The 57,671-nt window shown below is 47.1% G+C and carries 54 protein-coding genes, 1 pseudogene and 1 riboswitch (1 of these 56 running past the window's edge); of the genes and pseudogenes, 41 read left to right on the forward strand and 14 right to left on the reverse strand.

Annotation, left to right across the window (positions count from 1 at the left end; all coding sequences use genetic code 11):
* Positions 1-525 precede the first annotated feature (525 nt).
* The 7 genes from KNP88_RS07965 to dnaA all read right to left on the reverse strand — a co-directional run bounded on the left by KNP88_RS07965 (position 526) and on the right by dnaA (position 10,511).
* Positions 526-1,572: an HD-GYP domain-containing protein gene (locus tag KNP88_RS07965; protein WP_214893158.1), complete on the reverse strand. Its 1,047-nt coding sequence runs from the start codon at positions 1,570-1,572 to the stop codon at positions 526-528.
* 102 nt (positions 1,573-1,674) lie between these two features.
* A complete protein-coding gene (gyrA, locus tag KNP88_RS07970) occupies positions 1,675-4,323 on the reverse strand; it encodes a DNA gyrase subunit A (protein WP_214893159.1) in 2,649 nt (882 codons plus the stop codon).
* Positions 4,324-4,350: 27 nt separating this feature from the next.
* The gene (gene gyrB, locus KNP88_RS07975; RefSeq protein WP_200872415.1) at positions 4,351-6,264 is read right to left on the reverse strand and encodes a DNA topoisomerase (ATP-hydrolyzing) subunit B; all 1,914 of its coding nucleotides are present in this window, start codon (positions 6,262-6,264) and stop codon (positions 4,351-4,353) included.
* Between the two features lie 10 nt (positions 6,265-6,274).
* On the reverse strand, positions 6,275-7,429 hold the full coding sequence (gene recF, locus KNP88_RS07980; RefSeq protein ID WP_214893160.1) for a DNA replication/repair protein RecF: 1,155 nt from the start codon (positions 7,427-7,429) through the stop codon (positions 6,275-6,277).
* Position 7,430: 1 nt separating this feature from the next.
* On the reverse strand, positions 7,431-7,652 hold the full coding sequence (yaaA, locus tag KNP88_RS07985; protein WP_029332174.1) for a S4 domain-containing protein YaaA: 222 nt from the start codon (positions 7,650-7,652) through the stop codon (positions 7,431-7,433).
* A gap of 141 nt (positions 7,653-7,793) precedes the next feature.
* On the reverse strand, positions 7,794-8,927 hold the full coding sequence (gene dnaN, locus KNP88_RS07990) for a DNA polymerase III subunit beta (protein ID WP_029332173.1): 1,134 nt from the start codon (positions 8,925-8,927) through the stop codon (positions 7,794-7,796).
* A 186-nt stretch (positions 8,928-9,113) separates the two neighbouring features.
* Positions 9,114-10,511 carry a chromosomal replication initiator protein DnaA gene (gene dnaA / locus KNP88_RS07995; protein WP_029332172.1) on the reverse strand — a complete coding sequence of 466 codons (1,398 nt, stop codon included), beginning with the start codon at positions 10,509-10,511 and terminating at the stop codon, positions 9,114-9,116.
* Between the two features lie 729 nt (positions 10,512-11,240).
* Between dnaA and rpmH the strand changes: the two genes are divergently transcribed.
* The 8 genes from rpmH to KNP88_RS08035 all read left to right on the forward strand — a co-directional run bounded on the left by rpmH (position 11,241) and on the right by KNP88_RS08035 (position 18,720).
* On the forward strand, positions 11,241-11,375 hold the full coding sequence (rpmH, locus tag KNP88_RS08000) for a 50S ribosomal protein L34 (RefSeq protein ID WP_012371910.1): 135 nt from the start codon (positions 11,241-11,243) through the stop codon (positions 11,373-11,375).
* Between the two features lie 168 nt (positions 11,376-11,543).
* Positions 11,544-11,894, forward strand: coding sequence for a ribonuclease P protein component (rnpA, locus tag KNP88_RS08005; protein ID WP_029332171.1), 351 nt, complete (start codon positions 11,544-11,546; stop codon positions 11,892-11,894).
* A 97-nt stretch (positions 11,895-11,991) separates the two neighbouring features.
* Entirely contained in the window at positions 11,992-12,846 is an 855-nt protein-coding gene (gene yidC / locus KNP88_RS08010) for a membrane protein insertase YidC (protein WP_214893161.1), read from the forward strand.
* 149 nt (positions 12,847-12,995) lie between these two features.
* Positions 12,996-14,378, forward strand: coding sequence for a tRNA uridine-5-carboxymethylaminomethyl(34) synthesis GTPase MnmE (gene mnmE, locus KNP88_RS08015; protein WP_088838305.1), 1,383 nt, complete (start codon positions 12,996-12,998; stop codon positions 14,376-14,378).
* A gap of 44 nt (positions 14,379-14,422) precedes the next feature.
* Entirely contained in the window at positions 14,423-16,309 is a 1,887-nt protein-coding gene (gene mnmG / locus KNP88_RS08020; RefSeq protein ID WP_214893162.1) for a tRNA uridine-5-carboxymethylaminomethyl(34) synthesis enzyme MnmG, read from the forward strand.
* 4 nt (positions 16,310-16,313) lie between these two features.
* On the forward strand, positions 16,314-17,030 hold the full coding sequence (rsmG, locus tag KNP88_RS08025; RefSeq protein ID WP_088838303.1) for a 16S rRNA (guanine(527)-N(7))-methyltransferase RsmG: 717 nt from the start codon (positions 16,314-16,316) through the stop codon (positions 17,028-17,030).
* A 48-nt stretch (positions 17,031-17,078) separates the two neighbouring features.
* On the forward strand, positions 17,079-17,915 hold the full coding sequence (gene noc, locus KNP88_RS08030) for a nucleoid occlusion protein (protein WP_088838302.1): 837 nt from the start codon (positions 17,079-17,081) through the stop codon (positions 17,913-17,915).
* Between the two features lie 40 nt (positions 17,916-17,955).
* Entirely contained in the window at positions 17,956-18,720 is a 765-nt protein-coding gene (locus KNP88_RS08035) for a ParB/RepB/Spo0J family partition protein (protein WP_214893163.1), read from the forward strand.
* Positions 18,721-18,788: 68 nt separating this feature from the next.
* Here KNP88_RS08035 and yyaC read toward each other — a convergent pair whose 3' ends face one another.
* Complete coding sequence (gene yyaC / locus KNP88_RS08040) at positions 18,789-19,406, reverse strand: spore protease YyaC (RefSeq protein ID WP_214893164.1); 618 nt, start codon at positions 19,404-19,406, stop codon at positions 18,789-18,791.
* 186 nt (positions 19,407-19,592) lie between these two features.
* Here yyaC and KNP88_RS08045 point away from each other — a divergent pair, with 186 nt between their 5' ends.
* From KNP88_RS08045 to KNP88_RS08150, 22 genes and pseudogenes are all read left to right on the forward strand, one after another.
* A complete protein-coding gene (locus KNP88_RS08045; RefSeq protein ID WP_214893165.1) occupies positions 19,593-20,525 on the forward strand; it encodes a mechanosensitive ion channel family protein in 933 nt (310 codons plus the stop codon).
* Positions 20,497-20,685 carry a DUF951 domain-containing protein gene (locus tag KNP88_RS08050; protein WP_012371900.1) on the forward strand — a complete coding sequence of 63 codons (189 nt, stop codon included), beginning with the start codon at positions 20,497-20,499 and terminating at the stop codon, positions 20,683-20,685. Before KNP88_RS08045 ends, KNP88_RS08050 begins: the two co-directional genes overlap by 29 nt.
* A 279-nt stretch (positions 20,686-20,964) precedes the next feature.
* Positions 20,965-22,065 carry a redox-regulated ATPase YchF gene (gene ychF, locus KNP88_RS08055; protein ID WP_029332162.1) on the forward strand — a complete coding sequence of 367 codons (1,101 nt, stop codon included), beginning with the start codon at positions 20,965-20,967 and terminating at the stop codon, positions 22,063-22,065.
* A 123-nt stretch (positions 22,066-22,188) separates the two neighbouring features.
* Positions 22,189-22,476 carry a 30S ribosomal protein S6 gene (gene rpsF / locus KNP88_RS08060; RefSeq protein ID WP_012371898.1) on the forward strand — a complete coding sequence of 96 codons (288 nt, stop codon included), beginning with the start codon at positions 22,189-22,191 and terminating at the stop codon, positions 22,474-22,476.
* Between the two features lie 23 nt (positions 22,477-22,499).
* Positions 22,500-23,027 (forward strand): single-stranded DNA-binding protein, encoded by a 528-nt coding sequence (locus KNP88_RS08065; protein ID WP_029332161.1) that lies wholly within the window; start codon positions 22,500-22,502, stop codon positions 23,025-23,027.
* A 48-nt stretch (positions 23,028-23,075) separates the two neighbouring features.
* Positions 23,076-23,306 (forward strand): 30S ribosomal protein S18, encoded by a 231-nt coding sequence (gene rpsR / locus KNP88_RS08070; protein ID WP_012371896.1) that lies wholly within the window; start codon positions 23,076-23,078, stop codon positions 23,304-23,306.
* Between the two features lie 129 nt (positions 23,307-23,435).
* Positions 23,436-25,421, forward strand: coding sequence for a DHH family phosphoesterase (locus KNP88_RS08075; RefSeq protein ID WP_088838298.1), 1,986 nt, complete (start codon positions 23,436-23,438; stop codon positions 25,419-25,421).
* The gene (gene rplI, locus KNP88_RS08080; RefSeq protein ID WP_029332159.1) at positions 25,418-25,861 is read left to right on the forward strand and encodes a 50S ribosomal protein L9; all 444 of its coding nucleotides are present in this window, start codon (positions 25,418-25,420) and stop codon (positions 25,859-25,861) included. The genes KNP88_RS08075 and rplI overlap by 4 nt, the downstream gene beginning before the upstream one ends.
* Positions 25,862-25,880: 19 nt before the next feature.
* Positions 25,881-27,233, forward strand: a complete 1,353-nt coding sequence (gene dnaB, locus KNP88_RS08085) for a replicative DNA helicase (RefSeq protein WP_029332158.1) — start codon at positions 25,881-25,883, stop codon at positions 27,231-27,233.
* 939 nt (positions 27,234-28,172) lie between these two features.
* The gene (locus KNP88_RS08090) at positions 28,173-29,465 is read left to right on the forward strand and encodes an adenylosuccinate synthase (protein WP_029332157.1); all 1,293 of its coding nucleotides are present in this window, start codon (positions 28,173-28,175) and stop codon (positions 29,463-29,465) included.
* Positions 29,466-29,713: 248 nt separating this feature from the next.
* The gene (gene yycF / locus KNP88_RS08095; RefSeq protein WP_088838297.1) at positions 29,714-30,421 is read left to right on the forward strand and encodes a response regulator YycF; all 708 of its coding nucleotides are present in this window, start codon (positions 29,714-29,716) and stop codon (positions 30,419-30,421) included.
* 2 nt (positions 30,422-30,423) lie between these two features.
* The gene (gene walK, locus KNP88_RS08100) at positions 30,424-32,271 is read left to right on the forward strand and encodes a cell wall metabolism sensor histidine kinase WalK (RefSeq protein WP_029332155.1); all 1,848 of its coding nucleotides are present in this window, start codon (positions 30,424-30,426) and stop codon (positions 32,269-32,271) included.
* The gene (locus tag KNP88_RS08105; RefSeq protein WP_088838296.1) at positions 32,268-33,584 is read left to right on the forward strand and encodes a YycH family regulatory protein; all 1,317 of its coding nucleotides are present in this window, start codon (positions 32,268-32,270) and stop codon (positions 33,582-33,584) included. Before walK ends, KNP88_RS08105 begins: the two co-directional genes overlap by 4 nt.
* 6 nt (positions 33,585-33,590) lie before the next feature.
* Positions 33,591-34,427, forward strand: a complete 837-nt coding sequence (locus KNP88_RS08110; protein WP_088838295.1) for a two-component system regulatory protein YycI — start codon at positions 33,591-33,593, stop codon at positions 34,425-34,427.
* Between the two features lie 10 nt (positions 34,428-34,437).
* Positions 34,438-35,229 (forward strand): MBL fold metallo-hydrolase, encoded by a 792-nt coding sequence (locus tag KNP88_RS08115; RefSeq protein ID WP_214893166.1) that lies wholly within the window; start codon positions 34,438-34,440, stop codon positions 35,227-35,229.
* A 107-nt stretch (positions 35,230-35,336) separates the two neighbouring features.
* On the forward strand, positions 35,337-36,632 hold the full coding sequence (locus KNP88_RS08120; protein WP_088838294.1) for a S1C family serine protease: 1,296 nt from the start codon (positions 35,337-35,339) through the stop codon (positions 36,630-36,632).
* Positions 36,633-36,989: 357 nt separating this feature from the next.
* Positions 36,990-37,151 carry a CxxH/CxxC protein gene (locus KNP88_RS08125; protein ID WP_084157652.1) on the forward strand — a complete coding sequence of 54 codons (162 nt, stop codon included), beginning with the start codon at positions 36,990-36,992 and terminating at the stop codon, positions 37,149-37,151.
* A gap of 72 nt (positions 37,152-37,223) precedes the next feature.
* Positions 37,224-37,703 carry a 23S rRNA (pseudouridine(1915)-N(3))-methyltransferase RlmH gene (rlmH, locus tag KNP88_RS08130; protein ID WP_012371884.1) on the forward strand — a complete coding sequence of 160 codons (480 nt, stop codon included), beginning with the start codon at positions 37,224-37,226 and terminating at the stop codon, positions 37,701-37,703.
* Between the two features lie 395 nt (positions 37,704-38,098).
* The gene (locus tag KNP88_RS08135) at positions 38,099-38,581 is read left to right on the forward strand and encodes a hypothetical protein (protein WP_214893167.1); all 483 of its coding nucleotides are present in this window, start codon (positions 38,099-38,101) and stop codon (positions 38,579-38,581) included.
* A 111-nt stretch (positions 38,582-38,692) separates the two neighbouring features.
* Positions 38,693-39,286, forward strand: coding sequence for a DUF4230 domain-containing protein (locus tag KNP88_RS08140; protein ID WP_214893168.1), 594 nt, complete (start codon positions 38,693-38,695; stop codon positions 39,284-39,286).
* Between the two features lie 162 nt (positions 39,287-39,448).
* Positions 39,449-40,339: pseudogene (locus KNP88_RS08145) on the forward strand (aldo/keto reductase).
* Between the two features lie 187 nt (positions 40,340-40,526).
* The gene (locus KNP88_RS08150) at positions 40,527-41,366 is read left to right on the forward strand and encodes a DUF4352 domain-containing protein (RefSeq protein WP_214893169.1); all 840 of its coding nucleotides are present in this window, start codon (positions 40,527-40,529) and stop codon (positions 41,364-41,366) included.
* Positions 41,367-41,435: 69 nt separating this feature from the next.
* On the opposite strand, the gene KNP88_RS08155 is transcribed toward KNP88_RS08150, so the two are convergent.
* Positions 41,436-41,678: a hypothetical protein gene (locus KNP88_RS08155; RefSeq protein WP_214893170.1), complete on the reverse strand. Its 243-nt coding sequence runs from the start codon at positions 41,676-41,678 to the stop codon at positions 41,436-41,438.
* Between the two features lie 49 nt (positions 41,679-41,727).
* A complete protein-coding gene (locus KNP88_RS08160) occupies positions 41,728-42,360 on the reverse strand; it encodes an HNH endonuclease family protein (protein ID WP_214893171.1) in 633 nt (210 codons plus the stop codon).
* 401 nt (positions 42,361-42,761) lie between these two features.
* Here KNP88_RS08160 and KNP88_RS08165 point away from each other — a divergent pair, with 401 nt between their 5' ends.
* From KNP88_RS08165 to KNP88_RS08190, 6 genes are all read left to right on the forward strand, one after another.
* Positions 42,762-42,980: a hypothetical protein gene (locus tag KNP88_RS08165; RefSeq protein WP_214893173.1), complete on the forward strand. Its 219-nt coding sequence runs from the start codon at positions 42,762-42,764 to the stop codon at positions 42,978-42,980.
* Between the two features lie 28 nt (positions 42,981-43,008).
* A complete protein-coding gene (locus KNP88_RS08170) occupies positions 43,009-43,188 on the forward strand; it encodes a hypothetical protein (protein ID WP_214893175.1) in 180 nt (59 codons plus the stop codon).
* Positions 43,189-43,314: 126 nt separating this feature from the next.
* Complete coding sequence (locus KNP88_RS08175; RefSeq protein WP_214893177.1) at positions 43,315-44,511, forward strand: DUF4317 domain-containing protein; 1,197 nt, start codon at positions 43,315-43,317, stop codon at positions 44,509-44,511.
* 255 nt (positions 44,512-44,766) lie between these two features.
* Entirely contained in the window at positions 44,767-45,870 is a 1,104-nt protein-coding gene (locus KNP88_RS08180; protein WP_214893178.1) for an alpha/beta hydrolase, read from the forward strand.
* Complete coding sequence (locus KNP88_RS08185; protein WP_214893179.1) at positions 45,867-48,641, forward strand: glycoside hydrolase family 3 protein; 2,775 nt, start codon at positions 45,867-45,869, stop codon at positions 48,639-48,641. Before KNP88_RS08180 ends, KNP88_RS08185 begins: the two co-directional genes overlap by 4 nt.
* Positions 48,642-48,700: 59 nt before the next feature.
* On the forward strand, positions 48,701-49,225 hold the full coding sequence (locus tag KNP88_RS08190) for a FixH family protein (RefSeq protein WP_214893180.1): 525 nt from the start codon (positions 48,701-48,703) through the stop codon (positions 49,223-49,225).
* 48 nt (positions 49,226-49,273) lie between these two features.
* Here the strand turns inward: KNP88_RS08190 and KNP88_RS08195 are convergent, their stop codons facing one another.
* Positions 49,274-50,269 carry a tRNA dihydrouridine synthase gene (locus tag KNP88_RS08195; protein WP_214893181.1) on the reverse strand — a complete coding sequence of 332 codons (996 nt, stop codon included), beginning with the start codon at positions 50,267-50,269 and terminating at the stop codon, positions 49,274-49,276.
* A gap of 139 nt (positions 50,270-50,408) precedes the next feature.
* Positions 50,409-51,995: an FMN-binding glutamate synthase family protein gene (locus tag KNP88_RS08200; RefSeq protein ID WP_214893182.1), complete on the reverse strand. Its 1,587-nt coding sequence runs from the start codon at positions 51,993-51,995 to the stop codon at positions 50,409-50,411.
* A 160-nt stretch (positions 51,996-52,155) separates the two neighbouring features.
* Here KNP88_RS08200 and KNP88_RS08205 point away from each other — a divergent pair, with 160 nt between their 5' ends.
* From KNP88_RS08205 to KNP88_RS08215, 3 genes are read left to right on the forward strand one after another with little or no spacing between them, the layout of a single operon-like run.
* Positions 52,156-52,635 (forward strand): LURP-one-related/scramblase family protein, encoded by a 480-nt coding sequence (locus KNP88_RS08205; protein WP_214770286.1) that lies wholly within the window; start codon positions 52,156-52,158, stop codon positions 52,633-52,635.
* A gap of 21 nt (positions 52,636-52,656) precedes the next feature.
* Positions 52,657-53,166 (forward strand): LURP-one-related/scramblase family protein, encoded by a 510-nt coding sequence (locus tag KNP88_RS08210; RefSeq protein ID WP_214893183.1) that lies wholly within the window; start codon positions 52,657-52,659, stop codon positions 53,164-53,166.
* Positions 53,167-53,697: an NUDIX hydrolase gene (locus KNP88_RS08215; protein ID WP_214893184.1), complete on the forward strand. Its 531-nt coding sequence runs from the start codon at positions 53,167-53,169 to the stop codon at positions 53,695-53,697.
* Between the two features lie 50 nt (positions 53,698-53,747).
* On the opposite strand, the gene KNP88_RS08220 is transcribed toward KNP88_RS08215, so the two are convergent.
* Positions 53,748-54,992 (reverse strand): MFS transporter, encoded by a 1,245-nt coding sequence (locus KNP88_RS08220; protein WP_214893186.1) that lies wholly within the window; start codon positions 54,990-54,992, stop codon positions 53,748-53,750.
* 248 nt (positions 54,993-55,240) lie between these two features.
* Here KNP88_RS08220 and KNP88_RS08225 point away from each other — a divergent pair, with 248 nt between their 5' ends.
* Positions 55,241-56,224: a PD-(D/E)XK nuclease family protein gene (locus tag KNP88_RS08225; RefSeq protein WP_214893188.1), complete on the forward strand. Its 984-nt coding sequence runs from the start codon at positions 55,241-55,243 to the stop codon at positions 56,222-56,224.
* On the opposite strand, the gene KNP88_RS08230 is transcribed toward KNP88_RS08225, so the two are convergent.
* Positions 56,210-56,752, reverse strand: coding sequence for a histidine phosphatase family protein (locus tag KNP88_RS08230; protein ID WP_214893190.1), 543 nt, complete (start codon positions 56,750-56,752; stop codon positions 56,210-56,212). The two genes, KNP88_RS08225 and KNP88_RS08230, sit on opposite strands and share 15 nt — an antisense overlap.
* Before the next feature lie 214 nt (positions 56,753-56,966).
* Positions 56,967-57,042, forward strand: a riboswitch (glycine riboswitch).
* Positions 57,043-57,207: 165 nt separating this feature from the next.
* Between KNP88_RS08230 and KNP88_RS08235 the strand changes: the two genes are divergently transcribed.
* On the forward strand, positions 57,208-57,671 hold the 5' end (the start) of the coding sequence (locus tag KNP88_RS08235; RefSeq protein WP_214893192.1) for an amino acid permease. 907 nt of this gene lie beyond the right edge of the window; 464 of the gene's 1,371 nt are visible here — the first part of the coding sequence; its start codon is at positions 57,208-57,210; its stop codon lies off the right edge, out of view.

A 57,671-nucleotide genomic window follows, 5' to 3' on the forward strand; every position in this document is an offset into this window, starting at 1 on the left:
TCTCCATAAAGTGTTTGACTTGCTCGTTTGTGTGACTAAAAGTCACGTTGACGAAGCTTGCGCTTCATTCATTGTTTGTATCCGAAGATACGTTTTTTGCCTCATCGTTCAGTTTTCAAAGTTCGTCCGCGCCTGTTTTGGCGACTCAATTAGAATACCAAGTCTGGAACGATAAGTCAACAACTTTTTAAAAGAAGTTTTTTTCGTTCGTTTCAAGCGTGCGTCCTCTTTAGGACATGAAATAATATACCATGCGTTTTATTATTGTGCAAGCTTTTTTACAAAAGAAATTCAATTTCTTTTGTAATGATTTGATGCCATTTGAATAAAAACTATTTATCGTTGGTATGAGTGGGTTTAGATATACTATTTTGTTCGAGTCGAAACAATCAGGTGCTACTCTAAAGAATTCTCAAAGCTATGCAACATGTTTAAAATACGACTCGAACAAAACGATATCTTAGTTCAATTGATCACTTATTTTGAAACTAAATGGCTTGTTTCTTCTATAGTACTAGTTCTTACTCAATCCATTAGCTTCATGATGTTTAACTGGCGATCGTCCATTAAGTCTTTCACGACTTGCTGATTATGCTCATCATAGACGATGACAGGACGATCAAAGATGACATTCTTCCGCACGACAGTTGCAATTTTTCCGTTACTCATCAAAACACGATCTCCGATTCCAATCGGCAATAAGAGTTGTCCGAGTAATGTAACGTACTTCGAATCGTACTGCATCGGCCGCGCTTTTAGGTGAACGTATGCATCGTATGCCGTGTAAGCCTCCCGGTATGGACGCCAGCTTGTCATTGCCGCAAAAACATCTGCTACGATAAAAAGACGTGTATGATCCATGATTTTATCACCCGTGGCTTTTAATGGGTAACCGGATCCGTCTAGACGTTCATGGTGTTGGACGATTAAACGTTTGACCGTATCTGAAATGACCGTATCGTTTTGTAAGGCTTGATAAGCCATCGCCGGATGTCGATGGAAAATCTCTTGTTGCATCGCTTCATATCGTTTTGTATGTCGCCACTCCATGATGCGTGCAAGTCCATAGTCTGCAAAGTAAGAGGCTGTCCATAAGTCTTGAATCATCTTTCGTTCTTTTCTGACTGCTTCCGCTAACAGCTGAGCGAGTGCCCCTCGATAAACCGCATGGCGAACTGTATATGCTTCCGTTCCCCGTTCAAGGAAAAACGGTAAAATGTCTTCCCGACGAACTGTATCTGGCATCGAGTTTTTAACCCATTTCAAAGCTTCATATGTATTCGGGGTGAAACCTTGTTCCCATGAGGTGAAAACTTGGTTATAGGAACCAACAAGTGGTTCGAATGGATTTTCGCTCACTTCTTGAAGACGAACCATCTCTTGTTGACTTTCTTCGACTAGACCTTCTGGCCGTTCCTCAATATCGATTTCCTTAATCAAAAACCGTTTCAGGCGTCTTAGTTCGTCTGTCCCTAGTTTTTTTCCAGCTTCGACAATCGGTATATCGGTATGTAAAAAGACTGACTCCGTTACCCGATCTCCGATGATGAGTCGCTCGCTTGCGATACGCATCTTACCTCGTCCCTTTCTCTCATCAGTTTTATTTGTAGAAAAACAGCAGAGTAGGGACATCTACCGTCCGACTCTGCTGTACCTCTTTATTCCATACTGATGTTATTCTTCTGTTTCTTCGATTACTGTTTCTGCTTCAACAACCGGAGAAACGTTTTCTTCATCCACGACAGTCGACAGCTCATCAACGATCGCTTCTTCGTTTTCTTCTTTTTTCAGTTTCGCGACGGTAGCGACACGGTCACCTTCTTCAATCCGGATGACTTTGACACCTTGTGTGTTCCGTCCGACACGTGAAATGTTTTGTGAATCGGTCCGGATGACGATTCCGCCTTCTGTCATGATCATGATGTCGTCATCGACGTCAACAATCCGTAGGGCAGCGATTTGACCAATCCGGTCGTTCACTTTACTTGCAATCAATCCTTTACCACCACGCGTCTGGCTTCGGAACTCAGTCATTGGTGTCCGCTTCCCGAATCCTTTTTCCGTGATGACGAGGACATCTTGTTCGTCACGCGCAAGCTCCATGCCGATGACGATATCTTCTTCTGCTAGTTTCATCGCTTTGACACCACGCGCACCACGTCCCATTGAACGAACGTTTGTGATCGGGAAACGAATCGCCTTACCACGGTTTGAAACGGTAAAGACTTCATCGTCTGTCGATGCGAGACGGACAGATGTCAATTCGTCGTCTTCGAACAGACGAATCGCAATCAGACCGTTTTTATTAATCCGAGCATAAGCAGAGAGTGGCGAACGTTTAACGCGTCCTTTACGTGTCATGAAGATTAATGATTTTTGCTCATCCTGCATGACTTCTTCTGCATCAAGTACCTCTTCCGCTTCTTCTTCCGGTGTTACGTCGTCATCCGATTCGATTGTCGCTTCGATGATGGATTCTTCGACGACATTTTGCTCTTCCAGGTATCGTTTAAAGTTAACTGGAATCATCGTCTCGACCTTTTCACCCCGTTCAATCTGAATCAGGTTGATGATCGGCACACCTTTTGAAGTCCGGCTCATCTCAGGTACTTCATACCCACGGATGCGGTAGACTTTCCCGCGGTTTGTAAAGAACAGGATCGTATCATGCGTCGAACACGATAAGAGACGTGTTACATAATCCGCATCATTCGTACCGATTCCTTGGACACCACGACCACCACGACGTTGTGCACGATACGAATCCGTCGTGAGACGTTTAATGTATCCACTGCTCGTCAATGTGATGATGATATCTTTTTCAGGAATCAAATCTTCATCTTCGAATTCGATGTGGTCCATCCGAATTTCAGTCCGGCGTTTGTCGTTGAAGCGTTCTTTCACTTCTTCGAGTTCCGTCCGAATCAATTCAAGCAATTCTTCATCGCTTTCGAGAATTTTTTTGAGTTCCGTGATCAGCTGCATGATTTCATCATATTCAGCATCGATTTTCTCACGTTCGAGTCCTGTTAGACGTTGAAGACGCATATCAAGAATCGCTTGCGATTGTTTCTCAGACAAAGCAAACCGATCCATCAACTGTTCGCGTGCCGCATCAGCCGTTCGGTTCGCTCGGATGATTTTGATGACTTCATCCAAGTGATCGAGTGCGATGCGAAGACCCGCAAGAAGATGTTCCCGTGCTTCCGCCTTCTCAAGGTCGAACTGTGTCCGACGACGGACGATTTCTTTTTGGTGCTCGAGGTAATGATAGAGCATCTCTTTGAGTGTCAGCGTTTTCGGACGACCACCCACGATCGCAAGCATGTTGACACCAAACGTCGTTTGCATCGATGTCTGCTTATATAAGTTATTTAGGATGACACTTGCGTTTGCATCACGACGAATTTCCATGACGATCCGCATACCACGACGATCGGATTCGTCACGTAAGTCCGTAATGCCTTCAATTTTCTTCTCACGGACGAGATCGGCGATTTTTTCTACGAGACGCGCCTTGTTGACTTGATATGGCAGTTCCGTCACGATGATCCGTTCGCGGTCTTTTTTAGCTTGTTCGATTTCTGCTTTCGCACGAACGATGATTGACCCACGTCCCGTTTCATAGGCACGGCGAATCCCGCTCCGACCTAAGATTTCACCGGCTGTCGGGAAATCAGGACCTGGAATGTGTTGCATCAACTCGGAAATCGTAATCTCCGGGTTATGCGTTAGCGCAAGTACGCCATCGATGACTTCACCTAATTGGTGCGGCGGAATGTTTGTTGCCATCCCGACCGCGATCCCGCTTGATCCATTGACGAGCAAGTTCGGAAAACGCGACGGTAAGACTTCTGGTTCGCGCTCTGATCCATCATAGTTATCTTTGAAATCAACGGTATTTTTATTGATATCGCGAACGATTTCCATCGCGATTTTTGACATACGGGCTTCCGTATATCGCATCGCAGCGGCAGAGTCGCCGTCGACAGAACCGAAGTTTCCGTGTCCATCCACGAGCTCATACCGGTAGCTGAAGTCCTGTGCCATCCGAACCATCGTGTCGTAAACAGCAGAATCACCGTGTGGGTGGTACTTACCGATAACTTCACCGACGATACGGGCAGATTTTTTATGTGGCTTATCTGCGCGGATACCGAGATCGTTCATCGCATAAAGAATACGACGATGTCCTGGCTTCAGACCGTCACGTACGTCAGGAAGTGCACGTGCGACGATGACGCTCATCGCGTAATCCATGAAGGATGTACGCATTTCTTGACTAATATTTATATCTTTAATGATTCCTTGTTGATCGGACATTCGTCTGGCCACCCTCTCTATTCAACGTTAAATATCCAAGTTCTTCACGTAATGCGCGTGCGACTGGATAAAGTCACGACGTGGTTCTACCTGATCTCCCATCAAGATATCGAATACTTCATCCGCTTCGATGGCATCTTGAAGTTCAACCCGAAGCATTTGACGACCACTCGGATCCATCGTCGTTTCCCAAAGTTGCTCTGGATCCATCTCACCGAGACCTTTGTAACGCTGAATGTCGTAACGCGCGTTTTCTGGAAGTGCGGCTAAGGCCTCGTTCAGCTCACGTTCGTTATGAACATACGTGATGTTTTTCCCTTGCTTGATTCCGTATAGCGGCGGTTGTGCGATATAGACATAACCATGCTCGACGAGCGGACGCATATACCGGTAGAAGAACGTCAACAGGAGTGTCCGGATGTGGGCACCATCGACGTCGGCATCGGTCATGATGATGACTTTATGATACCGTGCTTTTTCGATGTTGAATTCTGAACCGATACTCGTTCCGAGTGCGGTAATGATCGTCCGGATCTCGTTACTGCCGAGAATTTTATCGAGACGGGCTTTTTCAACGTTCAAAATTTTACCACGGATCGGTAAAATCGCTTGGAAGTGACGGTCACGACCTGATTTCGCAGAACCACCCGCTGAGTCACCCTCAACGATATAAATTTCTGAAATCGTTGCATCCCGCGATGAACAGTCGGCCAATTTACCAGGAAGTGAACTTACTTCAAGGACACCTTTACGACGTGTCAATTCACGCGCGCGTTTCGCTGCCATCCGGGCACGCGAGGCCATCATTCCTTTTTCGACGATTGCACGAGCATTCGTCGGGTTTTCCATCATGAACTGTTCAAAGATGGAAGAGAATAACGTATCGGTCGCTGTTCGAGCATCCGAGTTACCGAGCTTCGTTTTCGTTTGTCCTTCGAATTGGGGGTTCGGGTGTTTGATCGAGACGATTGCCGTCATTCCTTCACGGACGTCTTCCCCAGACAACGTACCGTCTGCTTCTTTCATCAAACCGAACTTCTTCGCATAGTCATTGATGACACGCGTCAACGCCGTCTTAAAGCCCGTTTCATGCGTACCGCCTTCATGCGTCGGAATGTTGTTCGTAAACGAATAGATGTTGGCTGCAAAGCCATCGTTGTATTGAAGCGCAACTTCGACTTCGATGCCATCCTTCGTTCCGTGGACGTAGACCGGTTCCGGGTGGACAACTTCTTTCGAGCGGTTCAAGTGTTCAACGTACGACTTGATCCCACCTTCGTAATGAAAGTGCCGCGTAATCGGTTCTTCTGCACGATCGTCCGTAATGACGATGTTCAGACCTTTATTCAAGAAAGCGAGTTCACGTAAACGTGTCGCAAGTAAATCGTAATCGTATTCGAGTGTTTCCTGGAAGATTTCACTGTCCGGGAAGAAACGAATCATTGTCCCTGTCTCTTCTGAAGTCCCGATGATTTCGAGATCTTGTGTTGGAACACCACGATGATACGATTGATAATAGAGCTTCTCGTTCCGCTTAACGAATACTTCAAGCTTCGTCGACAACGCATTGACGACCGAAGCCCCGACACCGTGAAGACCACCTGATACTTTGTAGCCTCCGCCACCAAACTTACCGCCGGCATGGAGGACCGTTAAAATGACTTCGACTGCAGGACGTCCCATTTTTTCTTGAATATCAATCGGAATCCCCCGACCGTTATCCTCAACTAGAATCGAGTTCCCTGGTTCAATCGTGACTTTAATCGTGTCACAGTATCCAGCCAGTGCTTCATCAATCGAGTTATCGACGATTTCCCAAACTAAATGGTGGAGCCCTTTCGACGCGGTTGATCCAATATACATACCTGGACGTTTTCGAACGGCTTCAAGACCTTCAAGTACCTGAATCTGATCGGCACCGTACCCTTGTTCCAATTCCATATCTTCATGATTACTCATCGGTTTTCTCACCTACTGTTTCTTTATAGGATTTCTCTTCCAAAATAACTGCTCCTTGTTTCACGTGGAACAACTTCGCTTGTCTAATCGTTTCATGTGCGATTCCCTCGACACTCGTCGTCGTCAGGATCGTCTGAACCTTTTGTTGCATCGTATCGAGTAAATGGGTTTGACGATGATCATCGAGTTCCGATAACACATCGTCTAGAAGAAGTAGCGGGTATTCCCCGACCTCCTCATGAATCAACTCAATCTCTGCTAGCTTCAACGAGAGCGCAGCCGTCCGTTGTTGTCCTTGTGAACCGTATGTCTGGACATTTCGTCCATTGACCTCCATTTCGAAGTCATCACGGTGTGGACCAAATAACGTCACGCCTCGTCTAATTTCATTTTCTTTTATTTTACCAAACTTCTGCGTATAAGAAGCAGTCATTCCTTCGACATCCAGCGAATCATCACTAAATGTATCGGATCGATAGCGTAGAACGAGTTCTTCCTGTCCACGACTGATTCCATCATGAATCGGTCGCGCCCACTTTTCGAGCTGGGCAATGAAATGATGACGGCGTTGAACGATTTTAACGGCAAGCGTAATCATCTGTTCCGTCAAAATGTCGAGGAACGTCTCGTCCCCCCCTTTAATTGACAACTGCTTCAACAACGCATTTCGTTGTTTCAACACTTTCAGGTATTGACTTAATTCATGCAGGTAGACCGGACTGACTTGACCAATCTCCATATCTAAAAAGCGACGCCGTACTTGTGGACTGCCTTTGACGATGTGCAAATCCTCTGGTGCGAACAACACGATATTGAGCGCCCCGATATAATCACTGAGGCGCCGCTGTTCGAGATGATTGAGCTTCGCCTTTTTCCCACGACTCGAAATCTGGATTTCCTGCGAATGGGGACCCATCCGCTTCATGACACGTCCTTCGACGCGCGCTGCTTCCGCATCCCACTGGATCAGTTCCTTATCGTGTGTCGTCCGGTGCGATTTCGCGAGCGCCAATACGTGGATCGCTTCGAGCAAGTTCGTCTTGCCTTGAGCATTTTCCCCGATTAAGACGTTCGTCTTTTCAGAAAAGAACAATTCCAGCGACTCATAGTTGCGATAATGACTGAGTCGTACCGAATCTAGTCGCACGTTAGTTCGCCTCGTTCTTGATGACGAATTGACCGTAATCTTCTACGTCAATAACATCTCCATCCCGCAACTTACGACCACGTCGCTGATCGACCTCACCGTTGACGAGAATAGGTACCTCCGCTAGAAATGGTTTTGCTTGTCCTCCGCTCGAGATAATATCAGACAGCTTCAAGAACTGACCTAATGTGACATATTCCGACGTGATTTTGATTTGATTCATGGATTGACTCCTCCTACCTACATATTATAAATGACATACTCTTTATTGTACTAAAAAACTCATGATTTAGCAAAATGAACGAACATATATACGGATTACAAAAAAAACCCAAGAAACCAAGTCGGTTTCTCGGGGAGGGAATCAAGCCGTACGGACAGGTAAAATCAATTGCAAGACGTTATCTTGGTCGACCGGATGGAGAATGAATGGCCGAATCGATCCCGTGAATTGAATTTCAATATCCGTCGCATCAAGTGCTTTTAAGGCATCCATCATGTATTTCGAGTTGAAAGAAATCTTCAGCTCTTCGCCTTCAAGCGACAAGATGCTCACTTGTTCCGAAACTTTCCCAACTTCTGGTGAGTGCGATGAAATTTCGACAGCTGTCGTACCTTCTGCTGCGAACTTGATGACGTTGTTGCGGTCTTCACGTGCAAGAAGTGATGCCCGGTCGATTGCCTGAAGCAATTCCTTCGCATTCATACGGACAGCAGTCCGGTACTCTTCCGGAATTAAACGCGACGTATCCGGATAGTTCCCGTCGAGTAAGCGAGAGAAGAATAGGACATGTTTCATTTTAAAGAGGATTTGCTGGTTCGTGATCGTGACATCGACATGACCATCACCTAACAGTTTCGATAATTCGTTTAAGCTCTTACCCGGCACGATGACATTTTGGAACGAAATCTCGTTCTCTGTCTCAAACTGTGCCCGACGTAGTGCAAGGCGATGACTATCCGTCGATACGCATGTCAAAATGCCTTTATCTGCTGAGAAGTTAACCCCTGTCAAAACAGGACGTGTTTCTTGAACCGCGACGGCAAAACTCGTCTGACGGATCATTGAACGTAATAAATCTGCGGGTAAACGGAACTGTTGTCCCCCATCGACTTGTGGAAGACGCGGAAACTCGTCTGAATCAAGACCGTTCAGATGAAATTCAGCTGTCCCGGATTGAATCCGTGTCATGAAGTTTGGAGAGACTTCGATGATGACTTCGTCTGTTGGTAACTTTTTAACGATATCACCAAAGAAACGGGCATTGAGGACGACACTACCGGCGCGGTGGACGGTTACATAAGAAGTACCATTCTCTTCCGCATAGATTGTCCGTTCAATTGAAATCTCGGTATCGCTTCCTGTTAACGTCATTCCGTCACCATGCGCTTCAAGTTTGATTCCCGTTAAGATTGGAATCGTCGTTCTTGATGAGACAGCTTTCGCTACGTCCTGGATGGCTTGGATTAAAGTATCGCGTTGAATTGTAATATGCATATTGTCGTTAAGCTCCTCTCAAAATGGGCGTTACATCATCATAACATAATAATATATTTTTTTAATAATAGTATTAGGGGCTGTGGATAGTGTGGATAAGTCGGTGGATAACTTGGTATAGAGCCAAAGTGCGTGTGGATAACTTGTGGATAACTAGCCTCTTTTATCCACAGCTTATCCACAGGTTCAGGAATGTTTCAATTCATGCTTAATTTGTTCGATGACTTTTCCTGTTTCTCCATCCGATTTAACGAGCATACTGATTTTCTCATGTGCATGGATGACTGTCGTGTGATCCCGTCCACCAAATTCCTCACCAATCTTCGGTAAAGAGCTTTCCGTCATCTCTCGCGAGAGGTACATCGCGATCTGGCGGGGAAAGGCAATCGATTTTGTTCGTTTTTTAGCCTTTAAGTCGTCAAACGGTAAGTTGAAGTGTTTACTGACGGACTCCTGGATATCGCGGATTGTGACTTTTCGCGGCTCCGTGACCGGCATGATGTTATGCAGCGCTTCTGCCGCAACATTCGGATCAATCGTCCGTCCGACCAGGTTCGCATAAGCGATGACACGCGTCAGTGCCCCTTCGAGCTCGCGGATATTCGTGTCGATTTGACTCGCGATATAGAGCATGACTTCATTAGAAACATCAAGTTGCTCGGCATTGGCTTTTTTCCGCAAAATCGCAATCCGTGTCTCAAGGTCAGGAGGTGTGATGTCTGTTATCAATCCCCACTCGAACCTAGAGCGAAGCCGATCTTCAAGTGTCGGAATTTCTTTTGGTGGTCGGTCGCTTGAGATGATGATTTGTTTTTGATCATTGTGCAGGGCATTGAATGTGTGGAAAAACTCCTCTTGCGTCTGCTCTTTTCCTGCGAGAAATTGAATGTCATCTATTAATAGAACATCGATATTCCGGTATTTGTTCCGAAACTCAACGGTTTTATTGTCCCGAATCGAGTTAATGAAGTCATTTGTAAAACGTTCTGAGGAGACATAGGCGATCCGCGTCCCAAGGTTTTGATCTTGGACGTACTGGCCAATCGCGTGCATCAAATGGGTTTTACCAAGTCCGACTCCTCCATAGATGAATAAAGGATTATAGGCTTTTGCAGGTGCTTCTGCTACAGCCAAGGAAGCGGCATGGGCAAAACGGTTACCTGATCCAATGACAAACGTATCGAACGTGTATTTTGTATTCAATTGACCGAGTTCACTCATGACCAGCTCATCGGTCGGTTTTCGTGACGATTGTGCACGATTTGATGTTTTAGACGGTGGTACCGTCTCAGACGCTTCCTCATTTTGACGATCGAGCATCTTCTTTGCTTGGCCTTCCTCGATAAATTGAATATCAAGTCGACTCCCTGTCACTTCTTCAACCGTATCTTCGAGTAACGATAAGTATTGACGTTCCAGCCAAGTAACGGTAAATGCAGCTGGTGCTGAGATGATCAGTGTCGTTCCATTCAGCGTGACGCCTTCAGTGGATTTTAACCACATGTCATAACTTGCCTTAGGTGTCCGTTCTTCTTCCTCGATCACAGACAATACATTATGCCAAAGTTCGGCAGCGTTTTTCATAAATACCCCCCTTTTTCTATCATGATATAAAAAACTATACACAGGTTTATGCACAGGACAAAGTTAATGAAGAAACTCGACTTATCCCCACAACATAAAAACTGTGGATAACGTTATCCACAGGCAAGTAAAACTGTGTATAAAGTTATCCACAGGGTGTGTATAACTTGAAAATTCAATTTGGTTCGTGTCGTTGTTATGCACAATTAGTGTATCAAATGAAATGAGCCCTGGCAATGCCTAGAGTGATTTATCCACAAGTAAATAAAGATATACACAGGTAGTTACCCACAGGCTGTGGATAGTGTGGATAAGGTGTGGATAACGTGTGTATAACTTTTTGAAAGAGGAAGCGTAAAAAAATAGTTATACACAAAATCAAAAATAGTTGGAGAATCGAGTCGAAAATCAAACCTTGACGTTGATTTTAAAAAATACTATTGTAGACAAAGTGAAGAGTTATCCACGGAAAGTGTGGATAGTGTGGATAAGTCTGTGGATAGTTTTAACTTGGGGAATTTCCTATTGTTCATGCAGATCGGATTCCTATCTTGTAATACGAACCCTCATCCAGATTTCTATCGTAACGAATCGATAGAATCGAACGAGATAATTCTTACGAACTTTCATTGACAAGGTCCCTTTTGATTTATATAATGTACAAGACTGCCTTAAAGTAGAAAACGATGTTTTTTAATAGAGTAATTTTTAAAGGAGGTGCAGACTAAAATGAAACCAACTTTCAACCCAAACAACCGTAAGCGCAAAAAAGTTCACGGATTCCGTGCGCGCATGGCAACGAAGAGTGGCCGCCGGATCTTGGCTGCTCGCCGTCTTAAAGGCCGCAAAGCCTTGACTGTATAATCGAGCGATGATGAGATCACTTCTGGCGATGCCTGAGGTGATCTTTTTTTTGCTTTTTTTTAAGGGTGTTCGTGCTTTTGTCACAACCCCCTCTCGCGAAGCAGGATTATTCTATGATATGATGAAAGACGACGAATTTTCGTGATGTCAGGATGGAGTGTGATCAAGGTGAAGAAGGAATACCGCGTCAAGAAAGACAAGGAGTTCCAAGCGGTGTTTACTCGAGGAGCCTCTGTCGCTAATCGGCAATTTGTCGTATACGCACTAAAAAAAGACCAGCAAGCTCATTTTCGGATTGGTTTATCAGTGAGTAAGAAAATCGGAAATGCTGTCGTACGTAATCAGGTAAAACGGTACCTTCGTGAAGCATTTTTGTTACATGAAGCTTCGATTGCACCAGATTATGATCTTGTAATCATCGCCCGCAATCCAGCTGCGAAGATGACTGCGCAAGAAGTCGCAGATAGTTTGCGGCATGTATTAAAGCGTTCCGGCGTCTGGAAGCGGCAAGTTAAATAAATACGTAATATATTCTGTTTGATTTGTAACGGTCTTTCCTGATTCTATCTATAGAAGGAGTCTGACCGACAAAGGGTAAACATCATTAGGAGGAATTATGAACAAGAGAACTAAGATTTGGTTGACACTTGGACTGATGTCAGTACTCGCAGTTGTTCTATCGGGTTGTACACCTGGAACATATGGAACAGGTGAACCGATTACTGCTGACACAGAAGGTTTCTGGAAACATTATTTTGTTTGGCCGATGGCTTGGTTGATTGGAAAAATTGCTGAATACTTTAATGGGGATTACGGGATTGCAATCGTGATTACGACATTGATTGTTCGTCTTGTCATCTTACCGTTGATGATTAAACAAACGAAGAGTATGGGTGGTATGCAAGTCATCCAGCCAGAAATGATGAAACTGCGTGAGAAATACAGTTCAAAAGATCAGGAAACACAACAGAAATTGCAACAGGAAATGATGAAGCTTTATCAGGAGCATAACGTCAATCCACTTGCAGGTTGTTTACCGATCTTAATTCAAATGCCAATCTTGATTGCCTTCTACAATGCAATCATTTACACGCCGGATATTTTCAAGCATACGTTCCTTTGGTTCGATCTTGGAAAGCCAGATCCGTATTTTATCTTACCGATTCTTTCAGCGGTCTTTACGTACCTGCAACAGAAACTCTCGATGGCGGGACAAGACGATAATCCGCAAATGAAAATCATGTTGTACGTCTTCCCGGTCATGATCTTCGTCATGGGTGTGACGTTACCCTCTGCCTTGTCACTTTACTGGGTCGTTGGTTATATCTTCTCGATCATCGTGACGATCGTGATCATGAAGCCGATGCGTGAGAAGATCAAATTACAGACTGAAGCAACGATTGCTTCAAAACGTGAAAAAGAAGCGGCCGAAGCAGCTCCTGCTCCGAAAAAGCCGAAAAAGAAACGTTAATCACAAATGAGGGCGATACTCCGTTTTTACAGAGTGTCGCTCTTTTTCTTTGAGTCATTTTCGTGTATAGTTGTCACGTTATACCCATTTATAACTAACTCATCAATTAATCATAGAAACGATAGAAGAAAACGAGGTGTGAATGACGAATGATGGAATTTGATACGATAGCCGCGATTTCGACACCGATGGGCGAAGGGGCGATTGCAATCGTCCGCTTATCAGGTCCGCAAGCAGTAGCAACGGCAAACCGAGTGTACCGAGGTGCGAATCAGTTAACGGAAGTACCAACCCACACGATTCATTACGGGAAATTAGTCGACCACGAGACGGAGCAGGTCGTCGATGAAGTAATGGTCAGTGTCATGCGAGCGCCGAAGACGTTTACGCGCGAAGATGTCGTCGAATTGAATTGCCATGGTGGAGTCGTCGCGGTCAATCGTGTACTCGAACTCATTCTGGCACAACCTGATGTTCGTCTAGCAGAACCAGGTGAATTCACGAAACGCGCCTTTTTGAACGGGCGCATCGACTTATCCCAAGCTGAAGCCGTGATGGACTTAATCCGTGCGAAAACGGACCGGGCGATGACGGTTGCAATCGGTCAAATCGAAGGGCGGCTCTCGAAGCTTGTCCAAGAATTGCGCGAACAGCTGTTACAGACGATCGCTTCGATTGAAGTCAACATCGACTACCCGGAATACGATGCGGAAGAAATGACGCAACAAATCGTCCAAAAAGATGCTGGGGAAGTCCGCCGCATCCTGACGGAACTGCTCCGGACGGCGCGCCAAGGAAAAATTCTACGTGAAGGCCTGTCGACAGCAATCATCGGGCGACCGAACGTCGGGAAATCATCTTTGCTCAACACATTGGTGCAAGAAGCAAAAGCAATCGTCACGGATATCGCAGGGACGACCCGTGATACGATTGAGGAATATGTGAATGTCCGCGGTGTACCGCTCAAGTTGATCGATACGGCAGGGATTCGGGAAACGGAAGATATCGTCGAACGAATGGGTGTCGAAAAATCACGCCAGGCACTCAATTCGGCGGATTTGATTTTACTCGTCTTAAACGGGAATGACGAATTGACGCAAGAAGATATTTTGTTGTTTGAAGCGATTCGCGATATGAACGCGATCATCATCGTCAACAAGAGTGACCTTGCGCAACAAATCGACTTAACACGTGTTGAAGAACTGGCTGCAGGACGCCCGGTCGTCACGACATCCTTGCTTGAAGAAGCAGGCGTCAACGACCTCGAAGCAGCAATCGCAGCCCTCTTCTTCGAACAAGGTGTTGAAAGCCAAGACATGACGTACGTCTCGAATGCACGTCATATTCAATTGATTAAACAAGCGAGTCAGATGATTGAAGATGCGCTCGGGGCGGCAGAAGCAGCGATGCCGATCGACATGGTCCAAATCGATTTACGCCGGGCATGGGATACGCTTGGCGAAATCAATGGGGATACGGCGCAAGATAGTCTACTCGATAAACTTTTCTCCCAGTTTTGTTTAGGGAAATAATTGCACTGTCAGGTTGTTGATTCATAAAAGGAGGAACCGAAATTATGGCTTATCAAGCAGGTGAATTCGACGTCATCGTCGTCGGAGCCGGACATGCTGGAATCGAAGCGTCACTCGCATCAGCGCGAATGGGTTCGAAAACGGTGATGTTAACGATGAATCCCGACATGGTCGGATTCATGTACTGTAACCCGTCGATTGGTGGTCCCGCAAAAGGGATTGTCGTCCGGGAAATTGATGCATTAGGTGGCGAGATGGCACGAGCGATCGACGCGACTTACATCCAAATGAAAATGCTCAATACATCAAAAGGTCCGGCCGTCCGTGCACTCCGGGCACAGGCAGATAAATTTGAGTATCAAAATCGAATGAAAAAAGCCCTTGAGGATGAACCGAACCTCTTGTTACGTCAAGCACTCGTCGAACGTCTATTGATTGAAGATGGACGCTGTGTCGGTGTCGTGACGAATACGGGAGCAGAGTACCGGGCGAATGCTGTCGTCATTACGACAGGAACGTTCATGCGCGGGAAAATCATCATCGGCGAACTCTCATACGAGAGTGGTCCGAACAATCAGATGCCGTCCGTCAACCTATCGAAGCATCTCGAGGAACTCGGGTTCGAGCTCGCGCGCTTCAAAACAGGAACACCACCCCGAATCGATGGAAAAACAATTGATTATTCAAAAACCGAAATCCAACCAGGGGATGCGGTTGCTTTACCGTTCAGCCATGAAACGACTCAGATGATCACGGAGCAGATTCCATGTTGGTTAACGTATACGACAGAGTACACACACCAATTGATTGACGCGAACTTACACCGTTCACCGATGTTCTCAGGCATGATTAAAGGAACAGGCCCACGCTACTGTCCTTCAATCGAGGACAAAGTCGTCCGGTTCAATGATAAACCGCGTCACCAAATCTTCCTCGAGCCGGAAGGTCGCGATACGGAAGAAGTCTATGTCCAAGGGTTATCAACAAGCTTACCGGAAGATGTCCAACATGATATCTTACGTTCGATTCCCGGTCTTGAAAAATCAGAAATGATGCGTCCCGGCTATGCAATCGAATACGATGCAGTCATTCCGACACAACTGTGGCCGACACTTGAAACGAAACGGGTCGAAGGGTTATTCACAGCAGGACAAATTAACGGTACGAGCGGCTACGAAGAAGCTGCCGGACAAGGCATCATGGCTGGAATCAATGCGTCGCTTAAAGTTCAAGGCAAAGAGCCATTGATTTTGTCGCGTTCGCAAGGGTATATCGGTGTCATGATTGATGATCTCGTCACAAAAGGGACGAACGAACCGTATCGCCTCTTGACGTCACGTGCTGAATACCGTCTCTTACTCCGTCATGACAATGCCGATCTTCGCTTATCTGAAATCGGACATGAACTCGGTCTGATCAATGACACGCGTCATGCGAAACTCGAACTGAAAAAAGACGAAATCAGTCGCGAAATGAAACGTCTTGAAAAAGTCGTCATCAAAGCGACACCAGACGTCAACGAAAAACTGACGGCAATCGGCGTCTCGCCACTAAAAGAAGCGCTTCATGCCATCACGTTGTTGAAACGTCCAGAAATCACGTATGCGATGATTGCAGACATGACAGAGCCACCCGTTGCGTTGTCAGCGGAAGCGGCAGAACAAGTCGAAATCCAAGTTAAGTATGCGGGCTACATCGACAAACAACTCGATCAAGTCGAACGTATGATGCGGATGGAACAAAAACGGATTCCGAATCGACTCGATTACGATGTCATCAATGGTCTCGCGATTGAAGCAAAACAGAAATTAAACCAAGTGCGTCCGCTCTCGATTGGACAAGCATCACGGATTTCTGGGGTTAACCCGTCAGATATCTCGATTTTGCTAATTTATATCGAGCAAGGCCAATACGCATTGACTGCGGAGTGATAACATGAACGAACAGCAATTCGTAACGGCTTTAGCCGAGCAAGGTCTCGACGTCTCAGAACAACAATTACACCAGTTCAAACGCTACTATGAACTGCTCGTCGAATGGAATGAAAAAATGAACCTGACGGCGATCACGGATAAAGAAGATGTTTATTTGAAACACTTTTATGATTCGATCACAGCGGCTTTCTACTTTGATTTCACAGAAGTCGAAACCGTTTGTGATGTCGGAGCCGGTGCCGGTTTCCCGAGCCTCCCGATTAAAATCATGTTCCCGCACTTAAAAGTCACGATCATCGATTCACTGAATAAACGAATCGGCTTCTTGAACATGCTCGCGACAGAACTTGAACTTGAAGGTGTCGCGTTCCATCATGGTCGGGCCGAAGAGTTCGGTAAAAACAAACAGTTCCGGGAACACTTTGATGTCGTGACGGCACGCGCTGTCGCCCGCATGTCAGTCCTTGCAGAATACTGTTTGCCACTCGCGAAAGTCGGCGGACAGTTTGTTGCCTTGAAGGCAGCGAAGTTAGGGCAAGAGTTAGAAGAAGGCGCAACGGCACTCAAAGTACTTGGTGGTAATTTACGGGAAAGTTTCCAGTTCCAATTGCCAGGTGAGGAAAGTGAGCGTAATATCGTTATTGTAGATAAAAAACGATTAACACCCGGGAAATATCCGCGTAAGGCGGGAACACCGGCTAAAGATCCACTGAGTTAAACACCGTTTCACGTGAAACGATGACTGATAAAGGTGAGGTGCGCGAACGTGAAAAATGCAATTGCTAAACTGCTTGGTAAAGGGGGACAGCCTGTCCCGCTTGAGCTTGATCCCCGAGACACGCTTCAGGAGCTAAAGCTGACAGAGCTTGTTGCCAATCAATTCCAACCCCGAACGATTTTTGATGGGGAGCGGATTGAAGAATTGGCGATGACGATTGAAGAACATGGGTTACTACAGCCAATCGTAGTACGAAAACAGGGGCTAGGTTATGAAATCATCGCAGGTGAGCGTCGTTTTCGAGCGGTTCAATCACTTGGGTGGGAAACGATTCCCGCAATTATCAAGGAAATGACCGATGAAACGACAGCTGCACTCGCATTGATTGAGAATCTACAACGGGAAGAACTGACTCCAATCGAAGAAGCAGAAGCATATGAACGATTGCTTGCGATGCAACACATTACGCAAGAAGTTTTAGCACGTAAACTAGGACGCAGTCAGTCGACGATTGCGAACAAGTTACGTCTGTTGCGTTTGCCAGCTGAAATTCGCGAGGCATTGAAGCAACGGACAATCACGGAACGTCACGCGCGCGCCTTGTTGCCTTTAAAGGATGCAGATCTTCAAATCTCAGTCTTAGCGGAAATCATGGAACGCGAATGGAATGTCAAAGAAACGGAACAGCGTGTCGAGCGTCTACTGACACCGAAAAAGCCGAAAAAGCGACATAAAAGTTTTGCACGGGATACACGGATCGCGTTGAATACACTACGTGATTCAGTCGACATGATTGAGCGGACAGGATTGACCGTCGAAAAAGAAGAAGTAGATTGTGAAGAATATGTCGAGGTGCGAATTCGCATCGTGAAGGCACGTCCGTAAACTGCGGTCGTGCCTTCCGCTACGTTTAGGAGAGATTCATGTGAATGAGATACCCCTGCGGGCGATTCGACCGAATCCAGGTCAGCCGCGCAAACAGTTTAATGAAAAAGCATTACAAGAATTAGCACATTCTTTACGGCAGCACGGGATGATTCAACCGATCGTCGTTCGACCACGTGATGGATTTTACGAAATCGTCGCCGGGGAACGCCGGTATCAGGCAGCAAAACAAGTCGGATTCGTTCATGTACCCGTCTTAATCATCAAGGCCAATGATACGCGGATGATGGAGCTTGCCTTGATTGAAAACATTCAGCGCGCTGATTTAAGTGCGATTGAAGAAGCGATGGCGTATGCCGAGATGTTGGAAGAGTTTGAGGTGACGCAAGCAGAACTTGCGAGCCGTGTCGGAAAAAGCCGTTCGCACATCACGAACAGTCTACGCTTGTTGCAGTTACCGCCACTCGTCCAACAAGCAGTCATGGAAGAACGTTTATCGATGGGGCATGCACGTGCCTTGCTCGCTTTAAAAAACCCGCAAAAAATCGAGCGGATGGCGGAACGCGTCATCACGGAGAATTGGAATGTCCGTCGTCTTGAGCAAGAGCTCCGCGAACGTAAGCAAAAGCGGCATGTTTCTGAACAGACGACTGAACTTCATTTTATTGAAGACGCGTTACGGGAGCGGATCGGGGCCAGTGTTCGAATCAAGACGACGAAGCAGGCAGGGAAACTAGAAATCGATTTTATGGACGAAGAGGATTTAAATCGGATACTTGAGATTTTGTTGCCGGAAGAAGAATGACAAAAAAAATAAGGACAAGCGAGTCGTAAGGATTCGCTTGTCCTTATTTTAATTGTAGTGTGTGCTGTTTAAATCGAACGGGGCGTAAAGGAAATCGTCGTTCGTTTTGTTTCCACTGCCAGTTTCGCATCGAGTAAGGCGAAGCTGTCGGCAACAAGTTCAGCTAATTCATAGACGAGATGGAGTCGGGTATTTTGCAAAATCATCATTTCCATGAATCCACTGACGTTGACGACGGCTTTGATGTTGAAGTCACCAACAGCAGGCAATTCTTTTTGGACACCGGCTCCGGGTGCGAGAGGACCTTCCGAGAAAAAGACATGACCGACGCTCGATAAGCGTCCGAGACAAGCATCGATGGCGATGACGAGTGGCTTGTAATGGGTCGTTTGAATCGAGTGAAGTGTTTCAGCTAAATTTAAGGCATGAACCGGTTTGGCTAATGTGCCATACACATGCATATGAGCGGGACGGGATTTTTCGAGGAATGTACCGACGAGTGGACCGAGGGAATCCCCCGTCGAACGATCGGAACCGATACAAACGAGAACGACAGGACGTGTTTCTTTCGTCGCAGCGACTTGCTCGTGTAATTGTTCAGCTAATCGTTCTTTCGCAAACGGCTCTGTATGCTCTAAAAAGAAAGAATAGGGCTTTGGCTCATGTGAATGAAAGCGGAAGTTCATCTCTAGATCATCCTTTCTTCTCTAGGTGTCTACGTCATGGTGTATTGGCGAGAGTGAAGGTGTTCTGTAATGATTTTCCTTTCCCGGTTTTTCAAGAAAACTAACGTCGAAATCGGTTCTTTAAGTTGAAACTGATTTAAAATCACGTATACTGTCGTAATAGAGAGAAATGAAAGGATGAAGAGAATGGCTACCAATCAAGATGTGAAAGAATCAGTCGCCCAGGTCGATAAGTTAATTGCGCAAGTAACGGACACAGAAATGTGGATTCGGTTTGGACTCAAGGTGACAATTGCGTTAATCATCATTGCCGGATTTTATATCCTGACACGGATCATGACGGGAGCAGTCGCCCGTTTGTTTACGATTCGAAAAATCAACGAGCATGATTATTTAGCGCAACGACAAAACGAGACGTTACTCAAATTGTTACAAAATGCGATTCGCTACGTCCTCGGAATTGTCATGTTACTGACCGTGCTCAGTCAATTCGGGATCAACATCACAGGGCTCGTCGCCAGTGCAGGGATTGCCGGTCTCGCCATTTCGTTTGGTGCGAAAAACCTGGTTCAAGATATCATCACAGGTGCCTTCATCATCTTCGAACGGCAGTTCAAAGTCGGTGATTATGTCCGCGTCGGCGTGATTGAAGGGATTGTCATCGAGCTTGGTATTCGGACGACGAAGCTGAAAGGTCTGACGGGCGAGATTCATATCGTTCCGAACGGGCAAATCCTGCAAGTGACGAACTTCTCGGTCGATAACAGTTTTGCCTTAGTCGATGTCCAAGTTCCGTATGAAGAGGATCTCGATCGGGTCGAGACGATCCTGAACGACATCTCGGAAGCGACGACGAAGAAATATGCCGATATGTTCATTGAACCGATTCAAATACTCGGTGTCCAAATGCTTGATTCTTCTGGCGTTGCGTACCGCATGATGGCAGAAGTACCACCGATGCAACATTTTCAAGCGGGCCGTTTGATGCGTAAAGAATTCAAACAAGGTCTCGAAGCGGAAGGAATCCAGATTCCGTACCCGCATATGGTCATGATGAACACTACAGATCAAGGGAATGGTGAACAAATCAATGATGCCAAAAACGTACAATCTCCATGATTATGTCGAAATGAAGAAACAACATCCATGCGGAACGAACCGGTGGCAAATCATTCGTGTCGGCATGGACATCCGCATCAAATGTCAAGGTTGTGGGGCAAGCATCTTAATGCCACGGCGCGATTTTGATAAGCGGTTAAAAAAAGTCTTACCAGAATGAGTTTTATCAAATACGACCGAAGCGCTTAATAGGTGCTTCGGTCTTTTTTAATTACAAAGCAGAACGCTAATGGTGGAAAAAAGGTTAAGGAGAAGTCTAAGTTTTGATTAAGCGGCTAGGTGAATTAGCAAACTCTTTAAAAAAGAATTCCCATCTCCTTGCTTAAAAAAATTGAACTATCTATAATTGTGAAAGATGTGCTGACGTGGTGTAATCAATCTACCCACTGCGGCCGCTAGCACGGATTTCCTAGGAAATACCGAAAAGGAGGAATTCCAAGTGGGATTAACAGCAGGAATCGTTGGCTTACCAAACGTAGGAAAATCAACACTTTTTAACGCAATTACTCAAGCAGGTGTCGAGGCGGCGAACTATCCGTTCGCAACAATCGATCCGAACGTAGGTGTCGTCGAAGTACCCGATGCACGTCTTCGTAAATTGACAGAACTCGTCAACCCGAAGAAGACCATCCCGACAGCATTCGAATTCACGGATATCGCCGGAATCGTTAAAGGCGCGTCAAAGGGTGAAGGATTAGGAAATAAATTCTTAGCAAACATTCGTGAAGTCGATGCGATTTGTCAGGTCGTCCGTTGTTTCGTCGACGAAAACATCACACACGTCTCAGGTAAAGTATCACCGATCGATGATATCGAAACAATCAACCTCGAGTTGATTTTGGCCGATCTCGAATTGGTTGAAAAACGGATCCAACGTGTCCAAAAACAAGTTAAGTCACGTGATAAAAACGCAGCAGGCGAACTCGAAGCACTTGAGATCGTCCTCGCATTGCTCGAAGACGAAAAACCAGCACGTCTTGCGGAATTAAACGAAGATCAAGCGGCAATCGTGAAACACTTCCAATTGTTGACGATGAAACCGATGCTTTATGTCGCAAACGTCGGTGAAGATGAAGTCGCGGATGCAGACAGTAACGAAAACGTTCGTCTCGTGCGTGAGTTTGCAGCAAAAGAAGGCGCGGAAGTTATCATCATCTGTGCCCGGATCGAAGAAGAAATCGCTGAACTCGAACCGGAAGAACGTCAAGAGTTCCTCGTTGACCTCGGAATCGAAGAGTCAGGTCTCGATCAATTGATCCATGCAGCCTATAACACGCTCGGTCTCGCGACATACTTCACAGCGGGCGAAAAAGAAGTTCGTGCCTGGACGTTCAAAAAAGGGATGAAAGCACCACAATGTGCCGGTGTCATCCACTCTGACTTCGAACGTGGATTCATCCGTGCTGAAGTTGTCGCATACGATGACTTAGCAGCAGCTGGAAACATGGCGACAGTCAAAGAACAAGGACGTTACCGTTCTGAAGGTAAAGAATATGTCTTCCAAGATGGCGATGTTGTCACATTCCGCTTCAACGTTTAAGCGGAGCGAACGAATCGTTATTGCATAAACCAAAATACTTTGATAGTATTAACAAATGTGAGTAATGAATTATTGCTCCTTGCTCGATGAATCGAGCCGCCAGTCCAAGAGGAGGTGACAGATATGCGTAAATACGAAGTACTTTACATCATCCGTCCGGAAGTTGATGAGGAAGCACGAAAAGCTCTAGTTGAGCGTTTCAACAAAGTCCTCACTGACAACGGTGGTACAGTTGAAAAAACAACTGAAATGGGTAAACGTCGTTTCGCTTACGAAATCAATGATATGCGTGAAGGATTCTATGTTCTTCTTAACGTGACTGCTGAACCAGCAGCTACTAAAGAACTTGACCGTCTCATGAAGATCAGTGACGATATCGTTCGCTTAATGATCACAAAAGACGAGAAATAAGCTGAAACAGGAGAGTGATTCTGATGATTAACCGCGTCGTTTTAGTCGGTCGGTTAACTCGTGACCCTGAAATGCGTTATACGCAGAGCGGGATTGCGGTAACGCGATTCACACTCGCATGTGACCGTCCATTTACGGGACAAGATGGGAAGCGAGAAGCTGATTTCATCGATTGCGTCGTATGGCGCAAGCAAGCAGAGAACGTTGCTCAGTATTTGAAAAAAGGTAGCCTCGCAGGTGTCGAGGGTCGCCTACAGATTAGCAGTTATGACGATAAAGAGGGTCAACGTCGATATCGTGCTGAAGTCGTCGCGGATAGTGTTCGATTCCTAGAATCACGCAATGCAAGCCGTTCTTCAGATAGTGACAGCTATTCTTCAAATTCAAATACAGGTGGAAACGGGAATGCTGCAGGATGGGGTTCACAGCAACAGCAGAACAACTCTTCCTCGCCAGCACCCGCTTCATCTTCATCGAACTCGGGCTTCGGCGCTGATCCGTTCAGCGGTGGAAGTTCGATCGATCTTTCAGACGACGATCTCCCATTCTAATCGGGAACGTTGGACTGAAAAATTTACTCTAAAAAGGAGGTTAATCACATGGCACGTCGTCCAGGTGGAAAACGTCGTCGTAAAGTATGTTACTTCACGTCGAACCACATCACTCATATCGATTATAAAGACGTAGAACTTCTCAAACGTTTCATTTCGGAACGCGGTAAGATTCTTCCACGTCGTGTGACTGGTACTTCAGCGAAATACCAACGTCCACTTACAATCGCAATCAAACGTTCACGTCAAATGGCTTTAATCCCATACGTAGCTGACTGATTACGGTGAAGCGCTTTTCCTTTTCGAAGGAAGGGCGCTTTTTTTCGCTTCGCTTTCAACCGGTCCTATTTTTCGGTTATAATAAACAAGTTAACGAATTTTTAATTAGAAGTATTTAAGGAGGACGCGATGGAGTCAGGTCAACAAGTATCATCAGAACGGGAACGGCGGGTTGTTCGCTTCGTTCCGTATCTATTAATCGTCGGTCTACTTCTCGTCGTCGCAATTAGTAATCCAATCATCGCAGCAATTGGTGCGTTCGTGACGACTGTTCTTTTTGTCCTTCATCTATTAGAAGAGCAGCGGGCACGAAAGTCCTGGGAAGCATATGTCGAAAGAATATCGATTCAAGTCGAGGATACAGGGCAAGATGCTTTGACGAATATGCCGATTGGAATCTTACTATATGATGAGGAAACGCACGTCACATGGTTCAATGATCCGATGCGTGAAATCTTCGACGACTTGGCGATGGGGCATCTGTTACTCGATCTCGATCCCTTGTTCGTTGAAATGATGGCGACGGATGAAGATCAAGCGACACTTGAGATTGGTGAGTCCGTCTATCGTGTCTTCTCGAATCGTGAAAATCGGACGTTCTATCTATTTGATATGACAGAAGAGGCGCAAGTTGAACAACAACTTGTCGACAATCAAACCGTCATCGGCGTCATTTATCTCGATAACTATGATGAGATGACGCAAGGGATTGAAGATCAATTAAGAAGTGAATTAAATAGTCGGGTCACCCAGTTATTGAATCATTGGGCGGCGGATCACGGCACCTATATAAAACGTACCGCCTCAGACCGGTACTTTGTCGTGACGACAGAAGAGAATCTACGGATTCTTGAGCGGACGAAGTTTTCCATCTTAGACATTGTCCGAGACGAGACGAGTCAACGTGGGGTGCAATTAACGCTGTCGATCGGAATTGGCTGTGGCAGTGACGCGATACCTGTTCTCGGTCAGATGGCGCAGTCGAGTCTTGACTTAGCACTCGGACGCGGAGGTGACCAGGTCGTCATCAAACGTGACGGAAAAGTCCGCTTTTATGGTGGGAAAACGAATCCGACAGAAAAACGGACGCGTGTCCGGGCACGGGTCATCGCCAATTCGTTGCGTGACTTGATGCAGGAATCGAGTCGAATCCTCGTCATGGGTCATCGAAATCCTGACATGGATTCACTTGGAGCATCGATTGGTATTCTCAAGCTTGCCGAGATGAACGATAAGGAAGCGCATATCGTATTACCGGATGCAGAAATCGGTCAAGGGATTCGACGGATGATGTCGGAAATCAGTGAAGACGAGAAACTGGAGTCGCGTTTCATCAATTCGTTCCAAGCTGAGCAACTCGTCGACGATCAAGCGTTATTGATTATCGTCGACACGCATAAACCGTCGCTTGTCGTCGTTCCGGCATTACTGGATCAGTTCGAACGAATGGTCGTCATCGATCATCATCGTCGCGGAGAAGATTTCATCGAGGAGCCGGTGCTCGTCTATCTTGAACCATATGCATCTTCGACGTCAGAACTCGTCACAGAGTTGATTGAATACCAACCGACGAACGAAAAGCTGTCAATGCTTGAAGCGACGGCGTTACTTGCAGGAATCATCGTCGACACGAAAGGCTTTACGATCCGGACAGGCTCGCGGACGTTTGATGCGGCCTCCTACTTGCGTTCGCAAGGCGCAGACACGGTCCTCGTCCAAGAGTTCCTTAGTCAAAACCTCGAGACGTATGTCGAGCAATCGCATATTCTCGAGCGGACGGAAATCTATAAGGCCGGTATGGCGATCGCGACAGCGGAGCCGGGGGTCATCCATGATCAAGTCTTGATCGCCCAAACAGCGGATCAACTGTTATCCTTACAAGGAATCCGTGCCGCCTTCGTCATCGCTGAGCTCCAAGATGGCCGGACGGCAATCAGTGCCCGGTCGCTCGGTGAGGTCAATGTCCAGTTAATCATGGAGACGTTAGGTGGCGGTGGTCACTTAACGAATGCGGCGACGCAGATGGCGGAATCGATCATCACGGTCGCGGATGAATTAAGACAAGCAATCGATCGTTATCTAGAAGATGAAACAAAAGGAGAGGAAATCGAATGAAAGTTATTTTATTGCAAGACGTTAAAGGACAAGGTAAAGCAGGAGACGTGAAAGAAGTCGCAGATGCATACGCGAACAATGTGTTATTCAAAAAGAAATTAGCGCGTCCCGCGACAACAGGGAACTTAAAACAACATGAAGCACATGAACGTAAAGCAGCAGAGCAAGCGAAACAAGCATTGCTCGACGCGGAAGCGTTAAAAGAGAAGATTGAAAAAGAAACGATTGTCGTTTCGACGAAAGCGGGCGAAGGCGGCCGTGTCTTCGGTTCAGTCACGAGTAAACAAATTGCAGAAGCATTGAAGAGCATGGGTTACAAAATCGACAAACGTAAAATCGAGCTCGAGCACCCGATCAAAGCCCTCGGATTCACGAAAGTGCCGTTAAAACTGCACAATGAAGTCACAGCGACGCTAAACGTTCAGGTCAAAGAAGCGTGATTAGAAAAGGGGATCGGTGATGAGTGATGTAATGCAAAATACGCCACCCCAAAGTATCGAGGCGGAACAAGCCGTCCTTGGGGCGATCATGATTGATGCTGATCGATTGATCAGTGCGTCCGAACGATTATTGCCACACGATTTTTATCGGGCGGCACACCAACGGATTTTTGAAGCGATGCTCGTGTTGTCGGACCGTGGCGAAGCAATCGATCTTGTCACAGTCACGGCAGAACTGAGCACGCTCGGTGTCTTAGAAGAAATCGGCGGGCTTGCCTATCTCGGTGAGCTTGCGGAAGGTGTCCCGACAGCAGCGAATATCAATTATTACGTCAATGTCGTCGACCAAAAATCAACGCTCCGCCGTTTAATCCGGACAGCGAATGAAATCGTCACAGACGGGTACGAACGACAAAATGAAGTCGACGTCCTGCTGAATGAGGCAGAACGGAAGATTCTTGAAGTATCGCAAGGCAAGGGGAGCGCAAGCTTTATCCCGATTTCTGACGTCTTGACGAGCGCGTATGCGACGATTGATAAATTGCATAAGCAAAGCGGTGAAACGACCGGGATTCCGACCGGCTTCCGCGACCTCGATCAAGTGACGGCCGGGTTCCAGCGTAACGATTTAATCATCGTCGCCGCCCGTCCGTCTGTCGGGAAGACGGCATTCGCCTTGAACATCTCGCAAAACGTCGCCACCCGTGCCGACGAGAATGTTGCCATCTTTAGTCTTGAGATGGGTGCGGAACAACTCGTCATGCGGATGCTCTGTGCAGAAGGCAACGTCGATGCGCAACGTCTCCGGACGGGGCAACTCGAAGATGAAGATTGGGGTAAACTGTCGCTCGCGATGAGTAGTTTGTCGCAAGCAGGGATTTACATCGATGATACGCCAGGGATTCGTGTCAATGATATCCGGGCGAAGTGTCGTCGCTTAAAGCAAGAGCACGGTCTCGGCATGATCATGATTGATTACTTGCAGTTGATTCAAGGGAACGGTCGCTCAAGCGACAACCGTCAGCAGGAAGTCTCGGAGATTTCCCGTTCCTTAAAGTCGCTCGCACGTGAACTCGAAGTGCCCGTCATCGCCTTATCGCAGCTCTCGCGTGGTGTGGAGAGTCGTCAAGATAAACGACCGATGATGTCGGATATCCGGGAATCAGGGGCGATTGAGCAAGATGCGGATATCGTCGCCTTCTTATACCGGGACGATTACTACAACAAAGAAACGGAAGATGCGAATACGATCGAAATCATCATCGCGAAACAGCGGAATGGTCCGACCGGTACGGTTAAACTCGCTTTCCGGAAAGAATTTAATAAATTCGTCGATCTTGAGCCGAGTAATTCGTATGCTCCACCGGCGTAACAAGCAACACCTCGATCTAACCAGGTCGGGGTGTTTTTGTTTGTAGAAAATCATGACTAGGGTGTTAGTTTAGTTCACGTGCGGACAAGATAAATTCAATGTTGTGAACGGGGCTTTTTGCTTTTTGCTTTCTGCTTTCTGACAACCGTGTCTTTCTTCTCGTGCTTTCCTCGGGCGAGGCGCAAGCCGTTACCCCTTCGTTCTGACGAACACGAAGCAGGGTCTTGCCTGCCTCTGACAGCACAAGACGTCTTGTGCTTTTTCCCGTAGGAGTCACGAAAAGCGAAGCATGTGGGTAGCGTGTTTTATGAACGAGGTGAGCTGACAACCGTGTCTTTCTTCTCGTGCTTTCCTCGGGCGAGGCGCAAGCCGTTGCCCCTTTGTTCTGACGAACACGGAGCAGGGTCTTGCCTGCCTCTGACAGCACAAGACGTCTTGTGCTTTTTCCCGTAGGAGTCACGAGAAGTAAAACGGTTGTCCTGTGTAGCGGGTCGTATGGATTATTGAGGATCGATTTGTTGAGTCGCGCGTTCCGAATTGAATCGCTTTTGAGCGAACAGCAATCAGGCGCGACCCTGCAGCGAAGCGAAGCGGCGCAAGGGATTGCCGCTCAGAAGTCGATTCGCAGAGGAAAAGCGCGGCGGGCGTATGTAGAAGATTTAAATAGTAGTGTATCTGTAGCCTAGCCCCCGATTTTGATAAACAAGACGAGAGTAAAGCACATAAAGGAAGCATAACGATTTGGACAAACGAAGTCATCGGGAAGAATCATTATGTTTCGATATCTTGAAAGTAAAGGAAAAAAGGAACCAGAAAGGAGTAATTAAACGAACGAAACAGAAATACATTAATTAATTGTTCGGTATTTGATTGACTTCTGTTTTTTTCCGCGTTACACTTAGTCGTGGTTTTGAATCGTACGTGGAGGTGGATGAGAATATGTCATCAGTAGTAGTAGTCGGAACACAGTGGGGCGACGAAGGGAAAGGTAAAATTACCGATTTCCTTTCGAAAAAAGCCGATGTCGTCGCTCGTTATCAAGGTGGGGACAATGCAGGACATACAATCGTATTCAATAATGAGACGTATAAGTTACACTTGATTCCTTCAGGGATCTTTTACTCAGACAAGAAATGTGTCATCGGAAATGGCCTAGTCGTCAATCCGAAATCGCTCGTCAAGGAATTAAAGTATCTGCACGATCGTGGTGTTTCTACGGATAACTTATTAATTTCAAATCGTGCTCATGTTATCTTGCCATACCATCAATTGCAAGATCAGCTCGAAGAAGAAGCAAAAGGCGACGCGAAAGTCGGAACGACGCTGAAAGGAATCGGACCGTGCTACATGGATAAAGCAGCACGGATCGGGATTCGGATGGCAGACTTACTCGATAAAGAAACGTTCGCTGAAAAACTTCAAATCGTGCTTGAACAGAAGAACCGGATGTTTACGAAAATGTACGACGCAGAGCCGATTGCCTTTGATGATATCTTTGAAGAATACTACGCGTATGGTCAAGAATTCGCGAAGTATGTCTGCGATACATCAGTCGTCGTCAACGATAGCCTCGATAAAGGGGAAAAAGTGTTGTTCGAAGGAGCGCAAGGTGTCTTGCTCGATCTCGACCACGGAACGTATCCGTTCGTCACATCATCAAATGCTTCAGCGGGTGGCGTCGCGTCAGGTGTCGGTGTCGGTCCTGCCCGGATCGACCACGTCGTCGGTGTCTGTAAGGCCTATACGTCACGTGTTGGTGATGGTCCGTTCCCAACGGAATTGTTCGATGAAATCGGTCATCACATCCGTGAAGTCGGTCGCGAATATGGTACGACGACAGGTCGTCCGCGTCGCGTCGGTTGGTTCGACTCGGTTGTCGTTCGTCACTCACGTCGGACGAGTGGTTTGACAGACCTGTCCTTGAACTCGATCGATGTCTTGACGGGAATTGAAACGTTGAAGATTTGTACATCGTACGAATTCAACGGAAAACAAATCGATGAGTACCCAGCAAGCTTCCGTGATCTTGAAGCGTGTGTCCCGGTCTACGAAGAGTTACCGGGTTGGAAAGAAGATATTACAGGGATTCGTAAGTTTGAAGACCTTCCAATCAATGCGCAAAACTACGTAAAACGAATCGCAGATTTGACGAACATTTCACTCGTCACGTTTTCGGTCGGACCAGGTCGCGAGCAGACAGTCGTCCTTCGTGATCTTTACGAAGAAGCATAAGTCGAATACAAACAGGCGTGGCATCAATCGGTGCCGCACCTGTTTTTTTATATCTTTTGATAAGCGAAATAATTCACAAACAAAAGGATAAGAGCGTATACTAAAAGTAATGTTTCACGTGGAACGTTCCACATGAAATCGGTTGAATGGTAGAGGTGTGGCGTCGGTAGTTTCCGTCGCCACCTTTCTATATGCCGAAAAAACAGGTAAAATAGATTGAATAGAAATTTTTTAAGGGGGAACACCCATTGACGGAACGTAGAATACTCGTCGTCGACGACGAACAACCGATTGCGGATATATTAAAATTTAAACTTGAAAAAGAAGGTTACAGCGTCGCTGTTGCCAATGATGGCGTTGAAGCACTTGAGAAGGTCGAGGAATTCAAACCAGACTTGATCTTGCTCGACATCATGCTGCCTTTAATGGATGGGATGGAAGTCTGTCGTGAAGTCCGAAAAACACTTGAGACACCCATCATCATGTTGACGGCAAAAGACTCAGAAATCGATAAAGTACTCGGACTGGAACTCGGTGCGGACGATTACGTAACGAAACCGTTTAGTTCACGCGAGCTACTCGCACGTGTCAAAGCGAACATGCGAAAACGAGGACGTGATGAAAAACCAGTCAGTGATGACCCTGATGATATTACGATTGGTGAGTTGACGATTCATTTGAATTCGCATACGGTCACGAAGCGTGAAGAAAAAATCGAACTCACACAACGTGAATTCGAACTGTTGCATTATTTAGCGAAGAACATCGGACAAGTCATGACGCGCGAACATCTTCTTCAGACAGTCTGGGGCTATGATTACTTCGGCGACGTTCGGACGGTCGATGTGACGGTACGCCGTCTACGTGAGAAAGTCGAAGACAACCCGAGTACACCCATTTATATCATGACACGTCGTGGTGTCGGTTATTATCTCCAAGATGGGGAGAATGAATAACTATGTTAAAAGGAACGAACTTCTTTAAATCCATCCAGTGGAAACTTGTCGTCATTTACGCGTTACTGATTTTAGTCGCGATGCAAGTCATTGGAGTCTATTTCGTTCGTTCCCTTGAAAAGCAGTACATTACAAACTTCTCAAAATCTGTCGAGGACCGAGCCGGACTTGTAGCTTACAATGTCGGGAAGGAATTTGATAAGGCAGGCGATGATGAAGCCTCTAAACGGCAGTTGTCTGAGTCTCTTGGGCAGCTGCTGTCTGAGTTTAGTAGTGGCTCCACTTCAAGGAACGACATTCTCGAAGTCCAAATCATCGATCAGGATTCTGTCATTCAAGCGACGTCGGATGAGGACAACCAGTCGGCGGTTGGGCAACGGGCGACAAACTCGTTAATCAAAAAAGCACAGGCGACGAGTTCGACCCGAATCGATACCGTCCTTGATCCGAATGAAGATAAAATCCGAATCTTCGCCGTACCTGTCACGTCAGAAGGTGATGGTTCGACGATCGGGATGATTTATGTCCGGGCATCGATGGAGTCGATCTATTCACAGATGCAACAGGTCACCCGCATTCTAGCGACGGGAACAGTGATTGCACTTGTCATCACGTCGATTCTCGGGGTGCTGTTATCTCGAACGATCACGCGACCGATTTCCGACATGCGTCGGCAAGCGATTGAGATGCGCCGGGGGAACTTCTCCCGGAAAGTAAAAGTCTATTCCGATGACGAAATCGGACAGCTAGCCCGGTCGTTCAACGAATTGACCGACGAGTTGCTCGAAGCAAACGCGACGACGGAAGCGGAACGACGGAAGTTGACGAGCGTCCTCGAAAACATGACGGACGGTGTGATCGCAACGGACCGGACGCTCCGTGTCATCTTGATGAACGATCAGGCGAAAGACATCGTCGGCGTTGAAGAGGCAGGCATGGTCGGAACGAATCTGAAGGATTTGCTCGCACTCGGGGATGACTTTATGATTCCGGAAGACGGAACAATGCCACCACGCTTGCTTGATTTCAGTAGTGAGGATGAACTGTTCCTCGTCCGGGCGTTCTTCTCGCCCGTCAAGAAACACAGTGGACCGATTACCGGAATGATCATCGTCTTGCATGACGTCACGGAACAAGAGCAAGTCGAACAGGACCGCCGCGAGTTCGTCGCGAACGTCAGTCACGAACTCCGGACTCCATTGACGACGATGCGGAGTTATCTCGAAGCACTCGCAGAAGGGGCCTATCAAGACGAAGAACTGGCACCACGCTTCCTTGAGACGACACAAAATGAGACGGAGCGGATGATTCGTCTCGTCACAGACCTCCTGCAACTGTCGAAAATGGATAGTAAGGAATACAAGATGAATAAAGTGCGCTTCGACTATATCCAGTTCATTAATGAAATTCTCGATCGTCATGACATGACAAAACCGGAGCGGATTCGCTTCCGCCGGAAAATCATGAAACGGAAAGTTTATATTCGTGGGGACCAGGATAAGTTGATTCAAGTTGCCGATAACATTTTGACGAATGCGATCAAGTATTCACCGGAAGGCGGAACGATTACCGTCCGGACGATGTTACGGGCGAAACGGATCGTCATCAGCATCAAGGATGAGGGAGTCGGGATTCCGAAAGCGAACCTGCAAAAAATCTTCGAACGTTTCTATCGTGTCGATAAGGCACGGGCACGGAAGATTGGTGGGACAGGTCTCGGTCTCTCGATCGCGAAAGATGTCGTTTCGGCACATGGCGGCGACATTTGGGCAGAAAGTGAATGGGGACGTGGTACGACGATTTACTTTACCCTTCCTTATGAAGTGATTGAAGAGGTGGATGCCGGATGATGAAGCAACGACTGAAAACGACCCTGCTGATTCTACTTGTATGTGGTTCTATTTTTCAGACGGCAATGCTTTGGACATATCATCCAAGTAGTGAATCGATCGAGCAGGAACAAGTATCGTTTAATGAGATTGATGCTTCAAAGACGGTTGAGAGTAATCAGCTCGTTAATCCCGAACTCGTCGTCTATTCGAATGGCGTGGAAGCCTATCAGACACAAATCATCGGGCGGACGATTTTGAACCGGATTGGTGCTTCGTTTGATATCGGTGTCCTCGTCTTGACAGATAAAGCGTCAAACATCCCGCTCAGCAAACGGAGTGTCGAGATGATTTTCCCGACACCGGTCACGGCAGCGATGCTTGAAGAACTACTCGGTGAAAAAGAGATTGCGATGGCTGAACCGATTAAACGGCTCTATCTGCTCGATTATGACGGACCGATTCTTCGGCTCGAGTCAGCGACTGGTCGCTTTAAAGACTTTCAATTGGTCGGCGACGAGACAGTCTTAAAACGCCTCTTTGCCTACGATAAGAAAAAACCGATGACGAAGGTCGAGCTCAAAGGCGGTGACTACACGTACGTCGCAACAGCGACCCCTCGTCTTGAAGAAGTGTTTGTCTATGACGAAGTCGGACAGGACCCGAAACCACTCGACCGGATCCGCAGTGCGTTCTTCACAGCGAATACGAATGTGCAGCAAATCAAGGGACGAGACGGACTCGACGTGTTGACGGATGGGGTCAGCGTCTCGACGTATGACCGGGATTACAATGCCTATCGTTTCAACACGCTGTCACCGAATACACAAAGTACGGCAGTCGATTACAGTACGCTCGTCAGCTACATCAATATTCATGGGGGCTGGCTCGACCAAGTCACGCAACGCAGTGGCTTCCGTTATTACTTCGATCAAATGAGTAGTCAAGAAGAGCAACAAACGGCAATCTTCCGTCTCTATTTGAATCGTTATCCGGTCTTCGGCGAAATTGGCCCGTTGCTCGAACAACCAGAATTTGATTTAGCGACGATTAAGATGACGTTCGAAGAAAATCAAATCCGGTCGATCAGCCGGAGCATGTTACGGGCAGACCGGAAACTTTTGTTAAAGGAAACGACGTTACCGACGATTGAACAGACGGTGAAAGAGCTGGAGCAAGCAGACCTTATGCAGGACATCACCGGAATTCGAGTCGGCTACAGCATGACGTACAAAATCGCGACGAGTCGCTACGCCCTGTTTGAACCGGCATGGTTCGTCAAACGGGACGGAGAATGGAGCACAGTCGATCAAGCAATTGGAAATGAGGGGTAATGTTGAATGGATTGGAGTAAAGCAAAGACGTTGTTGATTCTGACTTTCCTCATCCTGAACGTCTACCTGGTCGTTCAATTGATGGATCGGATGATTGAACCACGGATCGTCGCGACGACGGCGTCCGGAAAGACGATTTTGAAAGATCGGAAGATTGACGAAAAACAACTGCAGACCGCGTCTCGCGACATCGGTTATTTGACGGCAGAAGTCGATTCGAGCTCACTGGCACCAAAAGAGAGCTCACCGATTAAAGATGCAATCACATCAGTCAAAAATCAGGTCGAATGGTCTGTTCGGTTGTCGAAGCCGTCACCGCTCGACGCAAAAGCGATGCGCGACTCGGCGACTTCATTCGTCCAGTCGTCCGTTAATCACGGTTCAGACTACACGTTTTGGAAGTTTGATAATAAACAAAATGAAATGACGTTCGTGCAGACGTATAAAGGACAACCGCTGTATTCGACACCGGAGCAATCACGGGACGATGAGGCGATGATTGGTCCGTCCCTGCTCGTCCTGCAGCTGAACGATGACAAGGAAATCGTCAGCTATAAGCAACGTCACTTGAACGAAGTCGTCCGCCAAGCACAGGACGTGACGTTGTTGTCAGCGAGCGAAGCCGTCATCCAATTGTCGGAGCAAGGTCTTTTCCCGGCCTCGAAAAAAATGACAGGCCATAAGCTTGGCTATTTCTGTCTTGTGACGGAAGGGACAAAATCGGTCCAGATTTTACCGCCGACGTGGCAGATTGAACTCGACGGGGAAGAACTTTATTTCGTCAACGCGATTGACGGGGGTGTTCAGACGATCGAACGCCTCGATACAGTTTCAGAGAAATGAGGAATACACGATGAGCCTACACTATAGCGTTCTTGCGAGCGGCTCGACGGGAAATGCCCTCTACATCGAAAGTGAACAAAGCCGGCTGCTCGTCGATGCCGGATTGACAGGAAAAGCGATGCTTGCATTGTTCGACCAGATTCACCGGTCACCGGAAGGCATCGATGGGCTGTTCGTCACCCATGAACACTCGGATCATATTAAAGGGGTCGGCATCTTAGCCCGCAAGTACAACATCCCGCTCTATGCGAACCAAAAGACATGGGACGCGATGGAAGCAAAAATCGGCAAGATTGATCCCGCCTTGAAGTTCCTCTGGGAAGTCGGCGAAGTGAAACAGTTCGGTGATATCGAAGTCGAATCGTTTAACGTCAGCCATGACGCAGCCGATCCGATGTTCTTCCAGTTCGCCCATGAAGGGAAACGACTCGCCCACATTACGGATACGGGCTATGTCTCGGACCGGATGAAAGGGACGATCCGTGGTGCCGATGCCTACATCTTCGAAGCGAATCATGATATCGGGATGCTCCAGATGGGGCACTACCCGTGGAGCGTTAAACGCCGAATCCTTGGCGACTACGGTCACGTCTCGAACGAAGACGCGGCGGTCGCGATGAGCGAAGTACTCGACGAGCGGACGAAACGGATCCATATGGCCCATTTGAGCAAGGACAACAACATGAAGGAACTGGCCCGGATGAGTGTCTCCCAGACACTGGCGAGCCGGGACGTCGACCTCAGCAAGATTCAATTGCTTGATACCGATCCCGTCATTCCGACACCACTCCTGAAGCTCTGATTATGGGAAATTACTGAATATGCTCAAAAGACCCCCACATTTGGCTAACTTGCCAGGTGATGGGGGTATACTTGTGTAAAGAGAGTTTAAGAAGGAGGCATGTGCCGATGGATCGACCTGAAGAACCACGGAATGAATCGGAACAGATCAATCAATCGACCGATGAGGAGAGCGGATTTCCACCGCGCCGACCGACTGAAGAAGAACCGGTCAGTCCTTATCGTGAACCATATGAAGAAACAGACGAACCTCCACGTAAGCGTGGTGGCGGTGGTAAAGCATTTTTTGTCGGCTTAATCGGCGGCGTCATCGGCGCCTTACTGATTGCCTTGATCGCCTGGCCCTTTGCCCGTGATCAAATGACAAGTCCGACACCAGCCGCGACGGTGACGACGGAACAGGCAGCGACGACAGCGACGGAAGCCGAGAATGATATCGTCGGTGCCGTCAGTAAAACGAAAGAAGCCGTCGTCAGTGTGACGAACTTACAAAGTTCATTCCGCGGTGCGGATCAAGAGACAGGAGCTGGTTCCGGCGTCATCTATAAAAAAGATGGCAATAAAGCCTATGTCGTGACGAACTATCACGTCGTTGAAGGGGCAAGCAGCTTGTCGGTCACGTTATCAGACGGAACGGCGCTCGAAGCGAAAGTCCTCGGCGAAGATCCGACGTATGATTTAGCCGTCTTATCCATCGATGCAGCAAAAGTGACACAGGTCGCGAAAATCGGTGACTCCGATACGTTACGTGCCGGTGAAACGGTCCTCGCGATCGGCAACCCGCTCGGAATCTTCGCAAACTCGGTCACACGTGGTGTCATCAGTGCCCAGGAACGGACGGTGCCGGTCGATACGAACAAGGACGGCCAGCAGGACTTCAACACGGAAGTGATTCAGACGGATGCGGCGATCAACCCCGGGAACTCGGGCGGCGCATTGATCAATACGTCCGGTCAATTGATCGGAATCAACTCGATGAAGATTGCGGAAGCAAGCGTCGAAGGTGTCGGTTTTGCGATTCCGATCAACGAAGCGTTACCAATCATGCGTGACCTCGAACAGAACGGTGAGGTCATTCGCCCGCAACTCGGGATTCAGATTCGGGACGTCCAGGAGTTCCCGAGCGGCTACCGTGAGGACCGCCTGAAACTGCCGAGTGACGTGACGAAAGGAATCGTCGTCGTCGGTCTGACAAACAACAGTGGAGCAGAAAAAGCAGGGATGAAAGCAAATGACGTCATCGTCGAAATCGACGGGACAAAGATTAATTCATTCGCAGATCTCAAGAGTGTCCTGTACCGTGATGCGAAAGTCGGACAGACCGTCAAAGTGACGTTCTACCGGAATGGGGATAAACAGTCCCTTGATGTGAAGTTGTCGGCACAAGCGGCGACGGTGCAATAACAGATTCAGATTAACTACTCGTACATGTACGGGTAGTTTTTTTGTTTGGGCATATGAAAGAAAGAGAAAGAGTCATCGTGATGTGCTGTCACGCGCTTTCCTCAGGCGAGGAACGAGCCGTTGGCTTCTTGCCTGACGGCAGATGCCAGGGTCTCGTTTTCCTCTGACAGCACGGACGATCCGTGCTTTTTCCTGTAGGAGTCGCGTGCAGCCGACACGATGAGCAGCAGCTTAATCATGAAACGAAAAGCAGCGAGAATACCAAGCATGTGGATAACTTTTAAGCGGTTGAAGAAGCCGATTTTTGTTATACTGGTAGCGGATAACTGTGGATAACTAAAAAGGAGGAGAAGACCTGTGGATAAATATGTCTGTTTGGAACACGTCGAGTTAGCACTGGACGAAGTCGTCGATGAAACGGAAGAATACCCGATTTTGGAAGAAGTTAATTCAGAAAAAACCGTCACATGCGAGTACTGTGATCAGCCCGCAACATATCTTGTGTCAAGCAAAAAATAATTATCAACATGTGGACATGTGGATAACTCTGTGGATAACTCCTGAATTTTCTGTCAGAAAGCGAGAAAAATGATGCAAATTACCATTATCACGGTCGGAAAGCTGAAAGAGAAGTACTTGAAGCAAGGGATTGCCGAATATACGAAACGGCTTGGCGCCTATTGTTCGATTCAAGAAATCGAGGTGCCGGACGAAAAAGCACCGGAACAATTGAGTGACGCCGAGATGCAACAAGTGAAGAAAAAAGAGGGCGAACGGATTTTAGCGAAGATTGGACCGGACGTTCATGTCTACGCACTTGCTATCGAAGGAAAGCAACGGACGAGTGAACAGTTTGCGACAGAACTCGATCGACTGGCGACGTACGGCAAAAGTAAAATCGCGTTTGTCATCGGCGGATCGCTTGGTCTTGCACCGGAAGTCATGCAACGGGCGAACGATACGATTTCCTTCTCGAAGATGACGTTTCCGCATCAATTGATGAAGATGATTCTCTGTGAGCAGATTTACCGGGCGTATCGGATTAATCGGAATGAACCGTATCATAAGTGAATAGAGTTGATAAGAAAGACCATTTCAAACGTTAAGAAGCGTTTCAGATGGTCTTTCTTATGTATGTAGTATGTAGTATGTAGTATGTAGTCATTATTGAAACAAAGAAGGAAAATTTAAAAGAGTACGTTTTAGAAACGGCAGTGAATGAGCGGAAAGATACATCAGTATGATACCTCTGAATAAAAAAATGAGCAGCGACTGTTACATAGTAGTTAGCAAGTAATCTTTTTTTATAAGCATTATGTTCGTAAGGTTTGAGGTATTACGAATAAATCACTATTGACAGTAAATAATAAAAAACCATTGTAAAATTAAGGAATGAAACCGATACTTATTATGAAATTCTATCTTTTATTAGTATAGAAATTAATTTAAGGACCGGGGGAAATAACATGTTACCTATTTCTATTTCAGAGTTAGATCGTATTAAAGCAGAGTGTAACGCAATGGTGAATAAACGAGCATCGGCTTCAGCCGCAGCAGCGGTCGTGCCGATTCCCGGGGCAGATGTCGGAGCGGATGTTGTCATCATGATGGAACTTCTTCCTGCAATTAACCGTAAGTTTGGATTATCCCCGGAACAGATTGATCAGCTCGATTCTGAGATAAAAGGAAGACTTGCGATTATCATTTCTTCCGTCGGCAGTGAACTAGTCGGTAAGTACATTACAAAAACAGTAGTGGCACAGTTACTGAAAAAAATGGGAGCTAAAATGGCAATCAAACAGGTCACGAAGTACGTTCCCTTTGTGGGCCAGGCCGTCTCGGCCGGAATCAGCTTCGGTGCGATGAAATACTTAGGAAATGCACACATCGAAGAGTGTTATGCGGTATGTAAACGAGCAATGGAGTCTAATCAGTATCAAGAAGTGTAAAACTCAAGGGGGGGTATGATGTCTTGCAATCACATCAACTCTTTTTAACGAAATTTTGACATATTCTCTATGCCAGGAGTGTAATGATACAGACTTAAGGAGATTTTACAGATGAAGAAACTAATCATGAATATGTTTGTTGTTTTATTAATTCTCGGAGTGATTGGTGCGGGAGCCGTTTTCTATTTCAAACCTTCTCTCTTTTCTACGACTAAAAGCTCTGACACTGCTCTTGTAAAAGAACGGTTAGTAGAATTATCGGAATGGACTACTTTGAAATATGAATACAGCAAGGTCATAGTCAGTCGAAGCAGTAAAAAGGTACCGTTCACCGACATGAAGCTAGCAGAGGCAATCAAACTAATTGAATATGATGGTTATTTAAAAGCGGGAACGGACCTTTCGAAATTACAGTTATCTTATGATGAAACAGCAAAGCAATTATACGTTAAGGTTCCGAATGCGACGATTCTTGATAATGTAGCGGATACAGATACAGCCAAGGTAACGGATGTCAAAGGGAATATTTTTTCTGACTATCAATCCCAGCAGATTTTCGATGACATTAATAAAGAAAAAAGAAAAATTGAAGAGGAAAAAATCGAGCAGGGTTTTTTGAAAGAAGCAGATGAACGAATCAAAAAACTATTAACCTCTTTCCTTAAAACAAATGGGTATAACGATGTGACGGTTGAATTTTACTGAATGAATGATACAAGACGGTCATGTGGATGGCCGTCTTTTTTATGCGCTGTGCATAGAAATAACATAACGGAGGAACTTACTGGACAAGATCCTAAAACGGAGAAGGGCGGGTAGAAAATGAAAACATGATTATTAGGGAATACCGGAATCGAAGTCTCGGAAATCGGTTTCGGTGCATGGCAGTTAGGCAATGAAAAAGATTGGGGGAAAATGGCCGATGCGGATGCGGTACGTTTAGTCGAACAAGCAATCGATGAAGAATGTACCTTTTTTGACACGGCACCTAATTACGGAGCAGGAAAAGGTGAAGAATTAATCGGGAAAGAGGTCAAAGGAAAACGGAATCAAGTCGTGATCAGCAGTAAGTGTTGACATCATTCAAATGGAGAACAGAATTTTGAACCGAAACAGCTCTTGTTATCAGTCGAAAACAGCCTACGTCGATTACAAACAGACTATCTGGATTGTCTTTTACTGCATAACCCTTCGTTCGCGACATTGACGAGTGAATCTCCACAGTTTGAATTACTCGAACGATTAAAAACGGTAGGTAAAATTCGGGCCTTAGGTGCTTCGGTCGATACGGGAAAAGAAGTGAAAGAACTCTTGGATCGTACAAACAGCCAAGTCATTGAAGTCATGTTCAATATGTTTCATCAGGAGACGGCGCTGGCGATGAAATCAGCCCATCAACAAGGAGTCGGAATCATTGCTAAGATTCCGCTGGATTCGGGTTGGTTAACGGGAAAATATAATCGACATAGTACATTCAGTGGAATTCGGAATCGCTGGAGCAGCGAAGATATCGAGAAAAGAGCGGCGTTAGTCGAAACTGTACGCCGCATTCTCGGTCAAGACCCGTCGATGGTGCAGGCGGCATTACAGTACATTCTTTCGTACGAAGAAGTAGCGACGACGATTCCTGGAGCTAAAAACAGTAAACAACTGCAGCACAACCTGTCTGCATCCGAAGGCGAGTTGCCGAGGCATGTCCTCGAAGAGATGCGGGGGTTATGGGAGAATCAGATAAAAAATGCGAAGTTGCCGTGGTAAATAGATTTATTATCGTTAATGATATCCTCAACTTAATAAATTTCAGTAGATGTTAAATTGTCTAAAATAATAAAACACAACATATAGTATTAATATTTTTTGGTGATAAAAAATAAATTAAAGGTCGATAAAAGTTAAAAATATGGTAAATTTGTTATATATATTTACTAAGGGAGGTATTTTTAACGTGAAAAAAATAGTTGTAGCTGCTAGTCTAATTTTTACTACGGTGATACTTGGAGCGTGTGGTGATAACGAATCCTCATCTTCTAATGTTAATGAGAAAACAGAGGAAGTAAAAACTAAAGGGAAGTTAGATACAGAGGATTATGAGAAATTATATAGTGATCCTAAAAAATATAAAGGGTATGAAGTGGAAATAACCGGGAAAGTGTTTGCTGAACCAGAAAAGGACGAAAAAGGTACATACATTCAGCTTTGGGCTGATCCAGAAAATGCTGAAAAAAATACATTAGTAGCTATAAATGATTCGAAATTTAAAGTTAAGACAGATGATTATGTAAAAGTAAAAGGTATAGTTAAGGACGAATTTAAAGGAGAAAATGCTTTTGGGGGAACAATAACAGCACCAGTCATTTTGGCTAAAAATATTGAAGTAGTTGATTATTTAACAGCCGTTTCTCCTACTTTAAAAGAAATTAAAGTTGATAAAGAGATCAATCAGCACGATATAAAAATTACTTTACAAAAAATTGAGATTGCTAACAATCAAACGAGAGTCTATATGAAAATTAAGAATGATACAAAAGAGAAAGCGTCGTTTTATTCTGATTCGGCAAAATTAATTGTCGGAAATAAGCAATTAGAAGAAGAATATGTTGATTCTGAAACAACTGGACTTCAGCAAATTCAATATGAGATTTTACCTAGTATAGAAACTGAGGGAGTAATTGTTTATCCGGCAATTGATTTAAGCGGAAATACAATTAAATTAAATGTTGAAGCATCTTCAGATAACTATGATTTAGATTTCAAACCATATATCTTTGAAGTATCTATAGATTAATAGAGTTTTTTTTTAAAAATTAAAAGCAGCTAAGACGTGACCCTTCGTCTTAGCTGCTTTTATATATTGTTAAGCGCGCTCAAGCACTGCCGCCAACATCCGGTGCACGACTTCGTGGTCGCGGACATCATGCAGCTGGTAATCCTTGCCGGGTAGCGTGTAAACATCGGTTGAACCGACGTAGGAAATGGCGAGTTCGAGTGTGCCGTCTTCCTGGCATGTCGTCCGTAATTCCAGTTCGCCGCTGATGACGCCGACTTCATTCGTCATCACGCCGTGTGTGGCGGTAAACGTAGAGGTTTTCGTTTCCATCGAATCAGTCCTTCCGGATAACTTGATTTGTGTCGGATGTGTGCTTCTTTTAGTAATAACATGTGTTTAACATCGTTTGTAATGCTGTTTTTTCAGCTGCTTGGAGACTTAAGCCCCAGCGACTTTTTGTATGGATCCACATCTTCGAGTAACCACAGCTTGCACCCGAGCGTGTCGGTTGCCATGTTGATGGATCCTGGTCTCCTTTTGAACGGTTCGAGCTTGCGGAGACGGCAATCAATTGCGGACCTTCGAGGTCGTTTGCGAATGCTTGACGGGTCGTCGTCGTCCAACTGCTTGCCCCTGAACGCCAGGCTTCAGCGAGCGGTACGACGTGGTCGATGTCGAGATCGGACGGGTTCGTGAACGTCAGCCCGTCATAATAACTGTACCATGAGCCGGATGTGACCGGACAGCTGCCGACGTAGGAATCCGCATCACGTTTTAAGACGACTTGGCGTGTGTCACATCCACCACCCTGGCTGCTCCAATGCGGGAAGAGATCACGGGAGTAACCGGTCATCGTGCCCTCGGTCTTGACCGTTAATGCATTTAATTCAGACTGAGCGGTTGCTTTTGACGGAAGTCCGGACGGGAGTGCCGAGACGGGTGAAAGGTCGAACTGAAATGCAGTGAGGAACAAGACAACGGATACGGCGAGTAACTTGAGTTTCTGGAACATGAACTGCCTCCTCTTATGTAGGTTATGATGAGAGAATCCTCTTACATTTTTCAGTATGTCATTGAATTTTTTTAAAAGGGTTGAAATCATGTAAACATTACAAAAGTTGAATACTTTTTATCAAAAATATTTTTTGGAAATTAAGCCTAAAGTAACAGAAAAAATAAGCTACTAAAAAATAAAAATCAAGCCGAGAATCAGGAAGACTGACACGAGACCGATGATTTGATTCACCATAGGGTACCTGCTTTCTTTTACATGATTTGTATATATAATTTTTTACTTAGTTGAACTTTTCTTAAACAAATTTTCAACGAGTCTATCTCATCCAAGAAGACTGATCGGAAAATCAGGAACTTTACATAAGAGAAAACGTATGAATGAAGGAAGGAGCTGAGGGGATGAAAAAAGGATTACATACGTCCATTACACCAAGTTTTATTTTAGCGGGACTGCTCGTCTTGATGATCATTACACTTGTCTTCGTCCAGCGTCACCTCAATACGATTCAGATTGAATCCATTGTCGAGCAAGCAAATGAACGAGATCTCAGCTACGAATTGGTGATTCATGAACCAATCACGAACTCCTACAGTTTTAGAGCATTCGAACAGGAGTAATGCGAATTCCGTCGAAAGGAGCAATCCATTGAAAGCCATCAGTCAATTTTTACTGTTTTATGCCGTCACGGTGATGATTATTTATGTCGTCTCGATTTTTCTGCCGGTCGCGCTGAATTTCATCGTCTACTTTTCCATCGCGTTGCTGATTGTTCTGGTCGGTTATCTAATTCGACATTATTTATTCAGTTTCCGGGCGAAGAATTGAACTCTGTCAGCGAATCTGATTCAAATCTTGTATAGTAAAGGGGTACCTCTGTTCGATTTGAGCAGGAGGCACTCTTTTTTTTAGGAGCCATCAGGAATTCAAACGCCAAGGAGCTGAAACCGCATCATGAACAAACAAGACATCAGTGATATTCGTCGCCATTTTAAAGTCGACTCGGAACTACTTAAAATCAACGAAATTTATAATGTATATATCCGCAAGGAAACGAGTGAAATTTTCTATGAAGAAAGCCGGTCGTTCGCTTTTCTCGAACTCGAGCAACAGGAACTGTTCCTGGCGAACTTCAAGAAAGTTTTAACCGGTAAGCTCGACATCAAGCTGTTTGAAGTCAAATTCCAGCAACCGGAAGAAGGTGCGACCGGACATACGCAACAACTGTTGTACGAAGGGCTGTACACGGAAGAGACGGAAGACTGGACGGAGCAGATGCAACAGATTGCGCTGAAGATGGTCCAGGACGTGCAGTACGAAAACGATATCGTCGTCACGTTCATCCGTGGGCAGTATTACAAGACGACGAAACGTCAGGCGGACGAGACGGAAGTTGATAAGAACGATGAAGTCTATACAACGCCGTTCATCCTTAGCAGTCTCAATCAGACGGAACTGCCGAAACAGTCGCTCGTCTTCGACTACGTTGATCTCGAATTTAAGTCGAACCTGCTGATCAATCCCGTCATCAAACTCGCTTCACCGATCGGCGGCTTTTTATTCCCGTGCTTTACCGATAATGCGGCGGACGTCAACCGCGTCCTCTACACGGCGAGTAAACCGAACAAACCGGATCTTGCCTTCATCGAAAATGTCCTGAACGGGGACCAGATCGTGACGGCGGAAGAAGATAAAGCGGTCTTTGAAGAAATCGTCAAACTCGTCATCGGCGAAGAAGTCGATTCCAAAACGCTTGCCGGCGTCTATGAGGAAGTCAATCACCTGCTTGTGCTTGAGGATGAAAAAGAAGACGAGCCGGAAGAGATTCCGATGCTTGACGTCAAAGAAGTCGAACGGGTCTTAAAAGCGAGCGGCATCGAAGACGTCGACACGGAACAGGTCGAGCGGGCGTTTAAGACAGTCATCGATGATACGGCATACGAGATGAAAGCGAGCAACATCATCCCGAATTATGAAGCGAAGTCGATTAAAATCAATACGAAAGTCGCGAACATCACGGTCAGTCCGCAAGACTTGAAGTACATCAAACAGGTCAATTACAACGGTAAACAGTGTCTGTTGATTGAAGTCGAGGAAGATACGATCATCGACGGCTTTAAGCTTGTTTCGGAAGAAAATATTTTAAGTTAAGTCAAAAAGCCACTCATTTCACGTCATTCCGACAAGGGAAGCACGCGAAAGATGAGTGGCTTTTTTGGAATCATCCAGAATGATTGATTAATCGGATAAAGATGCGTATGATTGGTTTTGTAAGCGGTCTCTTTTGAAAATAAAGGGGACCCGGAAATTTTTTTGACAATTTACGAAAGCGGTTTCGATACTTATTTTTACAAATGAATGATCTCTGATAAGCAAGCAAATGATGGAGTTAAAGGAGGAAGATGCATGGGACAGGATTATCAGCAATTGGCCGATCGGTTAGCGGAAAAAACGACTGGTGAACTGCAAGATGGCGTTGAAGTCGTCATCAAACCGGTACCGGACCGTCAAGAAAAAGGTGTGCTCGATCCACGGGTTTGGGAAGTCATGATGCAGCAGCAACAAAACAGTTCACCGGCAGGTCCGTTTTTACTCGAAGCGGCACGGGCCGGGATGGGTTGGATCAATACTGATCTGACGACGACAGACATCACGACGGAAAACATCACGATACCGAGTGCCGAGCAACCGATTCCGGCACGAATCTACCGTCCCCAGTCGACGGAACCGTTACCGGCGGTTGTCTATTTTCACGGCGGCGGCTTTTTCGGCGGGACACTTGAACCGGTCGAGCACCCGTGTAAGTTGTTGGCGGAGCGGGCCAATGTCGTCGTCATTTCGATTGATTACCGGCTCGCACCGGAACATCCATTCCCGAGCGGTCTGAACGACTGTTTTACGGCCGTCAAATGGGCGTACGAACAGGCGCATGAGCTCGGCATCAACCGCGAGCAGCTGGCTGTCGCCGGCGACAGTGCCGGCGGGAACTTAGCGACCGTCTGTGCCCTGCTTGACCGCGAACAACAGACAGAGATGATCCAGTACCAAGTGTTGCTCTATCCGGTCGTCAACCTTGCCGCCTTGCCGACGGACGACTTCGAGTGGCGTCTTGACGCATACGAGATGAACGAAAATCGTGAGTTACTTGAAGGAATCGTCACGGCCCTTGAAGACACGGATGGCTTGTTAAACCGCTTGTATTTGCAAGGGACGACGGACGTACAGGATCCGCACGTGTCACCACTCTTCAGTGACAAGCTGGCAGGATTGCCGGAAGCATTACTCATCACGGCGGAGTACGATTACCTCCGTCTTGAAGGCGAAGCGTACGGACGGAAACTCGCACGGGCCGGCGTGAAAACAAAACGGATTCAGTACAACGGCATGGATCATGCCTTCATCGAAAAACTTGGGCAATACCCGCAAGCAGAAGACTGCATCACGGAAATCGCGAACGGTCTCAAAACAAAATTTATTCAACCAACAGGAAATGAGGGGATGAGCAGATGACGACATATACATTGGATTGGAACGCGTACACGGCATTGGCCCGGAAGACGGTCGCAGAAGGCGCGGTCCTGTTAAAAAATGACTTGCAGACGTTACCGCTTGCTGCGGGGACGACGGTTTCCGTTTTCGGACGCAATCAGTTCAACTACTATAAGAGCGGAACGGGATCAGGCGGGATGGTCAATGTCTCACATGTAGTCAGTCCACTCGAAGCCCTGCAACGTCATCCGGATTTGAGCGTGAACCAGTCATTGCTCGACGTCTACGAAGCTTGGCTTCAGGATCATCCGTTTGATAAAGGCGAAGGCTGGGCGGCGGAATCGTGGTCGCAGGAAGAAATGCCGGTTACGGATGAAATCGTCGCTGCGGCAGCGTCGCAATCGGACGTCGCGATCATCATGATCGGACGAACGGCAGGGGAAGACCGCGATAATACGGCGGATCCGGGTAGTTACCTGCTGACGGACGTCGAGTTGACGCTGATTGAAAAAGTCTCGCAGGCCTTCCCGAAGACGGTTGTCTTGCTGAACGTCGGGAACGTCATCGACATGCAGTGGGCAGTCGATTTCAATCCGAGTGCGATTCTGTACGGATGGCAGGGCGGGATGGAAGGCGGCAACGCCTTGGTCGATCTGTTGACGGGCGCGGTCACACCGTCCGGGAAACTGCCGGATACGATTGCCCGCTCACTTGATGCGTATCCGTCGACGCCGTACTTCGGTCACGAAGACCGGGCGATCTACAAGGAAGACATCTATGTCGGGTACCGTTACTTCGAGACGTTTGCGAAAGACGACGTTCTCTATCCGTTCGGCTTCGGCTTATCGTATACGACGTTTGATGTCGCGACCGAGACGGTCGATATGACGGAGCAACAGGTGACGTTAACCGTCACCGTCACGAATACGGGGACGCACAGCGGAAAAGAAGTCGTCCAGGTCTATCTTGAGAAACCACAAGGGAAGCTCGGCAATCCGGCGCGCGGACTTGTGACGTTCGCGAAGACCCAACTCCTTGAAGCGGGTCAAAGTGAAACGCTGACTTTAACGGTTCCGCTGACGGAATACGCGAGCTACGATGACTCCGGTCTGACCGGTCATAAATCGTCTTACGTCATCGAAGCGGGAGCATATCATCTGTACGTCGGAACAGATGTCCGGACGGCGGCGCACGTGGCCACGCAAACGATCGGGCAGTTACAGGTGATCGAGACGTTAAGCGAAAACATGGCACCGGTCACGGCATTCGACCGCTTGAAGCCGCAACAGACGGAGACCGGTTACGACGTGTCGTACGAAGCGACACCGTTGCGGACGGTTGATCCGGAAGCCCGTCGCTTAGCGGAACGTCCGGCAGAGCGGACCTATTCGGACGATCAAGGACTGACATTGAAGGACGTCTCAGAAGGCAAGACATCACTCGACGTGTTCCTCGATCAGCTGACGGATGAGGATCTCGCCGCGATCGTCCGCGGTGAAGGGATGAATTCACCGCGTGTCACACCGGGAACAGCGGCGGCGTTTGGCGGCGTGACCGACCGGCTGACGGCGTTCGGGATCCCGGCAGCCTGCTGTGCCGACGGTCCGTCCGGCATCCGGATGGATATCGGAACAAAAGCCTTTTCACTTCCGAACGGGACGCTTGTCGCCTCGACCTTTAACGTCGAGCTCGTGGCTGACTTATTTGAGATGACAGGTCTTGAACTTCGGAAAAACGGCGTCGATACCTTGCTCGGACCGGGCATGAACATTCACCGTCATCCGCTCAACGGCCGAAACTTCGAGTACTTCTCGGAAGATCCGCACCTGACGGGGATGATGGCGGTCGCTGAACTGGACGGCATGCACCGGGTCGGCGTGACGGGAACACTCAAACACTTAAGTGCCAACAACCAGGAGTTCCATCGTCACGACCTGGACTCAATCGTCTCGGAACGGGCACTACGTGAGATTTATCTCAAAGGTTTCGAACATGCCGTCAAACGCGGACAGGCGTATGCGATCATGACGACGTATGGTGCCGTCAATGGTCTCTGGACCGCAGGACTCTATGATCAGAACACCCGGATTCTCCGTGACGAGTGGGGCTTTGACGGTGTCGTCATGACCGACTGGTGGGCGAAAATCAATGCCGAAGGAACGGACGCCAACCGGCAACAGACGGCGACGATGGTCCGTTCGCAAAACGATCTCTACATGGTCGTCGGGGAACCGGGGGCGAATCCGTTTGAGGATGATACGTTGTCGTCGCTTGCAGACGGGACGTTGACACGGGCGGAGTTGTTACGGAGTGCGGCGAACATCTGTCAGTTCATCCTCCGGTCACCGGTCATGGAGCGAACGCTTGGTCGGGAAGCGACGGTCGACGTCACCGGATTACCGGAAGAAACGGATGATCTGCACGAACAGGCGGTGACGCACCAGCAACTTCAGAGTGGTGTTCCGATTGTCTTCGACGAACTCGATACGTCGACCGGAAGCAGTCACGTCTTTGCCGTGACGGCAGAAGAAACGGGCATGTATCACGTCACGTTCGAAGCCCGGTCGTACGCGGGGGAACTCGCGCAGATGCCGGTGACGTTGTTTGCGAACAACATGCCGGTCGCGACGTTTACGTTCAACGGGACAAACGGCGAATGGATGACGCAGACGAAAGACGTCTTCGTCTTTAATCCGCACAACTACTTTAAGCTCTACTTTGCGCTTGGTGGGCTTGAACTGAAAAACATCACCTTTACGTTAACGGAATCGTTCCATATGAAAAACGGGTAAACTAAAGACCAGGCAGTCAGTTGATGCCTGGTCTTTGATGTGTGGAAAAGGAGGGCCTGATGCAATTCTCAAAAATGAAAAAACAGATGCTGTCGTTCGTCGCACCTTCCCTTGAATCACGTATAAATCTCTATGCGACAGTCGACCGTCATTTTCATGACGGCGAAGCTCGAGTCTGGATGACGCTGGATGGAGAACCCTTTTTTAAGGCGGAAGATTTACGTTTTACGTTGGAGGCAGACCGACGTTATGCGTTAGCAAAAGCACGGTTACCGAAAAAGCCGGAACGGATTACGTTGGAAATCTTTCAATCAGACTGGTATAAGGCATCAAGTGAATTAGACCAGCAAATTGAACGGGAGTTGGAGCAAGAAGGGTGGCATGCCAATTACGCCGTCCAACAGAATTTGCTGCTGTATCCGACGCTCTCGATTGAAGAGGCGTTGACGCATCCCCATGCCTTCATCCGCGGCTTTGCCTTGCTCGACCGGCGTGTCGGAAAACGGCGGCTCGAACGGGTGACCTGCGACACACCATTTGAATTCACCTGTTTAAAGATTCGACTGGAAGCGGAAGCGAACTGACGACAAAAAAGAGCAAGGCGCGGGGCCTTGCTCTTTTACATGATTACATTAAATCGAAAACGAATTGACGGCGTGAATGCCTTCCTGTTCGACGAACTCGTCGAGCAGCGCCCGGACGTCGTCCGTTGAATTCGTCTCCATCAAACGGGCACGCAATTCGCTCGCCCCGCGGAAACCGCGGACATAAATCTTGAAGAACCGGCGGAGCGGTTTGAAGAGACGGGGTTCGAATTCCGCTGAATACTGATCATGCAGGTCGAGTTGCAGACGCAACAGATCCAACAATTCTTCGCTCGAGTGGTCTTTCTTTTCGACTTCGAAGGCAAACGGATTATGGAAAATCCCGCGACCGATCATGACACCGTCGACACCGTACTGCTCGACGAGTTCCAGACCGTGCTGACGGTCATTGATGTCTCCGTTGATCGTCAAGAGTGTCTGCGGCGCGATTTCATCGCGGAGTTTCTTGATTTCCGGAATCAGTTCGAAGTGCGCCGGAACGGCACTCATTTCTTTACGCGTCCGCAGGTGAATCGACAGATTGGCGATATCCTGCTCGAGAATGTGGCGTAACCAGTCGTGCCACTCCTCGACTTTCGAATAGCCGAGACGCGTCTTGACGCTGACAGGTAGACCGCCGGCTTTCGCTGCTTGGATCAGTTCAGCCGCAACGTCGGGACGGTTGATCAAGCCTGATCCTTTTCCGTTGACGGCGACGTTTTGGACCGGACAGCCCATGTTGATGTCGATGCCCTTAAAGCCCATTTCCGCCATCCCGATACTCATCTCACGGAAATATTCCGGTTTGTCGCCCCAAATGTGGGCGACCATCGGCTGTTCATCTTCCGTGAACTCGAGGCGTCCGCGGACACTCTGTTTGCCTTTCGGATGACAGTAACTCTCCGTATTCGTAAATTCAGTGAAGAAGACATCCGGCCGCGCTGCTTTCGCGACGACGTGACGGAAGACGACGTCGGTGACATCTTCCATTGGTGCAAGTACAAAAAATGGTCGTGGCAAGTCCTGCCAAAAGTTGTTTTTCATCGTATATAAAACCCTTTCCTTAAGGTAATTCGTTTTGCACAATTAAAATTTCATCAACTATATACTTTAAGCGTATTGCGGAAAAAGTGCAAGCGGCTGACTCTATATGGCGTAGGAGTCAGCCGCTTGCATGCGTCAATCATTTCAGTGGATTGTAGTTCAGCGCCGTTGCTTTCGTGACATGACCATTTTGGTCCTTGTAGATGATGTGTTCAGCCGTCAGTTGCGTCGGGCTTTCAAGTCCGGCCGCTGCCGTCAAATTATAGAGCCCTTCCCGAAGCGAGATAATGTAGTTCGTCACCCGGAAGCTCTTCTCGTCGACGATGAGGGCTTTTTGCAGTTTCGGATCCGTCGTCGCGACACCGACCGGACAATGGTTTGTGTGACAGACTTGCGCCTGAATGCAACCGACGTTGAACATCAGGCCGCGGGCAATGTTGACGAAATCAGCACCGAGCCCTAAGGCGACGGCAATCTTATCAGCACTGATCAACTTACCGGACGCAAACAGTTTGATCCGGTCGCGAATCCCGTATGCGACGAGGAGCTGATGGACATAGGGGAGGGCCGATTTGATCGGAAGACCCGCCGCGTCGGCGAGCTCCTGGAACGACGCCCCGGTCCCGCCTTCGCCGCCGTCAATCGTAATGAAATCGGGATGTTTGCCGGACTCCGCCATATAGGCGACGAGATCCTTGATGTCATCGACTTTCCCGACGACGATTTTGAGGCCGACCGGCTTCCCGCCGATGTCACGCAACTTCTCGACGAATGCCAGTATCTCGGCGTTCGTCTTGAACTCATTAAAGCGGTTCGGGCTATCGATGCCGACACCGGATTTGACTTTCCGGACCTTGGCGATCTCCGGTGTGACTTTTTCGCCTTCGAGGTGCCCGCCACGCGTTTTTGCACCTTGGGCAAGTTTTAATTCAAATGCTTTGACTTGAGGAATTCGACTTTTCTGTTCAAATTCTTCGAATGAAAAGTCACCGTCTTCCGTCCGGACGCCAAACAGTCCAGGCCCGATTTGGCAGATGATATCGACGTCGCCTTTTAAATGGTGGTCGGACAGACCACCTTCGCCCGTGTTCATCCAGGCGCCTTGGGCACGTCCGAGGCCAATCGACAGCGCAGTGATTGCCCGGTCTCCAAGTGCACCGAAGCTCATCGCTGATTGCCCAATCAGTCCGCGGACTTGAAACGGCTGGCGGCACGTCGCTTCACCGATGATCGGGGCGTCGTCGTCCCGTAATAAAAAGGGCGCGACTTGTTTTTCGACGAGATGTTCTTTCCGGGTGAATAAATTATCTTGATCGAGTTCATATAAGTAGGTCGGGACTTTGTTATCGTTCGCGACCCGGAGTTCATCACGATTCGTCGGAAAGAGGGCATTCTGGATATAAAAACCGGCTTCATCGAAGTCACGTTCTGATCCAAAACCGAGAATCCGTGAATTGTATTTACCGGCGATGACGGCTGATTTGTAATCGTTTCGGGAAAATGGTTTCCCTTCATTATTGTTTAAGAACAGGTATTGCCGAAGTTCCGGACCCATCTTTTCTAAGATATAACGCATTTTACCGAGGACGGGAAAATTTCGGAGGACGGCATGTTCTTTTTGACGTGAATCGGTCGCCCATAAGTAGAGAACGACAATAAGCGGGACGATGAAGACGAGCGCAACGAGCAGAAGTAAGGTAATCAAGATGACGGTATGGATGGGCATGAGTGGACCTCCTAAGCGAACTGTAGTCTTAATCCGATACCACTCACGAGACGCTAACAAACATAACTAACTATGTGAAATATTCGTATTGTGTTGAAACTAAATGCTGGAACGATGCGTAGAGTAGTAAAACTTCTGAATTTCGAAAGGATGAAGAGCCATGCACACACTTTACATGAAACAGAAAGTATTCAGTTTACGGGGACGTTTTTCGATTCAAGATCAGCAGGAACAGGATGTCTATCTCGTCGAAGGAAGCTTCATGCAGATTCCGAAGACCTTTTCGATTTCGAGCGTCGACGGGGAAGAAGTCGCCGTCATCACGAAGAAAGTATTCAGCCTGTTGCCGAAATTTTTTGTTGAGGTCGATGGCGAAACACTGACGATCGAAAAATCATTTACATTCTTTAAAGACCGTTACACGATTGACGCGGCAGATTTAGAAATCGACGGCGATTGGTGGGACATGGATTTTCAAATCAAACGTCATGGTGAAGTCGTCGGAAGCGTCGAGAAAAAATGGTTCACGTTTGGCGACAGTTACGAGATTCAAGTCTTTGATCCTGATGTCGAGAAGGTGTTGATTGCGCTGGTCGTCGCAATTGACTGTGTCAAAGAGGACGAAGAGGCAAGTTCATAAACCGAACTCAGGGAGGAACCGATGAAAGCACTTTTGATGAACCAGACGATGGATTTGAACCGTCGTTTTACGATTGAAGATGAAGCCGGACACGTCACGCATGAAGTGACCGGGCAGTTGTTGCAAATGCAGAAAAACTGGCAACTCGTGCAAGAAGCAGCCGAGGTCGGCCGCGTGACGAAACAGACGTTCAGTATGCTGCCGCATATCCTTGTGGAAGTGGACGGACGTGTCGTTGCGACCATTCAAAAAACCGGGTTTTTGATGTTTGCGGATTACAGGATTGACAGCCGGGACCTGCAGATCGACATCAACTGGGCGACGATGACGTTTAGTGTCACGTATCAAGGAAACAAAATCGGGCAAGGCAAAAGACGGTGGGTTCGTCTCAGCAAACAGTACGAACTGACACTGTTCGACGAGACGGCGGAGACACTGTTTTTAAGTGTCGTGCTCGGACTCGACCGGGCGAAAGCAGACAAAACGGTCTCGACGCTGTTTGCGGACAATTGGGCAGGGGGGAAGAAGTAAATGGAACAATGGGATATCTATACCGCGGACCGCGAGAAAACAGGACGGACATGGACACGGGGAAAGAAGTTACAAGACGGCGATTATCATCTAGTCGTGCACGTCTGTCTGTTTAACTCAAGCGGCGAAATGTTGATTCAGCAACGGCAACCTTTCAAAGAAGGCTGGTCCAACTTATGGGACTTGACCGTCGGGGGAAGTGCGGTCGCGGGAGACACGAGCCAGCAGGCGGCAGCACGGGAGCTGTTTGAAGAGATTGGCCTGCGTTACGATTTTGAGGGCATGCGCCCGCATTTGACGTCACATTTTGACGAGGGATTTGATGACATCTACTTAATCGAAAGGGATGTTGATTTATCATCGCTCGTCCTGCAACAGGAAGAAGTGCAAGCTGTCGCCTGGGCGACGGAGGAGGAAATCATCGCCCGGATTCAAGCAGGGACGTTCATTCCGTATCATGAAGGTTTGGTTTCGACATTGTTCGCGTTACGTAAGCAACGCGGCAACATCACATCATACGCGTTATTGTAACTAAAAACCCATCGTATTTCCGTCAGGAAACACGATGGGTTTTTGCAATGTTACGCCGTTTTTTTCGAAGCGGGTTGCGTCTGCTTCGGTTTTGTTTCAGGTAAGAAAAAGCTGAACAGCAGATAAGTCGAACAGCTGACGAAAAAGACGACCATCGAGACGGTATAGCCCATATGACCGAGGGCATAGCTCCAAATGATGGTAAAAATCGTCTGTGTCGCATAAGCGATTGCCCAAAACAGACCGAAGAGGACGGTGATTTTTTGTGGTGTCATCCCTTTCATCTCATGTGCCAAGTTCATGAAAATCGGATACTGGATGTACATCGCAAAACCGGAAATGAAGGCAAAGATGTACGAAACGAGTGGCAAGATGTTGCCGAACGCAACCGTAACGATGAAACTGCCAATCATGATGAGTCCGCTGGTCAGGAGAATCGGTTTTCGCGGTGTTCCGCGACTGCCGATTTTCAGACCAACAAAAGTTCCGATGATGCCGGCACCGGATACAAGCAGGTTGACGAGTGAACCGTTCAGTTCGGTGTACGTATCGAACACCGGTTTGAGACCGACGAGTGACAAAATGTAGAGCGTCAAGAAACCGCCGAATGCAATCGCATACTTCCATAAGAAGCTGTCTTTGATGGCATCGCGATAGCCATAGACCGTGACGACTTCATTTTGATCGCTTGCTGCATTTAAGTCAAATTCTTCACTGAACATCAACCAAGCAAGGAATAGGACAGCTGTCAACGCAGCAAAAATCGTCAATGTCAGTTGCCAGTTGTTCGTGAACTGGGTCGCAAAAAACGTAAACAGTAATGAAACAACGAACGCACCAACGTTATACGAGACGGTATTGAGTGCATTGATTCGCAGTTTTTCCGTCGGATCACTGATGTAGCGGGTGACGACCGGATTCATGTAGACGATGACCATCGAACCGCCGAGACCCATGACCATTCGTGCTGCCGTATAGGCCCAGTAGTTCGGCAGATAAATGGCGACGATCGCCATCATCAGAAACAACAGGGCGAGCATCGGTGCTTTTTTCGGTCCCAGTTTCATCAGGATGAGTGCCGCCAGGATGTTCGCAAAGACGCGTGCGGTCGTGATTGAGTAGTTGACGAGTTGTGAAATCAGCGGGTCAACGGTCCGGTCTCCGAAAAAATGAGCCGTGATTTGCGGGGTTAATGAGGAACCGGCGACCCAGTTCATGGCGAACGTCGCATACGCGAACCAGAGAACAGCCATCATCAAATACCCTTTTCGTGCGTGACTTGCTTGTGTAGACATAATGTACCCCTTCTTTTCTTAAGACAATTCCCTGTAGAGACAGGGATTCGAACTACTTCACTTTGTTATCAATTCGTTAAATGTAGTCGAGTTCGAAGGGGAAGTAAAATAGATATATCTTATAAGAACTATAAGTAAATGGCATGAATATAAACTTAATTCATTCGTTAAAAGAATGAATTAATACTGTAGTCGTTTAATCCATTTATTGGATATAATTAATAAAAGGAAAAGGAGGGTCTCTATTGATGAAGCCTAATTTATTTGATTACGCCACGAGCGAACTGTCACAAGATGCTTTTTTATGTTGGCTGCTGAAGTGGGGGGAAGCGGATCTGCATTCAGTCGATCAGGAGTTACATCGTGTTGCGACACGGTTTATTCATAAAGTGTTTTCACTACATAACCGTTCCTTAGAAGAAACCATTCATCAAGTCCGCATCATTCGTCAATTTAAAGGATTAGATATATTAGCCATTATTAATGAAAAATATGCAATCTTAATTGAAGATAAAACATTCACTTCAGAACATTCCGGACAACTCGAACGTTACTTGGAAGAAGTAAAAACGAATGTCGTAACACGAGACTGTATCCCTTTGCCGATTTATTACAAAATTGTCGAGCAGTCAAATCATCGGAGTATTCATAAAGCAGGTTATCAACTGTTCACACGCCAAGAAATGATTAAGATTTTAGAACATGATGATTGGAAGCTTCCGAAGAATGCGATTTTAGCAGACTATCTTCAACATCTGAAGCGGCTGGACGATGAGATCAATTCGTATAAAACGCTTCCGGTCGCGGAATGGACAACATTCTCCTGGCAAGGGTTTTATCGTGATTTACAAGACATGCTTGATGGGAAGTGGGGTTACATAGCAAACGCAAGAGGTGGATTTTGGGGGTTTTGGTGGAAGGGAAATGAGCGACAAAATCATTACTGGCAACTGGAAGAAACGGTATTGCGTGCGAAGATTGAAGCGAAAACAAACGATGACGTCAAAGCCTATCGTGACACGTGTATGTCTAGCCTATTAAAAGACTCTTTTGAGTATGAGTTGGACTTAAAAAGACCTAAAAGGATAAGTACGGGTAAAAATATGACGATTGCCTATCGCGAAAATTATTTACAACTTCAAGAAAACGGCTTACTCGATTTCGAGAAAACCGTTTTTGAACTCGAACGTTACGGTCGGTACAACCAATCAGTGGAATCAGAAGAGATCTAACTGGTCGAAAACGAGAGCATCGTCAACTTCTGTCACGAGAAATACATCGGGATTGCGAAGTTGTTGTCCTTGTTCAAAACCAAAAGAGACATCGAGTGAGTGGAGGTATAGTGCAAGCAGATTGCCATGTGTGACAAGAACACTCGTCTCAGCAGAGTGGGACCAAACGTCATTCAGGACGTCTTGGATTCGCCGCGTCGCTTCTGCGCTCGTTTCTCCACCGGGACATGCGTAATCAAAGTCGGTAAACGTCTTTTGGAGATGCTCCTGCCAATCGGTCAGTGGTTGACGACTCAGGACACGTTCGCGCAAGTCATCTTGGATTTCAATGGGACAATTTTTCTGAAAAGCAACAGCTTCGATTGATTCAATTGCTCGGCGAAAAGGGCTTGATAAGATACGATCGACGGAACGGGATTCAAAAAAAGAAACCAATTCTTTAGCTTGTCTATGGCCGTTCTCCGTCAACGGAGCGTCCGGTTCTTGTCCGGATGCTTCGCAGTGGCGAATCAAGTAAATTTTTTTCATGATAATCCTCCTAATTCGACTGTAGTGATTTCCTTCTTCTAGAAAATCAACATCGATTCCTGTTTCAGTCTATGAAAGAAGAAATGAAAGATTTTATAAAACGGTTGACAAACAATCATAAGATTACTAGTATTAAAAACAATTCAGGTGATTATGTCACCTCAGCAACCGAATAAAAGAGAAAGCTATGATTGTCATGGGTCACACTATGGCAGGAGCAGCTTCTGGAGAGACCGTATATGCGGCGCCGAAGGGTTCACAATCTCAGGCAAAAGGACAGAAGAGTAGTACTAAATCTTGATTCTTTGAATTGGCGTCGCCAGTCAAAGGATGATTATTTGCTATTCTGATGATTTTTTTGAGATTGGACACCCGTCCAGTCTCTTTTTTTTGTTGGACTGACAGAACAGTCCGACCGGGGGAACTAGAGAAAGCATTCAAGGAGGAGTTCAGGTTTGGAACAACAAGAAGGATTGAAACGGGATTTATCGAATCGGCACGTCCAGTTGATTGCGATTGGGGGAACGATTGGGACAGGATTGTTTTTAGGATCTGGGAAAGCGATTCAACTCGCGGGACCATCGATCGTCTTTGCGTATTTACTCGTCGGGATTGCGATTTTCTTTGTCATGCGGGCACTAGGAGAATTGTTATTGTCAAAAGCCGGATACGGATCATTAACGGACATCGCAGAAGATTATCTCGGTCCACGTGCCGCGTTCGTGACCGGCTGGACGTATTGGTTCTGCTGGATCATGACGGCGATGGCGGACGTCATTGCGGTCGGCGTGTACGTGAAATACTGGTTCGATATTCCGCAGTGGATTCCGGCTGTGATCTCGCTCCTGATTTTACTCGGCTTTAATTTACTGACAGTCAAACTGTTTGGGGAACTTGAATTTTGGTTCGCCTTGATTAA

Origin of the sequence: Exiguobacterium sp. H66 (assembly GCF_018618705.1) — a bacterium.
In the GTDB taxonomy this organism is placed as follows: domain Bacteria; phylum Bacillota; class Bacilli; order Exiguobacteriales; family Exiguobacteriaceae; genus Exiguobacterium_A; species Exiguobacterium_A oxidotolerans.

Bases quoted from the DNA above. Each gene is read 5' to 3' on its own strand.
- KNP88_RS07965 (WP_214893158.1), bottom strand. From the start codon at position 1,572: ATGCGTATCGCAAGCGAGCGACTCATCATCGGAGATCGGGTAACGGAG.
- gyrA (WP_214893159.1), bottom strand. From the start codon at position 4,323: ATGTCCGATCAACAAGGAATCATTAAAGATATAAATATTAGTCAAGAA.
- gyrB (WP_200872415.1), bottom strand. From the start codon at position 6,264: ATGGAATTGGAACAAGGGTACGGTGCCGATCAGATTCAGGTACTTGAA.
- yaaA (WP_029332174.1), bottom strand. From the start codon at position 7,652: ATGAATCAAATCAAAATCACGTCGGAATATGTCACATTAGGTCAGTTC.
- dnaN (WP_029332173.1), bottom strand. From the start codon at position 8,927: ATGCATATTACAATTCAACGCGATACTTTAATCCAAGCCATCCAGGAC.
- dnaA (WP_029332172.1), bottom strand. From the start codon at position 10,511: ATGAAAAACGCTGCCGAACTTTGGCATAATGTATTGTCTGTGATCGAG.
- rpmH (WP_012371910.1), top strand. From the start codon at position 11,241: ATGAAACCAACTTTCAACCCAAACAACCGTAAGCGCAAAAAAGTTCAC.
- yidC (WP_214893161.1), top strand. From the start codon at position 11,992: ATGAACAAGAGAACTAAGATTTGGTTGACACTTGGACTGATGTCAGTA.
- mnmE (WP_088838305.1), top strand. From the start codon at position 12,996: ATGATGGAATTTGATACGATAGCCGCGATTTCGACACCGATGGGCGAA.
- mnmG (WP_214893162.1), top strand. From the start codon at position 14,423: ATGGCTTATCAAGCAGGTGAATTCGACGTCATCGTCGTCGGAGCCGGA.
- rsmG (WP_088838303.1), top strand. From the start codon at position 16,314: ATGAACGAACAGCAATTCGTAACGGCTTTAGCCGAGCAAGGTCTCGAC.
- yyaC (WP_214893164.1), bottom strand. From the start codon at position 19,406: ATGAACTTCCGCTTTCATTCACATGAGCCAAAGCCCTATTCTTTCTTT.
- KNP88_RS08045 (WP_214893165.1), top strand. From the start codon at position 19,593: ATGGCTACCAATCAAGATGTGAAAGAATCAGTCGCCCAGGTCGATAAG.
- KNP88_RS08050 (WP_012371900.1), top strand. From the start codon at position 20,497: ATGATGCCAAAAACGTACAATCTCCATGATTATGTCGAAATGAAGAAA.
- rpsF (WP_012371898.1), top strand. From the start codon at position 22,189: ATGCGTAAATACGAAGTACTTTACATCATCCGTCCGGAAGTTGATGAG.
- KNP88_RS08065 (WP_029332161.1), top strand. From the start codon at position 22,500: ATGATTAACCGCGTCGTTTTAGTCGGTCGGTTAACTCGTGACCCTGAA.
- rpsR (WP_012371896.1), top strand. From the start codon at position 23,076: ATGGCACGTCGTCCAGGTGGAAAACGTCGTCGTAAAGTATGTTACTTC.
- KNP88_RS08075 (WP_088838298.1), top strand. From the start codon at position 23,436: ATGGAGTCAGGTCAACAAGTATCATCAGAACGGGAACGGCGGGTTGTT.
- rplI (WP_029332159.1), top strand. From the start codon at position 25,418: ATGAAAGTTATTTTATTGCAAGACGTTAAAGGACAAGGTAAAGCAGGA.
- dnaB (WP_029332158.1), top strand. From the start codon at position 25,881: ATGAGTGATGTAATGCAAAATACGCCACCCCAAAGTATCGAGGCGGAA.
- KNP88_RS08090 (WP_029332157.1), top strand. From the start codon at position 28,173: ATGTCATCAGTAGTAGTAGTCGGAACACAGTGGGGCGACGAAGGGAAA.
- walK (WP_029332155.1), top strand. From the start codon at position 30,424: ATGTTAAAAGGAACGAACTTCTTTAAATCCATCCAGTGGAAACTTGTC.
- KNP88_RS08105 (WP_088838296.1), top strand. From the start codon at position 32,268: ATGATGAAGCAACGACTGAAAACGACCCTGCTGATTCTACTTGTATGT.
- KNP88_RS08110 (WP_088838295.1), top strand. From the start codon at position 33,591: ATGGATTGGAGTAAAGCAAAGACGTTGTTGATTCTGACTTTCCTCATC.
- KNP88_RS08115 (WP_214893166.1), top strand. From the start codon at position 34,438: ATGAGCCTACACTATAGCGTTCTTGCGAGCGGCTCGACGGGAAATGCC.
- KNP88_RS08120 (WP_088838294.1), top strand. From the start codon at position 35,337: ATGGATCGACCTGAAGAACCACGGAATGAATCGGAACAGATCAATCAA.
- rlmH (WP_012371884.1), top strand. From the start codon at position 37,224: ATGCAAATTACCATTATCACGGTCGGAAAGCTGAAAGAGAAGTACTTG.
- KNP88_RS08135 (WP_214893167.1), top strand. From the start codon at position 38,099: ATGTTACCTATTTCTATTTCAGAGTTAGATCGTATTAAAGCAGAGTGT.
- KNP88_RS08140 (WP_214893168.1), top strand. From the start codon at position 38,693: ATGAAGAAACTAATCATGAATATGTTTGTTGTTTTATTAATTCTCGGA.
- KNP88_RS08155 (WP_214893170.1), bottom strand. From the start codon at position 41,678: ATGGAAACGAAAACCTCTACGTTTACCGCCACACACGGCGTGATGACG.
- KNP88_RS08160 (WP_214893171.1), bottom strand. From the start codon at position 42,360: ATGTTCCAGAAACTCAAGTTACTCGCCGTATCCGTTGTCTTGTTCCTC.
- KNP88_RS08165 (WP_214893173.1), top strand. From the start codon at position 42,762: ATGAAAAAAGGATTACATACGTCCATTACACCAAGTTTTATTTTAGCG.
- KNP88_RS08175 (WP_214893177.1), top strand. From the start codon at position 43,315: ATGAACAAACAAGACATCAGTGATATTCGTCGCCATTTTAAAGTCGAC.
- KNP88_RS08180 (WP_214893178.1), top strand. From the start codon at position 44,767: ATGGGACAGGATTATCAGCAATTGGCCGATCGGTTAGCGGAAAAAACG.
- KNP88_RS08185 (WP_214893179.1), top strand. From the start codon at position 45,867: ATGACGACATATACATTGGATTGGAACGCGTACACGGCATTGGCCCGG.
- KNP88_RS08190 (WP_214893180.1), top strand. From the start codon at position 48,701: ATGCAATTCTCAAAAATGAAAAAACAGATGCTGTCGTTCGTCGCACCT.
- KNP88_RS08195 (WP_214893181.1), bottom strand. From the start codon at position 50,269: ATGAAAAACAACTTTTGGCAGGACTTGCCACGACCATTTTTTGTACTT.
- KNP88_RS08200 (WP_214893182.1), bottom strand. From the start codon at position 51,995: ATGCCCATCCATACCGTCATCTTGATTACCTTACTTCTGCTCGTTGCG.
- KNP88_RS08205 (WP_214770286.1), top strand. From the start codon at position 52,156: ATGCACACACTTTACATGAAACAGAAAGTATTCAGTTTACGGGGACGT.
- KNP88_RS08210 (WP_214893183.1), top strand. From the start codon at position 52,657: ATGAAAGCACTTTTGATGAACCAGACGATGGATTTGAACCGTCGTTTT.
- KNP88_RS08215 (WP_214893184.1), top strand. From the start codon at position 53,167: ATGGAACAATGGGATATCTATACCGCGGACCGCGAGAAAACAGGACGG.
- KNP88_RS08220 (WP_214893186.1), bottom strand. From the start codon at position 54,992: ATGTCTACACAAGCAAGTCACGCACGAAAAGGGTATTTGATGATGGCT.
- KNP88_RS08225 (WP_214893188.1), top strand. From the start codon at position 55,241: ATGAAGCCTAATTTATTTGATTACGCCACGAGCGAACTGTCACAAGAT.
- KNP88_RS08230 (WP_214893190.1), bottom strand. From the start codon at position 56,752: ATGAAAAAAATTTACTTGATTCGCCACTGCGAAGCATCCGGACAAGAA.